At 52.4% G+C, this 57671-nt stretch carries 42 protein-coding genes (2 of these 42 cut by a window edge); 27 read left to right on the top strand and 15 right to left on the bottom strand.

Annotation, left to right across the window (positions count from 1 at the left end):
* From HFP08_RS20880 to HFP08_RS20915, 8 genes are all read right to left on the bottom strand, one after another.
* Positions 1 to 695 carry the 5' portion of an exo-beta-N-acetylmuramidase NamZ family protein gene (locus tag HFP08_RS20880; RefSeq protein ID WP_168122549.1) on the bottom strand. 451 nt of this gene lie to the left of the window's left edge, so only the first 695 of its 1146 coding nucleotides appear in the window; the start codon lies at positions 693 to 695; its stop codon lies beyond the left edge, outside the window.
* A 441-nt stretch (positions 696 to 1136) separates the two neighbouring features.
* Positions 1137 to 1853 carry a PIG-L deacetylase family protein gene (locus HFP08_RS20885; RefSeq protein ID WP_168122550.1) on the bottom strand — a complete coding sequence of 239 codons (717 nt, stop codon included), beginning with the start codon at positions 1851 to 1853 and terminating at the stop codon, positions 1137 to 1139.
* Entirely contained in the window at positions 1853 to 2833 is a 981-nt protein-coding gene (locus HFP08_RS20890) for a GNAT family N-acetyltransferase (protein WP_168122551.1), read from the bottom strand. The genes HFP08_RS20885 and HFP08_RS20890 overlap by 1 nt, the downstream gene beginning before the upstream one ends.
* A 71-nt stretch (positions 2834 to 2904) precedes the next feature.
* On the bottom strand, positions 2905 to 3765 hold the full coding sequence (locus HFP08_RS20895) for a carbohydrate ABC transporter permease (RefSeq protein ID WP_168122552.1): 861 nt from the start codon (positions 3763 to 3765) through the stop codon (positions 2905 to 2907).
* Between the two features lie 20 nt (positions 3766 to 3785).
* Positions 3786 to 4685, bottom strand: coding sequence for a carbohydrate ABC transporter permease (locus HFP08_RS20900; protein ID WP_168122553.1), 900 nt, complete (start codon positions 4683 to 4685; stop codon positions 3786 to 3788).
* Between the two features lie 161 nt (positions 4686 to 4846).
* Positions 4847 to 6304 carry an ABC transporter substrate-binding protein gene (locus HFP08_RS20905; RefSeq protein ID WP_168122554.1) on the bottom strand — a complete coding sequence of 486 codons (1458 nt, stop codon included), beginning with the start codon at positions 6302 to 6304 and terminating at the stop codon, positions 4847 to 4849.
* Between the two features lie 60 nt (positions 6305 to 6364).
* The gene (murQ, locus tag HFP08_RS20910; RefSeq protein ID WP_168122555.1) at positions 6365 to 7279 is read right to left on the bottom strand and encodes an N-acetylmuramic acid 6-phosphate etherase; all 915 of its coding nucleotides are present in this window, start codon (positions 7277 to 7279) and stop codon (positions 6365 to 6367) included.
* 694 nt (positions 7280 to 7973) lie between these two features.
* Positions 7974 to 8837 (bottom strand): MurR/RpiR family transcriptional regulator, encoded by an 864-nt coding sequence (locus HFP08_RS20915; protein WP_168122600.1) that lies wholly within the window; start codon positions 8835 to 8837, stop codon positions 7974 to 7976.
* A gap of 346 nt (positions 8838 to 9183) precedes the next feature.
* Here HFP08_RS20915 and HFP08_RS20920 point away from each other — a divergent pair, with 346 nt between their 5' ends.
* Entirely contained in the window at positions 9184 to 9927 is a 744-nt protein-coding gene (locus HFP08_RS20920; RefSeq protein ID WP_168122556.1) for a Bax inhibitor-1/YccA family protein, read from the top strand.
* Between the two features lie 375 nt (positions 9928 to 10302).
* A complete protein-coding gene (locus HFP08_RS20925) occupies positions 10303 to 13179 on the top strand; it encodes a CARDB domain-containing protein (RefSeq protein WP_168122557.1) in 2877 nt (958 codons plus the stop codon).
* A gap of 162 nt (positions 13180 to 13341) precedes the next feature.
* Here the strand turns inward: HFP08_RS20925 and HFP08_RS20930 are convergent, their stop codons facing one another.
* On the bottom strand, positions 13342 to 13503 hold the full coding sequence (locus HFP08_RS20930; RefSeq protein ID WP_168122558.1) for a hypothetical protein: 162 nt from the start codon (positions 13501 to 13503) through the stop codon (positions 13342 to 13344).
* Positions 13504 to 13708: 205 nt separating this feature from the next.
* Between HFP08_RS20930 and HFP08_RS20935 the strand changes: the two genes are divergently transcribed.
* The 5 genes from HFP08_RS20935 (at position 13709) to HFP08_RS20955 (ending at position 17847) form a co-directional block, all read left to right on the top strand.
* A complete protein-coding gene (locus tag HFP08_RS20935; RefSeq protein WP_168122559.1) occupies positions 13709 to 14116 on the top strand; it encodes a hypothetical protein in 408 nt (135 codons plus the stop codon).
* Positions 14117 to 14219: 103 nt separating this feature from the next.
* Complete coding sequence (locus tag HFP08_RS20940) at positions 14220 to 14882, top strand: hypothetical protein (protein WP_168122560.1); 663 nt, start codon at positions 14220 to 14222, stop codon at positions 14880 to 14882.
* 51 nt (positions 14883 to 14933) lie between these two features.
* Entirely contained in the window at positions 14934 to 15275 is a 342-nt protein-coding gene (locus HFP08_RS20945; RefSeq protein ID WP_168122561.1) for a hypothetical protein, read from the top strand.
* A 476-nt stretch (positions 15276 to 15751) separates the two neighbouring features.
* On the top strand, positions 15752 to 16210 hold the full coding sequence (locus tag HFP08_RS20950) for a MarR family winged helix-turn-helix transcriptional regulator (RefSeq protein ID WP_168122562.1): 459 nt from the start codon (positions 15752 to 15754) through the stop codon (positions 16208 to 16210).
* 29 nt (positions 16211 to 16239) lie between these two features.
* Positions 16240 to 17847, top strand: coding sequence for an MDR family MFS transporter (locus HFP08_RS20955; protein ID WP_168122563.1), 1608 nt, complete (start codon positions 16240 to 16242; stop codon positions 17845 to 17847).
* Positions 17848 to 18804: 957 nt separating this feature from the next.
* Here the strand turns inward: HFP08_RS20955 and HFP08_RS20960 are convergent.
* Entirely contained in the window at positions 18805 to 19314 is a 510-nt protein-coding gene (locus HFP08_RS20960; protein ID WP_168122564.1) for a hypothetical protein, read from the bottom strand.
* Between the two features lie 171 nt (positions 19315 to 19485).
* On the opposite strand from HFP08_RS20960, the gene HFP08_RS20965 reads away from it, so the two are divergent.
* The 11 genes from HFP08_RS20965 (at position 19486) to HFP08_RS21015 (ending at position 37504) form a co-directional block, all read left to right on the top strand.
* A complete protein-coding gene (locus tag HFP08_RS20965) occupies positions 19486 to 20544 on the top strand; it encodes an ABC transporter substrate-binding protein (RefSeq protein WP_168122565.1) in 1059 nt (352 codons plus the stop codon).
* A gap of 17 nt (positions 20545 to 20561) precedes the next feature.
* On the top strand, positions 20562 to 21347 hold the full coding sequence (locus HFP08_RS20970) for an ABC transporter permease (protein ID WP_168122566.1): 786 nt from the start codon (positions 20562 to 20564) through the stop codon (positions 21345 to 21347).
* Positions 21347 to 22078 (top strand): ABC transporter ATP-binding protein, encoded by a 732-nt coding sequence (locus tag HFP08_RS20975; RefSeq protein ID WP_168122567.1) that lies wholly within the window; start codon positions 21347 to 21349, stop codon positions 22076 to 22078. The genes HFP08_RS20970 and HFP08_RS20975 overlap by 1 nt, the downstream gene beginning before the upstream one ends.
* A 43-nt stretch (positions 22079 to 22121) precedes the next feature.
* Positions 22122 to 23048: a cysteine synthase A gene (gene cysK, locus HFP08_RS20980; RefSeq protein ID WP_240941663.1), complete on the top strand. Its 927-nt coding sequence runs from the start codon at positions 22122 to 22124 to the stop codon at positions 23046 to 23048.
* Between the two features lie 161 nt (positions 23049 to 23209).
* Positions 23210 to 25459: a helix-turn-helix domain-containing protein gene (locus HFP08_RS20985; protein ID WP_168122569.1), complete on the top strand. Its 2250-nt coding sequence runs from the start codon at positions 23210 to 23212 to the stop codon at positions 25457 to 25459.
* A 230-nt stretch (positions 25460 to 25689) separates the two neighbouring features.
* Positions 25690 to 30969 carry a fibronectin type III domain-containing protein gene (locus HFP08_RS20990; RefSeq protein ID WP_168122570.1) on the top strand — a complete coding sequence of 1760 codons (5280 nt, stop codon included), beginning with the start codon at positions 25690 to 25692 and terminating at the stop codon, positions 30967 to 30969.
* Positions 30970 to 31040: 71 nt separating this feature from the next.
* Positions 31041 to 32279, top strand: a complete 1239-nt coding sequence (locus tag HFP08_RS20995; protein ID WP_168122571.1) for an MGH1-like glycoside hydrolase domain-containing protein — start codon at positions 31041 to 31043, stop codon at positions 32277 to 32279.
* Between the two features lie 115 nt (positions 32280 to 32394).
* A complete protein-coding gene (locus tag HFP08_RS21000) occupies positions 32395 to 33348 on the top strand; it encodes an ABC transporter permease (protein WP_168122572.1) in 954 nt (317 codons plus the stop codon).
* A 9-nt stretch (positions 33349 to 33357) separates the two neighbouring features.
* A complete protein-coding gene (locus HFP08_RS21005; protein ID WP_168122573.1) occupies positions 33358 to 34248 on the top strand; it encodes a carbohydrate ABC transporter permease in 891 nt (296 codons plus the stop codon).
* Positions 34249 to 34379: 131 nt separating this feature from the next.
* Entirely contained in the window at positions 34380 to 35963 is a 1584-nt protein-coding gene (locus HFP08_RS21010; RefSeq protein WP_168122574.1) for an extracellular solute-binding protein, read from the top strand.
* Positions 35960 to 37504 carry a sulfatase family protein gene (locus tag HFP08_RS21015; protein ID WP_168122575.1) on the top strand — a complete coding sequence of 515 codons (1545 nt, stop codon included), beginning with the start codon at positions 35960 to 35962 and terminating at the stop codon, positions 37502 to 37504. The genes HFP08_RS21010 and HFP08_RS21015 overlap by 4 nt, the downstream gene beginning before the upstream one ends.
* Positions 37505 to 37645: 141 nt before the next feature.
* Here the strand turns inward: HFP08_RS21015 and HFP08_RS29535 are convergent, their stop codons facing one another.
* Positions 37646 to 37777 (bottom strand): hypothetical protein, encoded by a 132-nt coding sequence (locus HFP08_RS29535; RefSeq protein ID WP_277345872.1) that lies wholly within the window; start codon positions 37775 to 37777, stop codon positions 37646 to 37648.
* Complete coding sequence (locus HFP08_RS21020) at positions 37770 to 38060, bottom strand: hypothetical protein (protein ID WP_168122576.1); 291 nt, start codon at positions 38058 to 38060, stop codon at positions 37770 to 37772. The genes HFP08_RS29535 and HFP08_RS21020 overlap by 8 nt, the downstream gene beginning before the upstream one ends.
* A 182-nt stretch (positions 38061 to 38242) precedes the next feature.
* Here HFP08_RS21020 and splB point away from each other — a divergent pair, with 182 nt between their 5' ends.
* Entirely contained in the window at positions 38243 to 39268 is a 1026-nt protein-coding gene (splB, locus tag HFP08_RS21025) for a spore photoproduct lyase (RefSeq protein WP_168122577.1), read from the top strand.
* 130 nt (positions 39269 to 39398) lie between these two features.
* Entirely contained in the window at positions 39399 to 39797 is a 399-nt protein-coding gene (locus tag HFP08_RS21030; protein ID WP_168122578.1) for an MmcQ/YjbR family DNA-binding protein, read from the top strand.
* Here HFP08_RS21030 and HFP08_RS21035 read toward each other — a convergent pair.
* The gene (locus HFP08_RS21035) at positions 39751 to 40674 is read right to left on the bottom strand and encodes a LysR family transcriptional regulator (protein WP_168122579.1); all 924 of its coding nucleotides are present in this window, start codon (positions 40672 to 40674) and stop codon (positions 39751 to 39753) included. The genes HFP08_RS21030 and HFP08_RS21035 overlap by 47 nt on opposite strands.
* Positions 40675 to 40805: 131 nt before the next feature.
* Here HFP08_RS21035 and HFP08_RS21040 point away from each other — a divergent pair, with 131 nt between their 5' ends.
* Positions 40806 to 41825, top strand: a complete 1020-nt coding sequence (locus HFP08_RS21040) for an alpha/beta fold hydrolase (protein ID WP_168122580.1) — start codon at positions 40806 to 40808, stop codon at positions 41823 to 41825.
* Positions 41826 to 41861: 36 nt separating this feature from the next.
* On the opposite strand, the gene HFP08_RS21045 is transcribed toward HFP08_RS21040, so the two are convergent.
* Positions 41862 to 43367 (bottom strand): glycine betaine uptake BCCT transporter, encoded by a 1506-nt coding sequence (locus HFP08_RS21045; protein WP_168122581.1) that lies wholly within the window; start codon positions 43365 to 43367, stop codon positions 41862 to 41864.
* A 228-nt stretch (positions 43368 to 43595) separates the two neighbouring features.
* Between HFP08_RS21045 and HFP08_RS21050 the strand changes: the two genes are divergently transcribed.
* From HFP08_RS21050 to HFP08_RS21065, 4 genes are all read left to right on the top strand, one after another.
* The gene (locus tag HFP08_RS21050; RefSeq protein WP_168122582.1) at positions 43596 to 44228 is read left to right on the top strand and encodes a YhbD family protein; all 633 of its coding nucleotides are present in this window, start codon (positions 43596 to 43598) and stop codon (positions 44226 to 44228) included.
* Positions 44229 to 44254: 26 nt separating this feature from the next.
* Positions 44255 to 44932 carry a hypothetical protein gene (locus HFP08_RS21055; RefSeq protein WP_168122583.1) on the top strand — a complete coding sequence of 226 codons (678 nt, stop codon included), beginning with the start codon at positions 44255 to 44257 and terminating at the stop codon, positions 44930 to 44932.
* A gap of 81 nt (positions 44933 to 45013) precedes the next feature.
* Positions 45014 to 45751, top strand: coding sequence for a polymer-forming cytoskeletal protein (locus tag HFP08_RS21060; protein ID WP_168122584.1), 738 nt, complete (start codon positions 45014 to 45016; stop codon positions 45749 to 45751).
* 19 nt (positions 45752 to 45770) lie between these two features.
* Positions 45771 to 47327, top strand: coding sequence for an MDR family MFS transporter (locus HFP08_RS21065; protein ID WP_168122585.1), 1557 nt, complete (start codon positions 45771 to 45773; stop codon positions 47325 to 47327).
* A gap of 95 nt (positions 47328 to 47422) precedes the next feature.
* On the opposite strand, the gene HFP08_RS21070 is transcribed toward HFP08_RS21065, so the two are convergent.
* The gene (locus tag HFP08_RS21070) at positions 47423 to 49753 is read right to left on the bottom strand and encodes a right-handed parallel beta-helix repeat-containing protein (protein ID WP_168122586.1); all 2331 of its coding nucleotides are present in this window, start codon (positions 49751 to 49753) and stop codon (positions 47423 to 47425) included.
* 436 nt (positions 49754 to 50189) lie between these two features.
* Between HFP08_RS21070 and HFP08_RS21075 the strand changes: the two genes are divergently transcribed.
* Complete coding sequence (locus tag HFP08_RS21075) at positions 50190 to 55400, top strand: Ig-like domain-containing protein (protein WP_168122587.1); 5211 nt, start codon at positions 50190 to 50192, stop codon at positions 55398 to 55400.
* A gap of 913 nt (positions 55401 to 56313) precedes the next feature.
* Positions 56314 to 57671, top strand: the 5' portion of a protein-coding gene (locus HFP08_RS21080) for a hypothetical protein (RefSeq protein WP_168122588.1). Its footprint extends 562 nt past the window's final position; 1358 of the gene's 1920 nt are visible here — the first part of the coding sequence; the start codon lies at positions 56314 to 56316; the stop codon falls past the right edge of the window.

A 57671-nucleotide genomic window follows, 5' to 3' on the forward strand; every position in this document is an offset into this window, starting at 1 on the left:
CAAGTGCCTGGATAGAGTAACGCCGTATGGTACCGAGGAATGCCCATGGATGGAGGAATCCATGCCTTCCCAGACTCAGAGAAGCGCATCTCGCGCTGCCAGCCGTCGCATTTCACGACATGTAGCTCGGCTCCCAGCCCTTGCTCCTCGTTCGCCATCGTCGCGACTTCTCCCGCAGTCAATCCGTAGCGAACGGCCAACGAGTAGTTGCCGACGAACGAGCGGAAGCCATCCTTCAGCACATTTCCCTCAACCGTCAAGCCGTCAAGCGGATTCGGCCGATCGAGCACGACGAAGGCTTTGCCCGCGGCGGCGCAGTCCTCAAGCGCGTAGAGCATCGTATAGATAAACGTATAATAGCGCGCGCCGACATCCGCGATATCGTAGACGACCATATCGACCAGATCGAGCATGTCCGGCGTCAGCCTCTTGGAATCCTTGCGATAGAGACTGTGTACAGGAACCCCCGTAGCGGGATCTTCATACGTTTCAACGAACGCTCCGGCGGCTTGATCGCCGCGAACGCCGTGCTCGGGCGAGAACAGGGCGGCAAGATGGAACTTCTCATGCAAAATATCAATCGTGGAGCGGAAGTCAGCAGACATCCCTGTCGGCGACGTAATAAGTCCAAGCCGTTTGCCGCTGAATAAAGCAGCATAATCGTCAATGCGGTCTATGCCGTAACGCAGATTCATGAACAGTGGCCTCCTATAGAAGAGGACGAGGCATGCGCGCTCGTCCTGTGTTTGTTATTAGATCAAAGCTTGCCGATTCCACTAGTACATCAGACAGAAGCTAACGAAGGTTCACAGCGTTATTCTACTCAAACCAGCCATTTTATGAATGTAACGAAGATTGATATCGCTATTGGCAGTATAGAAAGGCTTATGTTGCCTCATATCGCTAAATAAGGTTATGAATATTCGTTAGATTTCGATGGAAGCTCAAAAAGAGCAAATAACGCTATCAGCATTCGTTAGAGTTTTTTCATCATGCGGTGAAAGCTGACCGAGTGGATGCTGAGCGAATAGATGGGACGCAACTGGCAGCAACTGTGCGAGCTGAATGCCGCCGAATGTCCCGTGTGCAGTTGATACTCCCGCCCCGCTGGGTCGTGCCTGCTTCAGTTGTGCTCCTTACAGCTCCGATTGTCTCAGCTTCATGTTCTCTGGAGCGATCATGAACGTCTCGGCATATTCCTTGCGCGCCTCCAGGCCGCGAACGCGAGCGAGCGATTTGTAATAGTCCATATAGTTGAACGATTTGCTGCCTGTTACGAACCAATGGGTCGACAATGCTTCAATCCATAGATCGAACGCCTTCTGATCAAAGTCCACGTACACGTAAGGCACATAGTCGACCGCATCCTCCCAGTTCTCGCCGTAATACAGCTTGGAGGCGAAATGATGGGGAAGCTCGCGCTCAACGGAGGCGAGACCCGCGAAGAAACGGGCATCGTTCACGATGCGATGCGTCGTGGCGTGATCCTTGTGCATGCTGTTGCGATGATGCGTAATAATGATATTTGGCTTCACCTCGCGAATGACGTCGCACACGCGCAGACGAATGTCTTGATCATCCGGCACCTCGCCGTCGGGAATTTCGAAGACGCGCGCTTCGCCGCCAAGCATCCCCGCGAACGTATGCGCCTCGCGCACCTTCTGCTCGCGATACTCCGCCATGTCGCGTCCGGCGGGAACGCCGCGCTCGCCGGCCGTCAGGGCCAGCGTTGCGATCTTATCGCCTTTCAAATAGTGGCTCGCCAGCACGCCGCCGGCTACCAGCTCCACGTCTCCCACATGGGCGCCTATGCCCAGAATTGTAATCGGTTCTCTGTTGTTAGTCTCGCTCATTATTGTTCAAGCTCCCTTCTCATGATGGCGAATTGCTTCACAGTCTTGAATCCGGCTCTCTCATAAATGCGAATGGCAGGGTTGTTGCTGCCGGTATATAGACTCATATAATCCGTGCCGATCGTCTGGAATGCCTCGCACAAGCGGAAGAACAGGCTCGAACCGAGTCCATGTCCTTCATGCTCGGGATGCACCCCAATGCCGGCAAAATAACCCCGTCCGTTCGCTTGACGAATGACCGGTCCTGCAAATCCGACCGCTTGTCCGCGCAAGGCCGCAATAACGACGGGAGTGCCATTCTCGCAGCTCTCGCCGATTTCCTTCCGCCAGAGCGGATTGCCAAGAGCATCCAGCATTTCGCGTATACCGCTGTGCTTATCGCGGTCGAACAGCTCGACGGTATAACCGTCTTCCACTGCTTGCGCTTCCTTCGCCAAGATGCTCTCAGGCACTTCGAAGCTGCCGAGCTTCAAATACATTGCGTTCTCCACGGCACGCTCAGCATAGCCGGATTGCAGCAGCAACGAATGAAGGGCGCTGCCGATTGGCACGCCCGGGGCATTGTTATGCTCATGCCGGTCTGTGCCCGGAATGTACCATGGAAGCTGCATCGGATTGAAGAACAGCACATCTGCTTGCTTCTTGCCAAGCTCGCGGAAGCGCATTTCGAGCGCTGCAAGCATCGTTTTATAGCGATGCTGACTTTCAATGCTTGCATCGCCTCCATCGATCACGATGCATGTGATATAGCCGGCGATATCGCCAAGCGGCAGATCGTCGCCGGTGCATCCGCATGCAAACCCGGCAACAGCGCCGTCCTCCAGCCATACAAAGGTGTTTTTACCGTCGAAGTATGGGTTGTTAAGAAAGATGCCGGAGAAGCTCTCCGGCGTCATCTCCTTGTAGCTGTCCCGGACAGCCATTTTGTTCCATAATGCAATGACATCGTCTGCGTATCGGTTATCCCAAGCTGCAAGCATGCTGTCACTCCTTGTTTCGTTTTGCAGAGCCTTCTTTGGTGGACGCAAGCGCCTCCTTACTCACACTCTTGTCAGCCCTTCACCGCGCCGACCGTTACGCCCTCCAGGAAGTAGCGCTGCAAGCTGAAGAACAGGATGAACATCGGCAGCGCCGAGATTGTGGCTCCCGCCATCATAGGCGCGAAGTAGGTGGTGTTGGCGAAACGGAAGTTTTTCAGACCGACTTGAATCGTCTGCATATCCATTGTGTTCGTCACGAGGAACGGCCAGAAAAAGACGTTCCAGGACTCCATGAAGGTCAGAATGGCCATAACAGCCATAACCGTCTTCGAGAGCGGCATAATCAATCGGACGAAGATGCCGAACTGACTCGAGCCCTCCACCTTGGCGCTTTCGATAATTTCCTTCGGAATGGTGCTCATGAATTGTTTGGCCAGGAAGATGTTATACACATTCACAAGCGTCGGCATAATGAGCGCGCCATACGTATTCTGAACCTGGAAGATGTTCACGATCAGAATATAGAGCGGAACCTGTGTCACCTGATACGGTATCATCATGGCCGCAAGCAGCACGGCGAACAGCACATTGCGCCCACGGAACTCAATCTTGGAGAATGCATAGCCCGCCACAGTGGCGAAGATGACATTCGATACCATCAGGATGGTTGAGACAATCAGTGAATTCAGAATCCAACGGTACGAATATTCGCTGAAGTCGAAGAAGAATTTGTATGAATCGAATGAAAAGTGGGTTGGCAGGATCGAATAGCTGATCGCCCCTGCTTCTACCGGATCGCCGAAGGAAGACATGATCATGAAATAGATCGGGAATAACGTTGCGAGCGCAAACAGCAGAAGGAGGATGACGATTATGGTGTTGCGTGTGTATCTGAGCGAGCGATTTCCTAAGTGTAAGTTAAACAGTCCCAAGAGGGATCCCTCCTTCTACTTTAATATTCGATGTCTTTCCCAAGCACCTTGAACTGGAAGAAAGCGACGATGCCGATAATAAGCGCAAGCACAAGCGACTGAGCCGCAGCCTTGCCGAATTCGAAATATTTGAACGCGGTATCGAAAATCAGAAGTCCAACCATCGTTGTTGAGTGATCCGGTCCGCCGCCTGTCATCAGGTAAGCGTTCTGGAACACCTGGAAGGATCCGATCACGCCGGTTACCAACAGGAATAGCGTTGTCGGCTTCAGGCATGGGATGACGATATGCCACATTTTCTGCCAAAAGTTAGCACCGTCGATGTCTGCCGCCTCATAATAGCTGGAATCGATGCCGAGCAAAGCCGCGACATAGATAATAATGCTTGTGCCGTGGCTGGACAGCCAGGACATGAGAACGAGCGAGAACATGGAGGTGGCGCTGGTACCGAGCCAGTTCTGATTGTCGATGCCGAACAGTCCAATAATTTGATTCAAAATACCGCCGGGCATCGGATCGTAGATCCATAGCCATACAACGGATAATGCTACGCCTGACGCAACCGCAGGAAGATAGTAAACCGCCTTGAACGTGGTCTGGGCCCATTTCTGCAGGGGCATAATCAGAATCGAGATAGCAAAAGCGATAATTAATGCTACAGGTACAGTTAATACGGTGTAGACAATCGTGTTCTTGACCGATCTCCAGAATAAGTCGCTGGAGAAGATGTCCGCATAATTGTCCAGTCCAATATAGGTGGAGCCTAGTGGTTTGTATTCTTGAAAGCTGATCAGAAATGCGCTTATGACGGGGTATGCTGTGAATAAGGCGTACACAACGAGTGCGACTGCGATAAAGGCATATGCCCAAGCGCTGTCTCCTCGATTTAAGCGATTTTTGATTTTCGTTGCTCGAGCCATTACGCAAGACTCCTTTCCGCTGTCGCTTCATGAAATGTACACGGGTAGAAATGAATTCGGTATTGCCGATGTAATGTCGGATAGCCGCCCGGTTGAAGGGACGGCTATCCGATTGTAGCAGATACTCTTAGTTGCTTCTAGTGAGATTTCATCTTTGTAATTTAGTCTTGAACGACGCCGTCTTCGCCGAACATGTCGACAGCGGCTTTCTTCACGGCATCGTACATGTCTTCAGGAGAAATCTCATCGGCAAGCAAAGCTTGAAGCTTAGGAACGATAACTTCGGTCTCAAGCTTGATCGCGTCAGCGCCTTTGTCTACAGGAATGTCAGGGCGAGCTGGAGCCGCATGCTCAAGCATCTTCGCAACAGCAGCGATGTTGTAATCCGCTTGCGTAATTTCCATATCCTTGGCCGCTTCGCGAGCTGTATTCGTAATGTTCGCTACATACAAGTCGGCTGCCGTCTGAGCAGCTACTTGACCGCTGGCCAGGAAGTAAGCCGCTTTTGCAACATTCGCTTTGTGCTCGTCTGTCGGATCCTTCTTGCCGCGGAATGCGACATAACCGTCAACGACAGTGGAAGCTACCGGATCGGCTCCGGCGAAGGATGGAACAGGCAATACGATATAGTCGGCTTTGATGCTGTCCTTCACGGCGCTGCTGTCGTTCGCGTCGATCTTCGCGTTGTTCTTCTTGGCGGAATTCTCGAATACGGCAAGGCCTTTGCCCGTAATCATCGTTTGACCGGTCAAGAACATGTTCCAGCGTTTGCCGGCATCGACGGAGCTAAGCTCTTTCGGCATGGAGCCGTCGTCGATCATTTGGCGAATATCTTGAAGCACAGTCAGGTAGTTCTTGCTTGTGTAAGCATATTTCAAATCGGTCGTGAATGGAGAAGGCATGCCTGCGCTCTTCACCAGAATGTTCAGATAGTCCTTGGACGCGACGCCGGCTGTCGCGAATACGAAACCGTAACGCTTCGTTGTGTCGCCTTCCTTCACGACGCCCTTCTTGATGGCTTCGCGGAACTCGTCGTACGTCCAGCCGTTCTGTTGAATGGTCTTCCAGTCGATGCCGGCTTCCTCCAGGAACTGCTTGTTACCGCCGAGAGCGTGAACCTCCATGTAAGCAGGCAAGCCGTACAGGCCGTCGCCGTTCTTCATGTATTCAAGCGGCGCCGCGTCATAATCGGCGATCATGTCGTCGGTAAGAATGCCGTTCAGATTAAGCAGCGTGCCGGTATCGGCATATTTGGAAATGCCGTCGGAGCCGATGAAGGCGATATCCGGAGGACTTCCCGCATTCACTTGAGTATCCAGCTTCTGGGTAATATCCTCCCAGCTTGCAGGCTCGATTTTCAAAGTCAGGTTCGGATACTGCTTGTTGAAGTCCGCTTCCATCTGATCGAAGTTGTCCTGATACGTTGGAGATACCGGAGGCAATAATGCCGTGATGGTGTCTTTCGCATCGGAAGTTGCTCCGGAGCCGGCTGTGCTGGTCGGCGCGTTGGTGTTGCCGCCGTTGTTCTCATTGTTGTTGTTCGAACCGCAAGCCGTCAAGGTACCCAGGGAAAGCGACAAAGCCAATACTGTTGCAGCAACTTTTCTTCTTCTCATCATTTCGTAAGATCCTCCCTTGATTTGTAAAATTTCTATATGCTTCCGTCTGCACTTGCGACCTTATGTCACTTGGTTGCAGACGCGTATAGCCTTCTTCAAGCTTCCGCCGCAATCGGTCAACACTTTGCTGGCTGCGTCGGCTTGCAAACCGGATTTGATCATCATGATCGCTAGCTTGCAATCCATCGATGCGTCTTGGAGAGCCTTCTCCGCGGCATTCTGATCGGCGCCTGTTGTTAATTTAACCATTCGCACAGCGCGATCATACAGCTTCTTGTTGCTTGCCTTCATATCAACCATAAGATTGTTGTACGTCTTGCCCAGCTTCACCATAACGCCTGTCGTCAGCATGTTCAGCACAAGCTTCTGCGCCGTGCCCGACTTCAGCCGTGTGGAGCCTGCGATAACCTCTGGTCCGACAACGGGAGCGATCTCGATTTGGCTGACCTTCGCCAGCTTCGTCTCCTTGTTGTTCGCCACGCAGATCGTAACGGCGCCAAGCTCTCCGGCTCTGCGCAAGCCTTCAATAACGTAGGCGGCGCTGCCGCTTGCCGAAATGCCGATTACCGCGTCCTTGTTCGTAACGCCGATTCGATCGATCAAAGCCCGGCCTTCGTCTCCGTCATCCTCGCAGCCTTCGACAGCTACACGAAGCGCGATGTCTCCGCCGGCGATGTAACCCTGCACAAGCTCGGGATCCGTGCCGAAGGTCGGAGGACATTCCGATGCGTCCAGCACGCCTAGTCTACCGGATGTTCCCGCGCCGATGTAGAACATTCTGCCGCCGCTTGAAAGCACGCCATGAAGCGCTTCCACCGCCTTGGCAATGTGAGGCAATTCGGCTGCTACAGCCGCCGGAACCGTGGCATCCTCCTGATTGATCAAAGCCAGCATTTGCTCGGTAGGCAATTCATCAATCATGCTGGTTACGGGATTAATCCCTTCTGTCGTCAAGCCTGCAAGATATTCGTTCATTGTGATTCCCCTTACGTGATCATGACTTGAGCTTATTATTCGCTCGTATGATCGTTTCATTCTTGTTGCTCTGTTTCATGCGAGTTTGTTTGGACTTGCAGCTTCTTGCATGCCGCTGCTTCCAAGAGTTAAGCTCCGGAAGCGGCGCATGCTGATGAAAGTCGTGATGTCGTTGTTGCTGTATTTCTTGACTCTATCTTAAAACTTTTATTTCATGATCGTCAATACATTTTGAAATAAATATTTATAATGGCACAAAAGGTTGGCATTTTATATCACAAATTGTGTAGGTTGCACAAAGCTTGTCGGATGTAAGCGGATCCAGGCGGGGCGCGGTTTTTTAGTTGAAAGCGGAATCAGAAGCGAGCCGAATACAATGAAGAAATTGGCAAAAAATCAAGGCGAAGAAACAAGAAGTGGTGTTAGAAAGGTGCTCGAAGCGAGAGAGATGAGCTGCAGCGCAGATTTTCAGCATTGAAGGGAAGAAGGAGACTGAGAGACGTATTGTAGCGCAGATTTTCAGCATTAAGGGAAGAAGAAGACTGAGAGACGTGTTGTAGCACAGATTTTTAGCGTAGGAGAGACGAAGGAGATCAAGAGTTGGGCTGCAGCGCAGTTTTTCAGCGTTAGAGGGACTGAGGAGCGCAGGGAATAAGCGGCAGCGCTGGTATCCAACGCTGCACACCGCTTGTTGTTACTTCTTCCGCTTGTTCGCGATAATGTCGTGACTTTTCGTCAAATACTTTTTCACCTTATGATAATTGTGGCTGGCCACGCCGGCGAACAGCATGTCGATAATCGTCAGCATCGCGATCCGCGAGCCCATCGCTCCGCTGCGGAAGGAGATCTCGGGCGTCGAGACGGACAAGAGGGAGTCGGCCTGCATTGACAGCTCGCTCTTGCTGTATTTGGTAATTGCGATAATATGCGCGCCGTTCTTCTTGGCAATATCCAGCGCATCCAGGATTTCAAGCGTATTGCCCGAATTGGAGATGAAGACGGCCACATCCTCCTTGGTCAGCAAGGTGGCTGCAGTGAGTTGGCTATGTCCGTCTACGAAAGCGTGGCACATCATATTAATGCGGGTGAACTTCTGTTCGGCATCTTGAGCGACCAGCCCTGAAGCGCCAATACCGAAGAACATCATTCGTCTGCAGGCTAGCAGAGCCTGAACAGCGCCTTCAACGGCATCGCGATCGATAACGCTCAGCGTATCTTCTATTGAACGGATATTGTTGCGGCTAATATTGGCGATAATGGTTTGCAGACCGTCGCCCGGTTGAATATCCGTATACTGCTCGTCCGTCTCTTCATCCATGGAACCAAGAGACGCCGAGATGCTCACAATAAAGCTCCGGTACCCGCTGTAGCCCATCGTTTTGCAGAAACGCAGCACGGAAGCGTCGCTGGTCTTGCTCGCTTGCGCAAGATTCTTGATCGACAGATGGGGGATGTCTTCCTTATGGTTCAGAATATATTCGGCAACCAGACGTTCGACAGGCGTCAGACTGTCCTTCCTCTCGCGAATTTTAATGAGTACATTATCATTGATCGCCAATGCTTGCTCACCGTCCGTTCTATTATAATCATGATGACCGTTCACGAGTGTGATGTGGTATGATAAGTAGAAGCCTTGCTCGAATTTTATCATAGTATGACACGTTGTCCGTTACTTTTATCGATCATCTTTGTTGAAATATTATTTCAGAATATTTATAACATCTTGGAGCAAAAATTGCAACGAGAAACCCTCTAAGCTGAAAATTCTATTGGGATCATAAAGACAAGCCGCGACTGGCATACCGTATGTACGAGCGTCATATGTTGAAGAAAAAGTATGAAACGCGCTTTGCAAGTGCAAGATGGGAATAGAAGATTCGCAACCTATTAGGAGAGTGATTGAATTGATCGGAAGAAGCGGCAATCCAACCTTGAAGGACAGCACGTTCAAGCGCGCGGGGCAGCAAGCCTTGGGCGATACGATGACGATAGAAGGCACGGTGAACAAATCCTTCATTACATTAGCCATCCTGCTGGGAGGAGCGTTCGCGGCTTGGTCCATGTATGAGGACGGACGAGCGGGCATTATGGGCTATGCGGTAGGCGCGGCGATTGCGGGCTTCGTGCTTGCGCTTATTATCAGCTTCAAATCGACAACGGCACCGTTTCTCGTGCCGATCTACGCCGCAGTGGAAGGCTTCTTCCTCGGAGCATTATCGGCGAATTATGAATCGCTGTACGATGGTATTACTCTGCAAGCGGCGCTGCTCACAATGTCGGTGTTTCTGGCTCTACTGTTTGCTTACAAGACGAGGATCATTCAGGCGACCAAAAATTTTCGGATGGGCGTTTTTGCGGCGACAGCCGGAATTATGCTTATGTACTTGCTCAGCATGGTGCTCGGATTTTTCGGTATAACCGTTCCCTATCTGCATGACAATAGTTTGCTTGGGATCGGAATTTCCGTTGTCATCGTCATTGTGGCTGCGCTTAATCTGGTGCTTGACTTCGACTTTATCGAACGAGGCGCAGAGCAAGGAGCGCCGAAGCACATGGAGTGGTACGGGGCATTCGGTCTCCTGGTCACTCTCGTATGGCTGTACATCGAGATGCTTCGGCTTTTGTCCAAGATCATGAGTAGGGACTAACGGAAGAGACGAACAGAAGAGTTTGAAATTCCGGTCAGAAACGGTTCATATGAAGTCGTCTCCCAAGCTCACGTTAAAGTGAGCGGGGAGGCGGCTTTTTTTGTTGTTTTGGAAGGAAGGTAGGGCTCTCTCCTCTTATTTGCCTAGGTAATTTTTAATGAAGGGGTAGAACTTTTTACAGTTCAGCAATGAAAATAATCCTCATTTCCAGATCGGATTGTCTAACCTTGCTTCGGTTAATCGTATGCTATATTGAAGGGGCTTAAGCAATTTGGATAATTATGAAAGCGGTTACCTAACTGTGTCGCGCGCATGGAAGGGGAATGAAGGCTGTTGATTTGAAAGTTGAACCTATTCAATAGAGGAGGCACTTTCGTGTTACAAAACAAGTTGAAAGCAAGGATTTCGATTTCAAAGCTTTTGATATTCGCGCTCGCATTCGCCATGCTGCTGTCGCAATGGACAATCCATCCGGCGACGGTGGAAGCGGCGGGCGGCGCTGATCTCGTCGTAACTGATATAACATGGTCACCGGCAAGCCCGGCTGCAGGCGGTGAAGTGACGTTCAGCGCCACGATCAAGAATCAGGGAGGAGACGCAAGTCCGGCAGGCACCATTCATGGCGTGCTGTTCACCGTGGACGGCAATTCGGTGAGCTGGAGCGACAATTACACATCCTCCATACCGGCAGGCGGGTCTGTAACCGTTACGGCAACGGGCGGCCCGGCATCGAAGGACACTTGGACGGCAACTTCAGGCACGCATACGGTTCGTGCGTTTGTTGATGATGTGAATCGGATCACGGAGTCGAATGAGAATAACAACACTTTCGAGAAGAGCATCGTAATCGGTTCCGGCCCGGGTGGAGGCACGCCTGATCTTGTCGTAACGGACATTTCGTGGACACCTGCCTCTCCGCAGACAGGCAATGAGGTAACGTTCAGCGCTGTGGTGAAGAACCAGGGAACATCGGCCACGCCTGCCGGAACGATTCACGGCGTCTTGTTCACCGTGAACGGAACATCGGTCGGTTGGAGCGACAATTACACCTCCTCGATTGCGCCGGGGGCGTCGGTTACGGTGACGATGAACGGCGGACCGAACGGGAAGTCGACCTGGACTTCCGCAATGGGTACGCATACCGTGCGGGCATTCGTCGACGATATTAACCGCATGGCGGAATTAAGCGAGAATAACAATACGCGCGACGAGAGCATCACCGTTAGTTTGCCAAGCAAGCCCGATCTAGTCATAACGGATATCGCTTGGACTCCGGCTTCTCCCGCAGCAGGCAATGCCGTAACATTCAGCGCCGTGGTGAAAAACCAGGGAACCGCCGCTACGCCAGCCGGAGCGGCAACTAAGGCAGCCTTCTATGTGAATGGGGTGAAGGTAAGCTCTGCGCTGGGATATACGAATTCAATCGCTGCGGGCGCATCCGTGACGCTGACCCAGAACTCGGGTTCGTGGAGCGCGGTCAACGGCATTCATGCGGTTAATGCCGTTGTGGACGAGCCCTCATCCATTAACGAGCTGGATGAAAGCAATAACTCTTACGGTGAAAGCTTGACAATCGGCGCTGTCCAATCATACGGAGCGACCATGCCTTATGACAGCTACGAGGCGGAGGATCTGACGATCTCCGGCGGTTACGTCATCGGCCCAAGCGCGACATGGACGACGGCGGAATCGGAAGCATCAGGAAGGAAGGCCGTTCGACTGTCGCAAGGTCAGGCCGTGGAACTCACTCTGCTCAATCCCGCGCAAGGGTTCGTCATTCGTTATTCCATGCCGGACAGCGCGACGGGGGCGGATATATCTCAGAATCTAAGCGTATACGCGAATGGCGCGCATGCCGCGGACGCGGTCCTGACGAACCGCTATTCGCATCAGTACGGCCAGTACGGCTCTGACGGCGGGGAGATGCAATGGTCGAATACGCCGGGGTCGAATCATCACCGCTATTTCGACGAGTCCCGCGTGCTCCTTGGCAGTCAAGCAGCCGCAGGCTCTACGATTAAACTGCAATGGGACGCGAACGACTATAATCCGAGCGGATCTTCCTATATTTTAATCGACTTAATCGAGACCGAGGCGGTGCCGGCGGCGTTAGTCAAGCCTTCGGACTATGTGTCCATTGCGAGTTATGGAGCCGTGGCGAACGACGGGGCGGACGACACAGCAGCCATGACGGCGGCTATCGCCGCCGTGAATGGCACAACGATTAAGGGCGTGTGGATTCCGGAAGGAACGTTTCATTTTAACACGGGTACGCGAGGCACGACCAAGATTAGACTTCCAAGCGGCGTTTCGGTAAAAGGCGCGGGCATGTGGCATTCCACGCTGCAAGGCGCGTATGCCGGCTTCTACTTGCAGGGCGGGAATGTGACCTTATCGGACTTCTCAATCAAGGCTGAGGAGACATACCGCTCCAACGCGACAGGCATCGCCGGTGTGGAAGGGAACGCGCTTAACTCTACATTTATGAATTTATGGATTTCGCATACGAAGGTAGGCTTCTGGCTGAACGAGGGCACGAGCAACGCGCTCGTGACGAAGGTGAGAGTCAGAGACGTGTGGGCAGACGGCATTAACATAAACGGCGGCGCCAGAAATACGATCGTCGAGCAAAGCAGCTTCCGCAACACCGGCGACGACGGCATGGCGATGTGGTCCAAGTCGTTGAACGGCGGCACGGGCACGGTCGAGAATGTGACCTTCCGATACAATACAATTCAGATTCCGAACCTGGCGAACGGCATCGGCGTCTACGGAGGCAAGAACAATACCGTGAGCAACAATCTCGTTATGGATACGGTAGATAACGGCTCGGGCATTCAGTTCGGCACGAATCATGCGCCAACCGCTTTTACGGGGCTGCTGACCGTCTCGGACAATAAGCTGGTTCGAAGCGGCTCCTACCATCATGATTACGGCTATCAGATCGGGGCAATCTGGGGGTATTGGGTGAACAATAACGGACTTGCCTCGGGATTGACAGTGAATGTAAGCAGCAATCTTGTGGAAGGCAGCACTTACTCCGGCGTTTTTATCGAAGAGCCTAGCAATGGCGTTACCGTCAATTATACGGACAATACAATCAATAACTCCGGCACCTACGGCGTCCATATTAGAGGCTCGGCGAACGGAACGGCGGCGTTTACCAACAATAACGTCAATGTCGCTCCTTCCGGCAAGTTCCAGAATGATTCGCCAAGCTTCACCGTTACGGGTTCGGGCAACAACTGGTAGTGAGGGATAGATGACAGGCACGGCAGAAAGAAAACCTCCATCTCCGCTTTAGCGGTAATGGAGGTTTTCCTTCTTTTGATTAATTGAAATTTTTAGCAACTATAATCCATCTATGCTGATGCGATATATGTCGTGTATAATGGTTTTGAGCTGTTGCAAGATTTAAGATTCTGCGTAATACCAATCGGTATCGATACCAGTGACAGGGCAATACGGGAATTTATCTCCTTCTTTAAGTGTGACGCGGCGACCGGCATCGCAAATATAATCGCCAGTCTTTTCTACAGCTTCACCTGTCCGGTAAGACGTATTCGTTGCGCTCATGTCAGAAGCACCTCTTTTCTTGGATTTGCAGACAAGCAGTCCGGGGTGGGCTGCTCGTCTGCTTGAAGTATATATAACCTCGGCATCTTAAAATGAAACACTAAATTGCAAGCGCTTTCCGCAACATTTTTCGAGAATTCGCGTTGTAATGCTAGAGGAATGCCCCGACATTCATTGAAATGAACGAAATTGAGGTGATACAGAGATGAGAATGAGGGTCATGCTGCTGCTGTTCGTCGCATCATTAATTGCGCTGCTAGCGGGTTGCGCTGATTCGCAGCCGAACCTGTCGATTGATGAGGTAGAGGCGGGCTTCCATTCGGGAGGATTACTATATACGGTTCAGAAATCAACGCTGGATTCCAAGAAAAACATGGTCTACAACCATATCGCGCCGTCCTCGATTTTCGAAATGGATACGGGGCGATTAATAAAGGTCTATCTCTACATGTCGGAGAAAGAGATGAATATCGGCCTTGAGGAGTGGAAGGAGGAGCTTGCGAAGGATAAGACATACGGTCTTAAGGATTCGGCGCTTGCCGTGAAGAACGCGATGTTTATTTCCAATTTCTTCACGGAAGAGGAGCAGAAGGCGATCGAAGGCTTGAAGTAGGGGAGCGAAATATGCCGATTATATTTCCGAATTTGTTAATATAAGCGAGAAGCATATCTCCTTAAAAGCTTCAGAGATGTTCGATTAGTGGAGGAGTGAAGCTGTGCAGGCCAGACTAAGAAGATTTGTAACGCTTGCGATGCTGGCAGCGTGCATACTTGCCGTAGTGTTTGTTGTCATTATTGATCGTGAAACTGAGGATGAAGGCTCGCCGACGGTTGTCGCTGCGATTGAGAAGCAATATGGCGATGGATACGTCGATTATTTGATTCGTGAGAAGCTTGTGTCGGGCGGGGAAGTGGTATTTTCTATAGGCGATCTTGAGAGTGAGCAACCGCTAATCGAAGCTAATTATGTGAAGAAGAACGCAAATGGGTGGGTATGGGGATACGGAGGCGGTTTTGGCGCAAGCAATATTCGTCCTGGACTGACGGATGAAGAGGCGCGTGAAACGGCACCCTATTTCGAATACTTTCCAGATACAGAGGGCTCGCAATTCGGAAACTCCCCTTTCCCCATGATCTACGGCATCGTAACGAACCCCGAAATAACGAGAATAACGGCTAAAGACGCTTCTGGACTCGAGAAGCAGGCCGAAAAGATAGAGGTAGAACGAAATTTCTCTTTATTCTACGTCTTCGTGGATAAGGAGCAAGGTCCATTGTTCGACGTGATTGGCTATGATGCGGACGGTAAGGTCTTGCATCAGGAGAAGCTCGATCGGACGCAAATGTTCGATGCCGAAACAGGACAATCCGCCCGCTAACGGAATTTATGAGGCTGTTCCTCATTATGGGCAAGCAACAAGGAGGATAATATGGAAGGGAAATTATCTCCCAAGCAGCAAAAACGAAAGCAAGAGCGTGAAATGATAGACGAGTACCACAAAAAGGTAACCGAAGAAGCGTTGGAGCCGCTCTATCAATCCTTCGTGGAATGGAAATTCGGGTCGTTGCCCTATTATGAACTTACTGAGCTCATCCATCAATTTCATAAGCAGAATCAGGAGATCTACAAGGATTTCAACTATCAAGATCGGCATGTACTGCTGCTTCTTGCCAAGTACAAATTAGGGCGTCTTACAGAAGAGGAATTGGAGGAGAATAGGCCGCTGTTAGATTTGTGGGGATATAATGATAATGATGCAACCTCTGATTAAATAATAAGTTTATTTTAGCAGAGTCTTTTGCGGCATGCTCGCGGGATGTCTATACTTCAGGGATTACTTCAGGTTAGATTTTTATAGATTCAGGAAGCATTGGAAGCTCTGAACCAAAAATCCTTTTTGGGATGATTGGTTCGGAGCTTCTTTTTTAAAAATATAGGAAAGGCTGTCGATTCATTCTCAATAGTCGGAAACCACGCTAACGGAACCGACAGCGCTTATTTCGTCAAAAATGGACCTGATCTCCCTATGACAAGCTGAATAAGCGCGCTGTGTTCCGTTTAGAATCTCGAATGCTACTATTAGGCGGTTGCACACCATGAAGTGACTGTTCTGAGATGAAACATTTTCTTGACATTAATTATAGAACCATGTAATATCTCTGTATCCATATATCTTAGTCACTAAGATATATACAAGTATAATAAATTGGGAAGGCAGGGAGGTGCAGCAGGATTTCTGAACAAGAAGTGACTCAAGAAGCGGTCCTTGGCAAGAAGGAGAAGCAACTAACCGAGCTGTATGAAGTCATGATGCATTCGATTCAGACGATGAAGAACGTAAGCAAATCCATTGAAAATCCCTACAACTTGACTGGAGGGCATCTGTTTGTGTTGATGCAGCTTGGCAAGGAGCAAAGCTGCAAGGTTTCCGATGTGGTCGGCATGCTCGGCATTACATCCGGCGCGGCGACGGGCTTGACTGACAAACTGGTGACGCTTGGTTTAATCGAGAGGAATAGGCCCGAGGATGACCGGAGGGTCGTGCAGCTCAGCTTGACCGACAAGGGCAGGGAAACGGTCATGCTCATTCGCAAGCAAAGAATGGAATGGTTCAAGAATCTGTTCGGACAATTGGACGAAGAGAGGATTGATCAAATCAAAGACGCCTTTCAACAGATGAGGGAGTTGGCGGAGAAGTACGATTAGAGAGAAAACAAATAACGGGAGTGGAAAGAATGACAACTTTAGGATCGAAGCAGATTAGATGGATTACAACCGGCCTTATGCTGGGCATGCTGCTGTCGGCGCTAGACCAGACAATCGTCGCTACGGCGATGCCGCATGTGATTGCCGAGCTTGACGGCTTCAGCTTGTACAGCTGGGTGTTCACCATCTATATGCTGACGACGACGACGGCGATGCCGATCTTCGGCAAGCTGGCGGATTTGTTCGGCAGACGGAAGATTTATTTGACGGGAATGGGCTTGTTTCTTCTAGGCTCAGCGTTATGCGGACTGTCCCAGGACATGACGCAGCTTATCATCTATCGCGCGATTCAAGGGATTGGCGCAGGCGCGTTAATGCCAATCGCGATGACGATTATTGGCGATATCTACCCGCCGGATCGCCGCGGCAAGATGCAGGGCTTGTTCGGAGCCGTATTCGGTTTGTCCAGCGTGCTTGGGCCTGCGCTCGGCGGATTCATCGTAGACAATACGGCGTGGCAGTGGATTTTCTATATTAATTTGCCTCTTGGAATTCTGGCGTCCATCGTAATAGCGATCGCTATGAAGGAATCGAAGAGCGACGAGAAGAAGTCGATCGACTGGGGCGGCGCAATTGTGCTGACGGGAGCGGTTGTGATGTTCCTGCTCGGTATCGAGATGGGCGGCGAAGGCGGCTCGGAGGGCGGTATTACGCATTATCCTTGGGATTCTCCGCAAATTCTAGGCTTGTTCGGAGGCGCGCTCGTGCTGCTGCTGCTCTTCCTTATGATTGAATCCAGAGCGAAGGAACCGATTATTCCGCTGAAATTGTTCAAGAGCCGCGAAATCTCCGTATCAAGCGTTGTCGGTTTCTTGATGGGGATGGGCATGTTCGGCGCGATTACGTATATTCCGTTGTTCTCGCAGGCGGTTATCGGCACATCGGCTTCGAAATCCGGTTATATTCTTACGCCGCTCATGCTGTCGCTCATTGCTTCAAGCATAATCGGAGGCCAGTTGATTACGAGGTTGAGCTATCGAACCATCGTAGTGACCTCAATGGCGATTATGACGGTCGGTTATTTCTTGCTATCCCAGATGACCGTGAACACAAGCAGCTTCGAGCTTATTCTCTATATGATCGTCGTTGGTCTTGGTCTTGGCGCGTTGATGCCGGTGCTGACGATTGCCGCGCAGAGCGCTGTGGGGCATGAGCTTCGCGGCGTAGCGACATCGACAACGCAGTTCACTCGTTCCATAGGGGGAACCGTCGGCGTGGCGATCATGGGCGTGATCATGTCGAGCAGAATGACCGGCGGCATTAATGATATCAAAGGAGATTTCTCGGATATTCCGGCGGAGAAGCTCGAGGCATTCGCGAATCCGCAGGCGCTGCTTCAGCCTGAAGTGAAAGAACAAATTCCGGTGGACCTGCTGCATGTGCTTCAGAAAATATTAAATGATTCCGTTACTTCGGTATTCTTCATCGGGATCGCGGTTGTTGTGCTTGGTTTGGTCGCCGCGCTCTTCTACGGCAAGCTTCGCATGCCGAAGCGCAGCGAGACGACTGATGGAGAAGCAGCCGGGGATGGCGCCAATAGCAAGCCCCCTTTGAAAGCCGAGCCTGAGATGATGTAGTAATGTGATAAAAAAAGGGGCCCCGTCCACACGACTGGGCCCCTTTTGTGTATCTGAAATTGCGCACGAAAAAAAGGCCATCTTCGGGTGACCTTCAATTTTATATACACTTTCTTGACAGTATAGAATTTAATAAATGTCTGGGTGGAGTTGTCTGCCTTCCGGGTCGACTAGGCCAGGAACGGAAGACGGGGATGAACAGGAATAAATCCCTTATATTCGTCTGTTTTTGTGCTAAGCAACAAATAAAATGGAAAAACTCCATGAAATAGCCACGCGCTCACGGATACGCAAAGAATTGGCAGCTTCCAGAAAGTCCGTTAGAACGAGTAGCTGCTTTCAAAGAATTCCGTCAGCCGTTTTTCATATTCTGTGGACCGTAGATACACTATTTTGACAAATCAAGCTGTTTTTAAGATTTCGCGGACAGAGATGGCCTTATATGCGAGAAAACAGAGATTTTTTGGATGATTTTGAGGAAATAGCGTCCCCTGTGTCCGCCAAAGTGAACAATCTTTGAATTTTTCACAAATAGAGTCTTCTGTGTCCGCTTGTTTATGACTCGACGTATGGGATAGGCATATTCTTGGCTCCTGCTATCCCGATCGTTTCAAGAAACGTTCCCTTTCTTTGCCAAGGACGCCGTCAGGCGTCTGTTTTGAAATATAGGAAAGTATATGATTTCGCCATACTTTCTCTATATGAACGCTTGCTACTGTAACGGACATTTTCGGCCTTTAGAAGCTCGTATGAGCCAGCTCAGATTTTTAACGGACATTTGTTCCGCTTAGCGGACTAATCACGTCGATTATTCGTTCGATTTAATCGCTAAGGCGACCCAATGTCCGTTAGAGAAAATAGGCAGCGAAAAAAGCAGTTTAAGGTGACCAAATGTCCGTTAGAGCAGGTTACTGTTTTCCAAGGACGCCGTCAGGCGTCTGTCTTGTTACATATTAATCAATGGCAATAAACATTTAAACCGCTGTACGTACTAAGGTAGGTAATGAGATTCGCATTTTCGATGAACAAGTCGTAGTTATGCTTGGATTGCTGGAGCGTCGCGCTCGCCTCCGCACTGTCCGATTCCAAATTATGAAGATGGGCATGATAAGCATCATACATCTCTTCCGTAATATATTGGGCGACGGATAATTCCTCGGGCGGGGCGTTCAGCGGCTCCAATAAAGAAGTGACATAAGCCTCGTCTTCCTGCAAATCCTCAGCGGCTAGTTGATTCTGCTGCCGGAGAGTTGTATATTTGTCCACTTGATGATTCATTTCATTAACCGCATAAATAAGCTTCGCATAATACAGCTTATCGGAAGAAGCAGTTGCTTCCTCGGCCTTTGAGTCGGGAGCCGTCCAGTAAATGTAGCCGAAGGCTCCGATCAGCAAGAGCAGAACAGTTATTCGAAACAGTCGCCGTTTTAATGGATGATTCTGCATATTCGACCATGCCGTTCTCATAGCTGCTCCTCCTTGAAGTCCGATTTTTCATTATTATATTATGCGCTTATAATAAAGTCTACCCGCATACTTGGTTTAATGATATAATTAAGCTTGGCTTCTACAGAGATCGACATATTTCTCGGGAAATAAAGATGAACAGCCATAAATTCAAAGCAGAGGGGTTTCAAAATGAAAGGTTCAATGAAGAAAGTACTGGCAAGCGCATTACTGGTTATGATGGTTGCGGCACTCGCCGCATGCGGCGGCAACAAGAATGAAACGAACAACGCGAATAGCGGGGCTAATGGTGAGCAAGCAACTGCCGCGCCTGCGCCAACGAAGCTGACTCTCGGATATTTAAGCGTAATGGACGACGCCCAAACGATCCTTGCCTACAAGGCAGGTCTCTATGAGGAGTATGGTCTTGATGTAGATATGAAGGTGTTCCAAAGCGGTACCGATCTGATCAAGGCAATGGTTGGCGGTCAAGTGGACGGCGGCGTGCTTGGTTTCACGAATGCGTTGTCGTGGCTTAGCAAGGGCTCCGACCTGAAAATTGTAGGCGGCGCGCAAATCGGCTACCACAGCTTGCTCGTCGGCAGCGACAGCGGCATTGATACGGTCAGCCAGCTCAAGGGCAAGAGCATTGCCTCGCAGAAGCAAGGGAGCACGGCGGACATCGTATGGAACGGCGAGGTTCTGGCGAGCGGCAACCTGACGAAGCAAGATGTGACGATGCAATATGTATCTCCGGCTGTGGCGATTCAATCGCTGGCGGCAGGCAAAGTTGACGGCGCGTTCGTCTTCGAGCCGTACGCATCGATCGCCAGACTGTCCTACCCGGTCAAAGAGATTTATGAAATCGGCGAGCAATGGCCATTTCCTTGCATGGTTGTGATCACGACAGGCGATCTTGTGAAGAATCATCGCGATGCGGTGGACAAGATGCTGGATGCTCAGAAGGAAGCGATTGAGATGCTTCAGAACGATCCTGCGAAAGCGGCGAGCTTTATTACGGAAGAATTTATTAAAGAACCGACGCTCAAGAAGCTTGACGGCTCAGAGGTTCCATCCGAGCAAGTCATTCAATCCGCGATTGAATCCCAGACCTTCGAATGGGCGCTGAGCGATTCCGATATCTCTCGCATGGACGAAATTACGCAGTTCATGGTGGATCAGGAAATTTTGAAAGAGAAGATCGACGTGCATGATGCTCTTGACCTGACATGGCAGGAGCAACAAAAATAAGTTAGGATGTTACCGCAATGAAAAAGAATGTACGCAAATCATGGAATCAGCTTTGGCCTTTCCTTGTATCGATAGGTATTCTGCTAGTGCTCTTGCAGCTTGGCAATGCGAGCAATCCGATCATCATTCCATCCATTGGCGAGGTTTTCGAACGCCTGGCTGACGAGGTGCAGCAAGGGGATTTTTGGCATTCGCTCGGCGCCAGCTTATATAGACTCGGAATCGGGTTTCCAATTGCTTGCTTCCTGGGAGGGCTGCTAGGCTTGCTGGCAGGACTATTCCGCCATTTTGCGCATATTTTGCGCAGTTTAATCGGGATTCTGCAGTCGATCCCTCCCATCACCTGGCTGCCGTTCCTTGTTATTATTTACGGCTTCGGAGATTTGCCGATTATCGTCATTATCATTATCGCAAGCTTCTTCCCAATGGCGTTGTCCGTCATGAACGCAACCGAAGGCGTCAACCCTACGCATATCGAGGTGGCGAAGGTGCTTGGCGCGAATAAGGGGCAGCTGCTTCGCAAGGTGTATTTGCCGGAAACGCTGCCGGCCTTTATCACGGGCGCGCAAGTGGCCTTTGGCAACGCATGGCGTTCGTTGATCGCGGGCGAGATGGTCGGAAGCGCGGCTGTCGGCCTCGGCTTCGCCATCAGCTTCTCCGGCGAGGTTGCCGACATGGAAGGCGTTATCATGTATATTATCGTAATCGGCGTTATTGCGACCATTCTCGATCACTTCGTGCTTGAACAACTGAAGCGCAGATTGCTTCATTGGCGATACATCAAGGGAGGAGGAGATCACTAATGCAGACGCTGGAGCTTCGGCATGTAGGGAAATCCTTCGGTCAATTGCAAGTGCTGAAGGATATTAACATTACGATCGAGAAGGGCGAATTCGCTGCCATTGTCGGCCCCTCCGGCTGCGGGAAGAGCACGGCGCTGCGCATGTTCGCCGGACTTGAGTCGCCGTCCGAAGGGGATGTGCTGGCCGACGGCATGGCGATCAAAGGGCCGTCTCCCGAGCGAATGTTCATCTTTCAGGAGCATGCGCTCTACCCTTGGTCGACCGTGGAACAGAATGTGGGACTTGGCCTGGAGCTTGCCGGCGTGTCCAAATCCGAGCGCAAGGAACGCATTAATGCGGTGCTGGCGAAGGTGAATCTGGCCGGCTTTAACAACTATTATCCGGCCCAGCTGTCCGGGGGAATGAAGCAGCGCGCCGCAATCGCGCGAGCGCTCATTATGGACCCGGATGTGCTGCTGCTTGACGAGCCGTATGGCGCGCTCGATGCCATGACCAGATTGACGATGCAGAATGAATTGCAGACGATCTGGTCCGGCTCGGGCAAGACGATGCTGCTCATCACCCATGATATCGACGAGGCGTTGTATCTGGCCGACAAAATATTCGTCATGAGCGCAAGACCCGGTCAAGTCGTAGAGACGATTAGGCTCGATCAGGCAAGACCTCGGAATCGTAATGACGAGAGCTTCTCGGCAAACCGTCAGAAGATTATGAGCCTCTTGGGGCTTTAATTCATTCAACGGAAAATCGACAACAAGAGAGGATGTGCCAGCAGTGGCGAGAATAGTTTCTTCAGTCACGGAGCTTATAGGCGATACGCCGATCGTGAGGCTGAGACGAGTGGCAGCCGAGACGGGCGCATCCGTCTACATGAAGCTGGAATATTTCAATCCGGGCAAGAGCGTGAAGGATCGCGCGGCCTTCAACATGATTGATCGCGCCGAGCGCGAAGGCAAGATTAGGCGGGGCGTATCGACGATTATTGAACCGACCTCGGGCAATACCGGGATTGGTCTGGCGATGGTCAGCGCGGCCTTCGGTTATCCCTGCATCATTACGATGCCGGAGAGCGCGACGCGCGAGCGCGTCCAGGTGATGAGGGCCTATGGAGCAGAGGTGATTCTTACGGCTGCTTCCGAGGGCATGAGCGGGGCTATTGCGAAGGCGGAGGAATTGGCGAAGACTACGCCCGGAAGCTTCATTCCGATGCAGTTCGAGAATCCCGCCAATTCGGACGCGCATCGTCTGACGACAGCCGTCGAAATCTATGACGCATTCGAGGGCAAGCTCGATGCGCTGGTGCTGACCGCGGGAACAGGAGGCACGATTACGGGCGTTGGCGAAGAGCTGAAGAAGAAGCTTCCCACGCTGAAAATCTATGCCGTGGAGCCTGCCGGCTCGCCCGTTCTGGCGGGCGGCAAGCCAGGCAAGCATAAGATTCCGGGAACCGGACCCGGCTTCGTGCCTGCGATATTGAATACAGAGATCTATGATGAAATTTTGCATATAGAGGATGATGACGCGCAGCATATGGCGCGCCGTCTGGCCTCCGAGGAAGGCATTCTCGTGGGAGCTTCTTCCGCAGCATCGGCTTACTTCGCGGTCGAGCTGGCGAAGAAGCTGCCTGCTTCGGCGCAGGTGCTCTGCATCGCTCCGGATTCGGGCGAACGTTATTTGTCTACGGATTTGTTTGGGGAGTAGCGGCATAAGAATACAGTTCATGCCCAGTCAAATTTTGCTCGCGCCTTCAGGTGCGGGCTATTTGTCATTTACGAGCGGATTGATGAAGAAATAGAGATCTTGTATTTCGGATCTGTTTAAAATGAGGTATGATAGAGCAGCAAATGACCGGGGGGTTGCAGATGGAAAATAGAAAACGAAAATCCCATCTTTTTTACCAGTTTTTAATTTCCCATATCCTTATATTCGCCATTCCGTTCACGATCCTGAGCTGCGTCGTCTATTATAACGCCGTCGTCAGCTTTAAGGGCGAGGTCGAATCCTCGAACATGTTCAAGCTGGATCAGTTGAAGAAGACGTTCGACTTGATGGCGAAGGGTTTGGACAAGACGGCTTCGAGGATTTCGATTGATTCCGATTTGACTCCGTTTAACGTGAGGAACGGGAGCTACAATGGGGTAATAGCGAAGGATAAACTGGCCACCTATAAGGACAGCAATGTCATCGCGGAAGAAATAGCGCTGTACTTCCACGGGGACGACCGCTTGTATACTTCGGTGGGCATGAGCACGCTCGAAACATTCTTCAGCAGTATCTATCCTGTTGCGGCATCTGATGCCGACAGCTTAATGATGGATTTGGACCATCTTCATTCACCGGAATTATTGCGTTTGCCAGCGCCTTCGAACAAGCAGCAAGCCAACATTCTGGTATATGCGGTTCCGATTCCCCGTAATTCGCAATCACCGTACGGGACTGTGGTGTTCTTCCTATCCGAATCGATGCTGACTGAATTCGCCGACCCCATTCTTGGCGATTTCATTGGAGGCGTATACATCTCGGACTCCAAGGGCGACTTATTTGCATCCAAATCCACAGGCATAGCGCTAGCGGAAGCCGATATTAATCATTTATTGTCTCGATATGATCTTGACGGCGTCTACAACGCTTCGATCGACAAGGAACGGTATTCGATGATGCGCGAAAATTCCGAAGCGACGGGCTGGTCGTACGCCGTCGTTATGCCGACAAGCCAGTTCATAGGACGCGTGCTCGAGATGAGGACGTTCATTCTGATTGTATGTGCGGTTGTTGTAACGATTGGCCTTTCGATTGCTTTCCTGCTGTCGAGACGACAATATCGTCCGATTCGCGGAGTTGCCGATCGTATCCGTTCGTTGCATGCCTTGCGGGACGGCGCGAATGAAAGCAAGCATGAACTGGATGTTCTGTGGTCTTCCGTGGAATCTACGCGTGAGATGATCGAGCAACTCGATTACCAGAGGCCAATCGTTCGAGAGCAATTTTTCTTCAAGCTGCTGAAGGGCATGATGAAGGATGCCGGGGAGATCGAGACGAATGCTTCCCGGGAAGATCTGGTCTGGCGCGGAGAGCTATTCTTCGTGGCCGTCATATCCATCGATTCGGACGAGTATATTCCAACGCAGAACAGGGAGGGGCTGCTGCGAACCTTATCTGCCGTTCCGCTTCCGGACGCGGTTGGGTACGGCGTGGAAATGACGATGGAGCAGGCCATTGTCATGCTGGTGAATACCGATTGCGAGCCGTCCGGGATGCGTCAGATTCAGGAAACGGCCGCGAGCGAGCTCTCGCAGTTATTCGAAGGCTGCTGCGGCTTCAAGCCGATGATTGGACTCGGCAACGCGGTGTCCGCACTGACGAACGTGAACCGATCATTTATTGAAGCTTGCGCCGCTCTGGAAACGAATGTGAAGAGCAGGTCAGGCTCTATCTTGTTCTTCAATGACATTTCCGATTTGAAGGAACGCCATGATTGGTACCCCGCGGAGGAGCAGATCAGGCTGGTCCAGAGCATGAAGCAAGGCAACGAAGAAGCTGCGAACGCAGCTCTTGAAGCCATCCTCCTGGATCTGCAGGGCAAGGATTCGTCCTTATTCATGTTCCGTTGCATGAGCTTCGACTTGGTGAACACCTGCTTGAAAGCGATTAGCGAGTTGAAGCTGACGCTATTGAAGGGCCATGTGAGCCTGCTCACGGAATTCACATCGCTGGAGCAATTGCGTCAGGCGATGACGGGGATGATTGCGGATATTTGCAAGCAGGTTGAAGCGAGCAAACAGAACAAGAATCATGAATTGGGCGAACAGATTTTACGGTATGTGGGCGATCATTTCAAAGAATACGATCTGAATCTGGAGAGGATCGCCGACCACTTCCAAATGTCGTTGTCCTATTTCAGCCGCTTCATGAAGGAACAAACCGGCTACACCTTCTCCGAGTATGTCGCGGATCTTCGAATGGAGGAAGTGAAGCGCCAATTGAAACAAACCGGGCAACCGATCAAGGATATCGTGGCGGGCGTCGGCTACGCCGATGTGCCGAACTTTATTCGCAAATTCAAAAATGCCGAGGGCATTACGCCCGGACAATATCGCAAGCTCCATTCCTAGCGGAGGACTTGCGGATATCGGCTTTTCGCAAGGGGGGATATTTACCCCCTTGTTTTTTTTGTTCCAAATCATCAAAAAGCAGAAAAATGACAATCGTGAGCAACAAATACATAGCCGGGAATCATGGCGGGATGAAATACATGCCCGGTGTAGAAACACATGTTTACGCTGAATCCTCGTTCTGTTTAGAATGAATTCGCGGTACATTCCACCAGGAAAGGGTGAAGCTTGTGCAAAGGCATTTTGCAAAAATCTTGTTGATGATCGGGTGTATGACGCTTGTCTTGTTAGTGGGCCAATCCGTCATACATGCGTCAACAACAAGCCATCTTGATTATGATTTCGAAACGGTGGTGAACAGTGGATTCGAGGGGCTCGGAGCTGAATTGGATCCGTTCCAATTCATGCCGGAAAGCATGGAGAAGGGGTATAGCGAGCAATATTGGGAAATCGAAAAGCTTAGAATCAAAAAATACAAACCAAAATTAATTCGAATGTGGTTTCAGCTCGATTGGATCGAACCGGTCAATGACAATAACGATCCTTTCGTCATGAACGCTCAAGGTTTTTCCGTAGACAATGTCCGCATGGAATCCGTCAATCGCATTCTTCAATTTCTTAAAGAAGAGGACATCGACGTCATTCTGGTCATGGGGTGGAAGCGCGACGTTCCCCAGTGGGACTGGCTTACCTATCCTTCTTCCAAAGATGAAAGCGCTCCCTCGAATGTGGACGAATGGACGGAAGGCATCTCTTACACGTTGAATTACTTCCTCAATACGCAAGGCTATAGCAATATTAAAGCGATCCATACCTTTAACGAAGTGAACGGGAACGAAATGCTTGTTCCGGAAGGAACGGACAAGCAGGCCTTCTACATGAATTTGCTGCAGTCGCTGCATGACCGGCTCGTCGAAGACGGTCTCCGGGATCGCGTCCAGTTGCTTGCACCGGACGAAAGCGGCCGGGCTTTGCAGTGGGTCATGAGCAGCGAGAAGAACAAAGACGAGATTATTGACGCGTACAGCTCGCATGCTTACCGAATGGATGACGAACGCGTAGGCGGTTGGCTGGAGGAGCGAGCCAATATTCTGAGACCGTCCGGGAAAAAGCTGTATGTGTCCGAGTTCGGAGCGCCTAATAGCGATACGTATGAATCAAGAGAGTCATTCGATTATGGCATCAAGCTGTCCGAGGTCATTCTCGCGGGGCTTAACAACGATGTTACGAAAGCGATGTCATTCTGGAGAAGCCATGAACAGTATCTGGTCTCTCCGCGGGCGTACAACGCCAACGCGATCTCGAAGCCGGGATTGCAGGCGCTCGGCTTATGGCGCTGGCTTCCGGACGATCTGCAGCCCAGATATGTGTATTATGCCTTCAGCTTGTTGAGCACGATGATCGATAAGGGCAGCGATATCGTATTCTCCAGCTCGGACGATTCGACGATACGAACGGCAGGCATCGTCAGCGGAGCGGATTATACCTTTATTGTGCTCAATAAGGATGCCGAAAACGCGAAAGACGTTGCTTTGCAGTTCAGCGATACGATTAACGTTCCGCTGTACCGGTATGTATACTCCGATACGGTCGTCAGAGACGGGAACTTGTCAATCATTCAATGGGATAAGCAGTTTAGCGGCGGCAATCTCGACACAGTGACGGATGTGATTCCGGCGGGCAGCCTGATCGTCTATACAACGAAGACGACTCCCGCGCAGGCCTCGATTGCGCCTGCCGACGGCGTCACGCTGCAAGCCGGCCAGACGCAGCAATTCACCGCTTCATTGCAAGGCGCGACCGGTACGGTAGCGTGGTCGGTGTACGGCGCTGGCAGCATCAGTCCTTCCGGCCTGTACACGGCTCCCGGTCTCGTTGACGAACCGTCAACGGCGCTCATTCGGGCAGCCTTGACGACGGATCCGTCCATTTACAATCTGACCATGGTGAAGCTGGCTCCGGAGAACACGGATACGGTTGCTCCGGCCAATATAGCGGATTTAGAAGTTTCCGGCTATACAAGCGATTCGGTTACCTTGCAATGGACCGCGCCCGGTGACGATGCGGAGACGGGAACCGTTTCGGGCTACAAAGCGGCCTATTCTCTCTACGATATCGGCATGTCCAATTTTTATGGATCGTCGCAAGCCGATGTCACGCCTGTACCCGTTGCGGCCGGGAATACCCAGACGATGACGATTGAAGGGCTGTTGCCGGGAGCAACCTATCATTTTGCGGTCAGGGCGTATGATGAAAGCGGCAATTGGTCCGTCATTGGCGATTCGTCCCAGGTTGCGCATCAAACATTGCCCCCGATGCTGGAAGATTTTGAAGACGGCCAGGCGCAAGGGTGGGCATCTTCCGGTGGAACCTGGTCTGTAGCGGATACAGGGACATCATGGGTTTACCGGCAGAGCGATTCCGCTTCGTACAGCAGGGCCGTCTATGATAGCCGCGATTGGCGCGATGTGACCGCGAAGGCTTCATTCGCCTATCAGTCCGCCGCGAGCGATGCGAGCTTCGGTCTTATCGGCAGATATCAGGATGGCGGGAATTACTATATGTTCAAGTACGATGTTTCGAATGCGCGGCTGCAGCTGCAGAAGAGAGTATCGAATACGGTAACGACATTATCCGAAATTCCGCTGGTTCTTAATCCGGATACCTTCTATGATTTGACGTTCGATATGAGGGGAACGAGGTTGCTTGGCTATGTCAATGGAGAGCTGCAATTGTCCGCCCGCGACGAATCGCTGTATGAGGGGAAGTCGGGGTTGCTGCTGAACAAGCTTGCAGGCGAAGTCGACGATTTCCTTCTGTCCAACAGCCTGGGGGATATGGAACTGCTGCAAGCCGTCCCCGGAGACGATCATGTGGAGCTTAGCTTTACGGAGGTCAACGGGGCTTCCGGCTACACCGTCTTGTATGGCGAGAAATCAGGCGTTTACACGGATTCCCTTTCGATCGACGCGGCATTCGTCAACGCGCAATACGATAGCGTTACGGTTGACATTCCGGGTCTGAAAAACAACAACACGTATTTCTTCAGGATCAGACCGGAGAATAGTCTGGGACCGGGAATGCAGTCCAATGAAAGAGGCGCGATGACAAGAAGCCCGCTGTTAAGCGATTCCTTTGAAGACGGCGACGCTTCCGATTGGAAGGTGGACAGCGGAGACTGGACGGTTGCAAGCGACAACGGCAATCAAGTATTGCAGCTGCCAACGGCGGGAGCGTATCGAAAAATTTTGGCGGGGGAATACGATTGGAATAATTATGCGGTATCGGTTGATTTTCAATTGAACGCCGTCCCGTCTGAGGGCTCGTATGTCGACATCATCACGTCCTATGTGGATAAAGGGAATTATAATCTCCTGCGCTTTGATCCGATCGCGAACAAGCTATCCTTCCTGAATCGAAGCAACGGCATTACGCTGACGTTCAAGAGCGCCTCGTTAAGCGGCCCGCTCGATTCCGGAATAGCCCACAATATGAAGATTGTACAGAGCGAGAACCGGGTAGCGCTGTATTTCGACGGCCAGTTCGTTTCCTCGATTATGCATGTGTTGCCGGCGGGCAGCGGCCGCGTCGGTCTGCAGGCGCATATGCTGCCGGTATCGTTCGATCAATTCGTGGTCGCTCCGATGGAACAACCTTACAGATTGACTGAGGACGATTTCGAATCGAATCAGGCTTCCGCTTGGCAAAGCCTTAGCGGAAGCTGGCAAATCGAAGAACAAGCCGGAAATCACGTGTATAAGCAAACACAAGCAGGGGCTGTCACGGCCCGAAGCGTTATCGGCTCCGACGAATGGCGCAATTATCGCGTCTCGGCGCAGCTTGCCATCAATCAGGCCGCGACAACCGGAACGATTGGGCTGCTGGCAGGGTTTCAGGACGATCAAAACTATTACTTGCTGCGATACAATTTCAATCTCGAGCTGCTGGAATTGATTAAGAAGGTGAACGGAACAACGACGGTTCTGGACCAGTCCGACGCCCTTGTCGAGTGGGATGAAGCGCATCGCTTCGCGCTTGAAATCGTTGCGGGCAAGGTGACCGGTTATGTGGATGGCATGATCCGGGTACAGGAGACGGACGCCTCTTTGGACAGCGGGCGAGCAGGCCTGACCACCTATGGAGTTCAAGCTCAATTCGACGACGTTGAAGTAGAAGGAAGCGTCTCTTCCAAGCAGCGGCCGCTTGCCTACGACGACTTCGATCAGGGAATGAGCGAGCTATGGAGCGAGTCGGGAGGAGACTGGACCTTGACCAGTCAAGTCGACGGAGCAAGCTACGAGCAGCAGGACTTGTCCGCGAATACGGCGAGATCGGTTATGGCCGACCAGACATGGGAGGATGTCGAGGCGGAAGCCGTCGTTCGCGTAAATTCCTTTCAGGCGCCTGCTTTAGTCGGCATCATGACGAGATACGCGGATGAGAATAACTACTATTTGCTTCGGTATAATTTCAATCTGAGCAAGCTGGAGCTGGTCAGACGATTGAATGGGACGACAACGGTGCTATCATCCAAAAACATGTCGTTTGACATCTCCGAGGATCATCTATTCAAATTCCGGCTTAAGGGAGACGAGTTGGTCGCTTATGTGGACGGCGAAGAGAAGTTAAGAACAGAGGACGCTTCCTTGACAGGGGGCACGATTGGACTGCTTACGTATCATGCAGCGGCCGGGTTCGACGAAGTGTACGTGAAGTCGCTGCTTCAACCGCCAAGAATCACGAGTCTTACGGCGCAGGACAGTGCAATCGTCGTGCATTTCACGGAAGTGCCGGAGGCTGACCGTTATTCCGTTCTCGTAGGCACTTCGTTATCAGGTCCCTATGCGGAGCGTTATGTCAGCGTAACCGATTCCACTTACAGAATCGAAGGACTGTTGAACGATACGACCTATTATGTAAGAGTAACGGCGGTCAACGATCAAGGCGAGAGCACGGCATCCAATGAGTGGAATATTACGCCGCGACTGCCCTTGCTAAGCGATTCTTTCGAAGAAGCGACATTATCCCCATGGGATATTGAATCCGGAGCATGGCAGCTTGCCGGGCAATCGGCGCAAACCGTCGGAACCGCGGAGGCGGTCATGACAAGCGGCAAGCGTGTCTGGTGGAATTACAGCTTGGAAGCAAGCGTGATGAAGGGGCAAGCGGGAACGGGGGACAACAAGGTGGCGCTGCTCGGACGTTATCAAAGCAATGATACCTACTACAGGCTCGAATACGACGATTCTGCGGAGCAGTTGGCGTTGTATGCTGTCGTAGACGGAACGGCAACGCTGTTGGACAGCGTACCGTACGCGATGAGTTCTACCGAATCGGTCAAGCTGGGGCTTAAATTCGAAGGCGATATTATAGAGGCCTACGTGAATGATGAAGAAATGCTGCTGGTCAACGATTACAGTATTCGGGCAGGACGATTCGGTTTGATGAGCACGATGGATGGAACGCAATTCGATGACGTGAACGTATTTGAAGTGATCACGAACAAATAAACAAAAAGTCGATTCCGCTCTTCAATCGACGATTGGAGGGCGAAGCCGACCGGGAGGAGAGAGAGGATATCATGTCTGACAACCATGAGCAAATCGTGCGAAATTATTTGAAAGAGAAGCAAGAGAACATCTTGAGAAAACCGGAAGGAAAGCTGAGATTTCCTTTCCTGGAGCCTGGAGGCTCCTACCGCGGCGTGTTATGGGATTGGGATAGTTACTTCGCTGGAATCGGCATGCAGCCGGAGCAAGAAGGAGGCGCGTATTTGAAGGGCTGCTTGCTCAATTTCCTGGATCATATTCGAGAGGATGGATTCATTCCCTACCACATTCAGGCGAATTTGCCCGAGATTATTAATCCCGACTCGCCGCTGAATGTCGGCTATCGCAGCAGGAGTCCGGAGCTGCCCTTCAATACATGCAAACCGATTCTTGCGCAAATGGCGCTCGCCGCATCCCGGAAGCTGGATGATTTCGAGTGGCTCAGGAGCTATTATGGCAGGCTTGAGGCTTATATCAAGCACTGGGAGGAAACGCAGCTCAGTCAGTCGGGCTTATTCGTCTGGCGGTCGCATCGAGGAAGCGGCGCGGATAATCATCCGGCCGTCTATGGCAGGCCGCTAAATTCATCGGCAGGCGTTGATTTGAACGCCTTGTTCGTCAGAGAATATTCGGCGCTCGCCATCCTTGCGAGAACGCTGCACGGAGAGACGAAGGCCGAAACGTATTTGTTCAGACAACGCAAGCTCGCGGAGGCTGTCAATAAGCATTTGTGGGATCCGGTCGATCACATCTATTATCATGCGGATGCGGCCGGATGCACGCCGCCCCTGACAAATCAGCAGGTGGGCTGGGTCGTTCCTCTAAAGTACAAGGCCTGGACAGCCTTCCTGCCGATGTGGGCGAAGATTGCGCCGCATGACTATGCGGAAAGCATGGTAAACCGGTATTTGCTGCAAAGCGACAGGTTCTTCAGCGAGCACGGAATTCGAACGCTGGCCAGCGATGAACCCTTGTATCATCTCAAGGCGATGAGCAACCCTTCGAATTGGCAGGGGCCAGTATGGATCGTATCCAATTATCTGGTCTTCCGTTCGGTCCTGAACTACGGCTACGTTGAGCTTGCGCAGGCGATAGCGGAGAAGACGCTGCGCATGCTGAGCCTTGATATTGGGCGAACGGGAACTCTTCACGAATACTATCACCCGGATACGGGAGAGGGCATCATGAATCCGGATTTTCTGAATTGGAACTTATTAGCTGATTCCATGATGCTCGAACTGGAGCAAAACCGCGATTTGACCGCTCTGTAGGCGGCCTTGCATCATACACATATTCAAAGCATGGACAACACATTTACATGGCAAACGCATTCGCCCTAGAATGAGTCATGAATTGAACAGCAGGACAGCAGAAGGGAAGGGTTTCATGAATCAACAAGCAACAGAAGCGTCGCTGGTCGTCTCTAAGGAAAGCAGTAAAAGGCGGCGAAGAGGGCGATTGCGAAAAAACTGGCATCTTTATGCCTTTGCTTTGCCGACGGTGCTTTATTTTCTGATCTTTCATTATTTTCCCGCCTACGGCTTGGTGATTGCCTTTAAGAACTACAAGGTATCCGAAGGCATCTGGGGAAGCGCGTGGACAGGCTTCGAGCATTTCGAGCGGTTTTTCCATTCGTATTACTTCTGGGATCTCATTCGGAATACCATGGGCATCAATCTATACCAGCTCGCGCTGTTTCCGATCCCGGTTATTGTCGCATTGGCATTTAATGAATTGTCTAACGGGTGGTACAAGAGGTTTCTACAGACGGTAACGTATGCCCCGCATTTTATTTCGACGGTCGTCATCTGCGGGATGATAATCTCTTTTCTGAACCCGTCATCGGGCATCGTCAATCAAATCATTGCAGGCTTCGGGGGACAACCGATCTCGTTCCTGACGGAGCCGGGCTGGTTCAAGACGATTTTCGTCGTTTCCGGCGAATGGCAGCGTTTCGGGTGGGGAGCTATTCTCTATTTGGCCGCGCTTGCCGGCGTTGACCCTCAGCAGCACGAAGCGGCCAAGATTGATGGAGCAACGCGGTTGCAACGCATTCGGCATATCAATCTGCCCAGCATTATGCCGACGATTATCATTATGTTTATTTTAAATATGGGGGACTTTATGACCGTTGGCTTCGAGAAGATTTATTTGCTGCAAAATGAACTGAACTTGAAGACATCGGACGTCATTCAGACGTATGTTTATCGAAGCGGCCTGCTGCAGGCCCAGTACAGCTTTTCGGCAGCAATCGGATTTTTTAATTCCCTGATCAATTTATTCATGCTGGTGCTGGCGAATCGCTTGGCCAAGCGCTTGAGCCAAACAAGCTTATGGTAGGAGGACACCATGAAAGAATCTACATTGGACCGATTGTTCGTTTATTTGAATCACCTGTTTTTATTTCTGTTGCTTGTGAGCGTGCTTTATCCGCTTGTCTACGTGACCAGCGCCTCCATTAGCGATCCCGTAGCCGTTAATACGGGGAAGATGTGGCTTTTTCCGAAGGATGTGACTTGGGAAGGGTACCAGCGAGTATTCCGGGATGCCGAGATATGGATCGGCTACAGGAACACGATATTGTATACGTTGCTTGGTACAGCCGTGAATCTCTTATTGACGATACCGTGCGCTTATGCTTTGGCTCGCAGAGATTTCTCGGGCAGAAACGCGATTACCCTCTTTATCGTATTCACGATGTTTTTTAACGGCGGACTCATTCCGACCTTTCTGCTCGTGAAATCGCTGCATATGGTGAATACCGTATGGGCCCTTGTTCTACCGCAGGCAGCCGCCGTCATGAATATTATCGTATCGCGCACCTTCTTTCAAATGACGGTTCCTCGAGAGCTGGAAGAGGCGGCAGAGATAGACGGTTGCTCGAATCTAAGGATGTTCGTGAAAGTCATTCTCCCCATTTCGGGCCCGATTATAGCCGTTATGGCGTTATTTTACGGGGTGATGCATTGGAATCAATATTTTAATGCCATGATTTACTTGAAGGACCGTGACATTTTTCCACTGCAGCTATTTTTGAGGGAAATTCTGGTGTCTAGCGAGATGAGCGCCGCGATGCAAACCGGCGTCAGCGATTTGGAAGCGATGGAGGCGCAGGCCCGAATTGCCGAAATCGTCAAATATTCGGTGATGATCGTGTCCGCCCTGCCTCTCTTGGTTGTATATCCTTTCTTGCAACGCTTCTTCGTCAAAGGGGTGCTCATCGGCTCTTTGAAAGGATAATCCTTTTCTTTTGCCTCCAGGGGGGTGATGGAGATGTGAGCTTTAATCGAATGGCAGCACTTGCGAAGAGGCAAGCTTGCTAAGCATGAAGTCCGCACGATGACGAAAAACTAAAAAAGGGGATTAGAAATATGAGGAAATTAATCGTTGTATTCATTTGCTTCAGCCTGGTGTTATTGTCTGCTTGCTCGAAGGGCGATAATCGAAATAACGAGTCTTCTTCATCGGAGAAGCAGACGCCAAGCAATCTTAATCTGACGGGCTTCCCAATCACGACGGAGAAAATTACGCTTGATTTAATGGGGGAGAAGGCGCCTATCCATGGCCCATGGGATCAAATGTACTTTTTCCAGGAGATGGAGAAAAAAACAAATATTCATTTCGAGTTTGATACGCCTGCAAGAGAGTCCTATACGGAACGCAAAAATCTTGCTTTTGCGAGCGGCGAATATCCCGATTTGTTCTTCGGCGGTCAACTGGACACAGCGGATGAGATCAACTATGGACAGCAAGGGATTCTTATTCCATTAGAGGACCTGATCGAGGAGTATGCGCCAAATTTGAAGAAGTTCCTGGAAGAGAATCCGGACGTGAAACGATCCATCACCACGATGGATGGACATATTTATGCGTTGCCGAACGTGAATACAGTTCCTCGCGATCTTGTTATGAAGCCATGGATTAATGGAGAATGGCTTGCCAATTTGAATATTTCCACGCTTCCGGCTACGACGGACGATTTGCTTGAGCTGCTTCGCGCGTTTCGAGACGGAGACCCGAATCAGAATGGAAAGAAGGATGAAATTCCGTTATCGGCTCCAAACATGACAAATCTCAGAAAACCTTTGCTTGCGGCGTTCGGTCTGCTATCGAATGCCATTGAAGTGAAGGATGACAAGGTTGTGTTCTCACCGATCGAAACCAACTACGAGGAATATCTGAAGTATATGAATGTGCTCTTCAACGAGAAGCTGCTGGATTCCGAATTGTTCTCGCAAACGCCTCAACAGTTCACGGCCAAAGGAAAGTCGGACCTCGTCGGCGTGTTTGTTCACGCGGCTCCGCATCTTGTCCTGGACATTAAGGATCCAGCCGACAATGCCAAGCACCCGGCGTTGCCTGTATTGACCAGCGAGGTGAACTCGGCAAAGGTCTATCCGTTAAATTCCAGCATCACAAGAGGCACCTTCGCGATTACGAAAAAGAATAAATACCCGGAAGCGACCATGAGATGGGTAGACTACTTCTACAGTTCGGAAGGAAGCAATTTCGCTATGGTCGGCGATAGTTGGAAATGGAAGGACGAAGCCAAGACGCAATGGGAATTTGTCTATGAAGGGGACAGCAAGGAAGAATACAGAGGGAAGCTCGTACCCGATCCCGGTCTGCCGCTGCCTCTCGTAAGAGACAATGACTTCTTATCGAAGGAATACAATCTTTCTGGCGCTTATTTGAACAAAGTAACCGAGGAACAATTTCTGCCCTATGCGAAAATGGCCTTCCCTCTCGTCTATTTCACGGAAGAGGAACAGAATCGCCTGAATGTGCTGAATGCGGATATTACGACTTATGTCGAACAGATGGAAGCCAAGTTCATCGTCGGTCAAACGCCGATCAGTGAATGGGACAACTATGTGGCGACCATTAAAAAAATGGGTGTCGAAGAAATGATCGGCATTTATCAGGATGCCTATGACCGTTGGAAGAGCGAATGAAGCCAAACATCATTTTCATAACGGCCGATCAGTTGGCCGCTGCAACGCTGCATAGTTACGGGGGAAGCGTGCCTTCTTCTCCCGTGCTGGATTCCCTTGCCGCCGGCGGAGCCCGATTCGACCGTTGCTACGCGCATGTTCCCGTTTGCGCGCCTAACCGAGCCACTTTCTTGACGGGACGCTCGATGAGCATTCACGGCGTTACGACCAATAATCTCGTGCTTCCCCAAGATGTCCCGACGTATGCCCAAGTCTTGAGAAGCAATGGATATCGAACGGGCGGGTTCGGTAAATTTCATCAGACGCCGATGCAGCAGCCTCTGCCCGCAACGCTGAAGCATCTGGGCTTCGACGAAGCCGTATTAACGGAAGATACGAAGCTCGGACCGTGGCTGGATTGGATCGGGGAATATCACCCGGAGTATTATGACAAGGCGCTGGCGACCTGCTGGCCCATGCCGTACCTGGACCATTACGGAGAGGACGGGATCGATCTTCGTGAAAGGTGGAAGCATGCGTTCGAGACGTTCGTCGCTCCGCTCAGGAAGAGCTCGGACTGGGCGCCGATGTATGCGTCGCCGCTTCCGAAGGAGCTTCATCAGACGACATTCATCGCGGAGCAAGGTCTGGATTTCATGAGCAGACATGTGACGCAATACCCGGATCAACCCTTCTTCTGTCATATCTCATTCGTCGATCCCCATAATCCGTATGATCCGCCTGCGCCGTATGACGCTATGTTCAGAAGCGAGGATATGCCGCTTCCGGTGAAGCGGGCCGAAGGGGAGCGCGAAATTCCCGCGTTGACGAGAGCGAGAGAGATGATGGATTTTCGAAGGGTGAGTCAATCCGATCCGGTATTGAAGCAGCTTCAGGCCTACTTCCATGGTTCCGTCCGCTTCATTGACGATCAGATCGGCAGAGTCGTCGCATGGCTTCGTGAGAAGGAGCTCGACAGCAATACGATCATCGTGTTTACGACCGATCATGGCGAGATGCTTGGCGATCATGGCTTTATTACGAAAGGCGCCATGCATTATGACAAGAGCATTCGTTGCCCGCTTATCGTTCATGGTCCGGGCATTGAAGGAGGAGGAGTCTCCGATCGATTGGTAAGCTCGCTGGATTTCTTCCCGACATTCTGCGATTGGGCGGGCATCACGGAGGTTCCGCCGAATGAGGGCGTCTCGTTCGCTGAAGCCTGCGCTGGACGACATCATGCGATGACAGAGGCTCGCGATTTATCCATTCAATATGGAGCGGTAAGAACGTTGGTGACGGATACGGGGTGGAGACTGACCTTATACAATGAGGAAGATCGCATATATGGCCAGATGTTTCATTTAACCGAGGATCCGGATGAGCAAATCAATCTCTACGATAAGGATGAATGGCAGACTCAGAAGCTCGAGCTGCTGGAGCGATTGGCGATGATTCATGCGAGAGAAGGAGGTGTGCAGCAGTTCAGAAATTTGCCGATTCATGAAGGGTATCGCTGCCTCGTCGATGAATTCGAACTGAAGCCGATTATTCGAAATTAATATTCACAGCAAGCAAAAACCCACCGCTAAATAGGTTGACCGCCTACGGTGGGTTTTTGCTGATTAAAGATCCAATTCAGTTCGCCATGGTGATCGACAGCCTTTCAGATCTTCAGAGTCTTTGCCGTTACCCGTGTAGTCTTAATCTCCGCCGCCCATTGCGAACGTATAGTGAGTGAGGACGTCATCCTGAAAGTAGAGTGTAAGAGAAGGGAAGATATCTTCCGTGAATATTCTAATCTGCTGCTCTCCCAACCTCAGTGAATTAAACATGATAAACCTCCTTACCATTGTCACGGTATGAGCTGTTCTGATTGTTGGAGGCATGGCGGTCACGCTGAGTGCGATACTTTAGAAAGGTGTTGAAATGATCGTCTGCCCGGATATAAGGAGATTCGACGTCCATTTGGATAATGGGCGCTCCTGTTGAGTTCAAAGCATGCATTAACCCCAAGCTTCGAATGTCATAATGACGAATATAGAGGGCTGCCAGAAGCAGCATGAGTATGGGAATGCTAACCATCACCGAATGAACGAGTTTCCAATCTTCCTTCATGTCATCACCGCATCTTTCTTAATCCGGATGTGCATAGCATATAAATCATTAGACGCTGCGTAATTGGGAAAAGTTTCATGAAAACTGATACTTTTGGATATGGCTTGCTGTTTGTATATTAAATAGGCCTGGCAGCACACTAAGGTTACCCGCAAACGTTGGAGAGAAAGGGGCTAAAGCCATTGGACCGCTTTGATCCGGATTTGGTTTTTTTCGAGCCGCAGGCTTTGGAATACCCGCTTGGCAAGCAATTATATGCGCATTTCGAGAAAGTCGGCACGCCCATCAAGATGACCACCTCGCATAATCGGGTCACAGGCATCCCCGGGGACACGGATGCGAAGAAATACCGCAATGCCAAGCGAACACTGGTCGTGGGACTAAGGAAGACGATGGAGTTCGATACCTCGAAGCCTTCGGCGGAATACGCCATTCCGCTTGCGACAGGCTGCGCGGGCCATTGTCATTATTGCTATCTGCAAACGACGCTCAGCAGCAAGCCCTATGTTCGCGTATATGTGAACCTGGATGAAATATTGGAGAGAGCCGCGTCCTATATCGAGGAGAGGAATCCGGAGGTTACGCGCTTTGAAGCGGCATGCACCGGCGATCCGGTTTCGTTCGAGCATTTGACGGGCGCATTGAAGCGCTACATTGAATATATGGGCGAGCAGCCGAACGGGAGACTGCGATTTGTGACCAAATTCAACAACATAGACTCGCTGCTCGATGCCAAGCATAATGGTCATACGCGAATTCGTTTCTCCATCAACACCGCTTATGTCATACGGAATTTTGAGCCCGCCACTTCGGGCTTTGAAGAACGGATTGAAGCGGCTGGCAAGGTGGCGGAGGCGGGTTACCCGCTTGGATTTATTATAGCGCCGATTATTATTTATGAAGGCTGGCAAGACGATTACAAGGAGCTGATTATCCGTCTGCATGAGCGAATCGGACATCTGGTTATACCTGAGCTCGAGTTCGAGCTAATCCAGCATCGCTTCACGAAGGTGGCCAAGAATACGATCGAGAAGCGTTATCCGAAGTCCAAGCTGGACATGAACGAGGAGAATCGGCAGATGAAATGGGGGCGCTACGGCAGATTCAAGTATGTCTATAAGAAGGATGATGCGGCTGAGATGCAGAAGATGTTGCGGGAGCTGATCGGTCATTATTTTCCGAGCGCGGAGGTCGCATATTTCGTGTAAAATAGAGTACATGCTGTTCGAACGAGCGGCAGGTGCTCTTTTTTGCGGCGTTTAAGCAGGAAAAGGGACCCCTTAATTAGAAAATAAAGCGGAAAAAGAAGCTTATCATGGAGAAGAGGAGGAGTCGTTCATGAAAACATTAGAGGAGCTTAAAGCATATTGCTTGCAGCATGCCGGAGCGAAAGAGGATTATCCGTTCGGCCATGAGCCGCTTGTGATGAAGGTTGGAGGCAAGATGTTCGCCATTATTAGCGAGTCGAGCGGATCAAACGAGTCCGGTGGGGCGAATCGCACGACAACAGAGTCCGCACACGCCTCCATCTCGCTCAAGTGCGAGCCGCATATGGCGGAGTTACTGCGTATGCAATACGAAGCGGTCGCTCCGGGGTATCATCTGAACAAGAAGCATTGGAACACCGTCCAAGCTAATGGCAGCGTTCCGGATTCCGAGCTTCAGGAGATGATAGACCATTCCTATGATCTCATAGTGAAGAGCTTGACGAAGAAGCAGCGGGCGGAGATGTTCTGAGCCCTTCCCTTGCCGTTTCGATGAAAGATAATAGAATGGGCGAAAGCCACTTGTCTTTGTGCCACAGCATCTGTGTATACACATGCAAGTCTGGAATTTGCCATGGAAGAGCAACAAGCTCTCCGCGTTCCACTTCGGCTTCCGTAACAATGTCGGGAAGAAAGGCGATGCCGATTCCTGATATGGCGCATTGTTTAAGGGCTTCCGCACTTTGAAACTCCAAATAGGTAATACTGTCAATGCCCTCTTTCTCAAATGAACGGTCAAACATGGTTCGATAGGGACAACCCTTTTCATTGGTCAGAAAAACTTCTCCGTGAAAATCTTCCAACTGCAGCTTTGTTCGTTTTGCGAGCGGGTGGTCCGGAGCAGTGAACAAACGAAAAGTTTCTTCCAGCAACGGTTCCACGGTAAGAGCGCTCGACCGAACGGGCTCGTCCAACATATAGACGATATCCGAGGTTCCCTCGAAGAGGGATTGCTTGAGCTCTTGATTTGGAACAGAGCGGAAGATGAGACGAACGTTTGGATGCCGCGAACGAAACTGTTGAAAAACCGCTGGAAGCCGATAGGCGCAAATAACCTCATTGGCGCTTATCGTTAGTGTGCCGCTTAAATTTTCGGTGTCGTGAACAACACTGTACGCTTCGTCCAATTTATCAAGAACGTCGCGGATATGAGTTAAGAAGCGTTTGCCCGCCGTTGTGAGGGCTAGCTGCTTGCCCAGGCGATCAAAGAGTCGAACGCCAAGCTCATCCTCCAATGCTTTTATTTGCATCGTGACGTTGGAGGGGACGTAGTTCAGCGCTTCCGCAGCCCGAGTGAAATTTAAGGTCGACGCAACTGTGCGGAATGTATTCAGTTGGCGCAATTCCATGATACGATTCTCCTTGCACTATCAATATTTTTGAATGCTATTGTTAATTATATTCACTTTTATTGAGAGTATCACAGATTTATACTAACAACAAGACATACATTTCACCTCAGGAGAGGAGCAAAAACAGGATGGATTATAATATTTTTGATTTGGGTGACGTTACTTTGCAATCAGGTGTGACGTTGCCAAGCGCTTATCTTGCCTACAAGACCTATGGAAGGTTAAATGAACAGAAGGATAATGTTATCGTCTATCCCACTGCTTTCGGCGACCAGCATGTTCAGAATGAATGGTTAATTGGAAGCGGCATGGCACTGGATCCGGAGCGCTATTTCATCATCGTTCCCAATCTGCTCGGCAACGGATTGTCTTCTTCTCCGAGCAACACGCCGCCGCCATTCGAGGGGGCTAAATTCCCTGAGGTAACCGTCTATGACAACATAGCATTCCAGCATCGGCTGGTGACCGAAAAATTCGGCATTCAAGAGATCGCTCTCGTTCTCGGATGGTCGCTGGGAGGCCTGCAAGCGTTCCAATGGGGGGCAAGCTATCCGGACATGGTGAAACGACTGGCATCATTCGCTGGAGCTGCCAAGACCTGGCCTCAAACCTATGTCGTTCTGGAGGGGTTGAAAGCTCCGCTTATGGCTGCAATCCATTTCGATTCGAGCCGGCTAGGCCAGCTGACTTCATCAGACATGCGCGCCGTTGGACGTGTCTATGCGGGGTGGGGCGTATCTCAGGCCTTTTATAGTGAGGAGCTTTATAGAAGCCTGGGTATAGTCTCCCTGACGGATTTTATGACCGGCGTTTGGGAAGACAGCTTTACGAAGATGGATACTCATAATTTCCTTGCCATGTCCTGGACGGGCCAACATGCAGATATTAGCGCAAACCCCGTCTATAATGGAGATTTCGATAAGGCGCTCGAAAGCATTAAAGCGACAGCCTGCATCATGCCAGGGAGCACGGATCTCTTCTGCCCGGCGGCCAATAATGAATACGAGGCTAAGCTTATGCCGAATGCCGATTGCCACCCTATAGAATCGAACTGGGGGCATTTTGCCGGTCGCGGAATCAACGGTCCCGATAATCAATATATTGATGGCCAATTGAAGTGCTTATTGGCTCGAAAACCAAGCGAATAAATCGCTTGGTTTTTCTTTTTTTACGCAGGCAATCGGCTACTTCGCCCGCTTCGGCTCCTGCTTGATCGACTTGAACAAGGCGATGCCGATAAGCACCATAATGACGGTGAACGGCAGCGCGGCGATCAGGGAAGCGGTCTGAAGGCCTTGCAAGCCGCTGCTGATCAGCAGCACGGCGGCGATGGCGGCCATGAGCGTGCCCCAGACGATCTTGATGTAGAACGGAGGCTCCAGGCTTCCGTTCGTCGTCATCATGCCGAGCACGAACGTCGCCGAGTCGGCGGATGTGACCAGGAAAGTAATAATGAGCAGAATGGACAGGGCCGACATGATCTCCGTCATGGGGAAATGCTGCAAAGTCACGAACAAAGCGCTCGACACATCGTTCTGAACCGAGTCCGCGATATGCTCGCCCGATTTCAGGTCGAGCTTCAGCGCGGAGCCCCCGAACACGGCCATCCAGATGACGGCGATCAGCGGCGGAATGAACAGCACCCCAGCCACGAATTCCCGAATCGTCCTCCCCCTCGATACCCGCGCCACGAATGAACTCACAAACGGCGACCAGGCAATCGCCCATGCCCAGTAGAAGATGGTCCAGTCCCTCACCCATGTGCCGCCTTTGTATGGCGTCAGTCGCAGGCTTGTTTCAATGAAATGCTGAATATAGTCGCCGACTCCGAGCACAAGAGAATTCAGAATGAAAACGGTAGGCCCGAACGCGAAGATGAACACCATGAGCAGCAGCGCCAAGGAAAGATTGAGATTGCTGAGCCACTTGATGCCGCGATCCAGACCCGTTGTCGACGAGATGAGATAGAGCACGAGCAGCACAGCGATAATGATGAGCTGAACCCCGGTGCTGTTCGGGATGCCGTATTGATGGTTCAGGCCGCCGTTGATCTGCAGGATGCCCATGCCAAGCGAGGTGGCGACTCCCGTGATTGTGGCGATTACCGCCAGGATGTCAATGGGCGCTCGCAAATAAGACTTTCCCGATTGGCCGATCAGCGGATCCAACGTGGTCGAGATCAGACCGTTCTTATCCTTGCGGAATTGAAAATAAGCCAGAGCGAGTCCGACGATGGTGAACACCGACCACTGACTGATCCCCCAATGAAAGAAAGCGTAACGCATCGCAAGCCTCGCCGCATCCGGCGTTAACGGCTCTACGCCTTTGATTGGCGGTGTGAAGAAATGGCTCATCGGCTCCGCCACGCCCCAGAATACCAGCCCTACGCCGAATCCCGCGCTGAACAGCATCCCCACCCAAGTGAAGAAGGAATAACGCGGCCGATCCTCGTCCTTGCCGAGACGAATCTTGCCGTACTTGCTGAACGCGAGGAAGAGGCAGAACAGAATGATGAGAAACACGGCGAGCAGATAGAACCATCCGAACGCATAGGTTGTGAAATCGAACAGCCTTGTTGCCGATCTTGCCATCTGATTCGGAGCAGCGGCTCCCCATATGACAAACAACAAGAGCAGAATGGATGAGATCCAGAATACCGGGTTGTTCGCGTTTAGCTTAGACGATTTCAATTAAGCCAGCCTCCAAAAGGATGATCGGCGCCTACGTCCCGCGACCGATGCGGAAGACGCCGATGATCATCATAATGGGTTTATTATGGGGGATTATCCAGCGGGTTATTCCGGATTTCGAAACGGAGGCTCCTTGTGCCCGTTGCGGCTGCGCGAATCTTGTATTCCTTTTTCGCATTTACAACGTAACAATGTTATGTTACACTGTCGCTAACAGGAGGTGCGGCAGTGGAAGAAGAACTCATTTCGAAGAAGGATCTGCTGGAGCTGACCGGCATTTCGTACGGGCAGCTTTATCGCTGGAAACGAAAGAACCTTATTCCGGAGGAATGGTTTGTACGGAAATCAGCGTTTACGGGGCAGGAGACCTATTTTCCGAAGGGCAAGATCCTGGCCAGGATGGATAAAATTTTAAATATGAAGGATGAGTTATCCTTGGACGCGCTTGCGGATATGTTCTCGCCCATGTCGTCCCAGCTGATGATGAGTCGAACGGATTTACTGAAACAAAACATTGTTTCGATGAATGTGCTGGACTATGCTTCACCTTGCATGGGCAATCCATCCGTCTTCAGCTTTGACAGGGTGCTTTATCTGTATCTTTTCGAACGTTGCCTGCGGACTGGAGAGCTTAGTCTGGATGAAGGCAAAGGGATGCTGCAGCTTCTTGAAGAGCATTATAGCAAGTTTGCCGGGAAGAACGCCGATGTGGCTTTTGCCCGCAAGATGGGGGTGCCCTTCTTCCTGCTCGTTCCGTCGGGGACGGAGCTGTTCATGGAACAAGGCGCGAAGCTGGTCTTCCGCATGGCGATCCCAAGCGTAGTTGAAGAGTTGAAGAGCAAGCTGGTTTTACCAGGATGAAGGTTGGAGAAAGGCGGGAGGCTGCTATGGAATCATCGGCATTGCGGAATATGAGCATTACAGGAATCGGCTCGTCGAACGGCGGCTCATTTAGTCAAGCAAGCATAGATGGCATTTGCAAAATAACGGGAGATCTTGAATGCGAGAAGTTCAGCATGAAAGGCAAGGTTGATGTACGAGGCAGCTTGCAATCGAAGCGTATGGATATGAATGGGATCCTGCATGTGGAGGGAGCGCTGTCAGGCGACCGCATTCAGATGAACGGGAAGCTTGAGGTAGATCGCATTATGACAGGCGAAACCATTCTAATGAACGGAGAGCTCAAGATTCATGGGAATTGCGAAGCGGAGAGCCTCGAAGCGCGAGGCAATCTGAAATTGCAAGAGTTGAATGCAGAGCGGATCAAATTATCGCTGCAAGGAAGCTGCAATATGGATGCAATCGGAGGCGAATCGATTCGAATCAGGAGATCCGAAGTGACGGACAAAGGAAAATGGCTGCGCATATTCGGCATTCCCGCGGGGGGCGAGCTGTCCGTGAAGGAAGTAGAGGGCGATGTGATCGATCTCGAATATACGAAAGCGGACATCGTTCGCGGCGGAGAGGTTCGTATCGGACCGGGCTGCAAAATAGGTTTGGTGGAATACAAGAGCAAGCTGGATGTGGACAAACGGGCAAAGGTCGAACAAAGCGTGCAGCTATAGGGAAGAAGAGCGCTGCGGGGGTAATGGGCTGCAGCAACGAAATGCAAAAACGAAATCAATGGAGCAAGGAGGCGCATGCTGATGATGACGGCTAGCGAGCCTATTTCGCAGGGGAACTTGAGAATTCTGGGAAGCTCTACGGCCAGCGGGGGGCGATATGAGAAGGCGACCATTACCGGCGAAGGCAGGATTCATGGCGACATGAGCTGCGAGCAGCTCAAGGTGATAGGAACCTTGCAGATGGAAGGAAATCTGCAAGCTGCTCACATGAAGATCGTCGGTACGGCTGAATTTGACGGAAGCGTGCAGGCTGGAGAGATATCCGTTGCCGGCACGGCATTCGTAAAGGGGAATTCCGTTATTCGCACTGCAGAAGGCGGCGGCACGCTGGAAGTGGCAGGGAGCCTTCGCGGCGAGACGATGAAGCTGAAGGGTGAGCTGACCGTGAGAGGCGATTGCGAATATGAAAGGTTTGAGACAAAGGGTATCTTCCATATTGGAGGGCTTCTGAGCGCGGATATTGTGGATGTGAGGATGTATCAGGATTGCGATGCAGAGGAGCTCGGCGGCGGGAGCATCACGGTGAAACGGGCTAGCGCGATGAATGTGTTCAACCTCTTCTTCAAGCCATCCCCCCATGCGATGTTTCATGCGGGAGCCGTTGAGGGCGACGAGATCTACCTGGAGTATACGAGAGCTCGGCTCGTAAGAGGCAAGCATGTAAGGATTGGTCCCGGCTGTGACATCGAACGCATTGAATACGCGACGAAGCTGGATGTGCATCGATCCTCTACAGTGAAAGAGAAGCTCAATAAATGACGAGAGAGGACTAATGGAGATGGCGAACGGGAAGAAGGGAATGGGTCTTGTTCTGGCAGGGCTGCTGCTGTCGATTCTGATGGCATCGATGGACAATACCATTGTCGCGACGGCGATGGGCACGATTGTGGGGGAGCTTGGCGGATTGGATAAATTCGTGTGGGTAACCTCGGCATATATGGTAGCGGAGATGGCGGGCATGCCGATATTCGGCAAGCTGTCGGATATGTTCGGGCGGAAGCGGTTCTTCGTATTCGGCATTATCGTCTTTCTCGGCGGATCGATTCTTTGCGGCACGGCGGACAGCATCGTGGAGTTGAGCATCTATCGGGCGATTCAAGGCATCGGCGGCGGCGCGCTCATTCCGATCGCGTTCACCATCATGTTCGACACGGTACCTGTCGAGCAGCGCGGCAAGCTTGGCGGTTTGTTCGGCGCGGTGTTCGGACTCTCGAGTATTTTCGGACCGCTGCTTGGCGCCTATATTACCGATTATTTGAGCTGGCATTGGATCTTCTATGTGAACATACCGCTTGGACTTGTAGCGCTCGCGTTGATCTTGTTCAGCTACAAGGAATCCAAGGTTCATGTGAAGCAAAGGATCGACTGGTTCGGCGCGGCCTCGCTCGTCGGCGCTATTGTCAGCTTGATGTTCGCGCTGGAGCTTGGCGGGAATGAGTATGCGTGGGATTCTGCGGAGATTATCGGGTTGCTGGCTGCCTTCGCAGTGCTTGCCGTCGCTTTTGTATTCATCGAAAGGAGGGCGGCGGAGCCGATTATCTCTTTCCCGATGTTCAAGGTGCGGCTGTTCAGCGCGAGCAATGCGCTCGGCTTGTTCGGCGGCATGGCGTTCATCACCGCCTCCGTCTATATTCCGATCTACATTCAAGGCGTGCTGGGAGGCACGGCGACGAATTCGGGGCTGGTGCTGCTGCCGATGATGCTTGGCTCCGTTGTGTCCGCGACGACGGGCGGCGCGCTTATGAACAAATTTTCGTATCGCTCGATTATGATTCCGTTCACGCTGCTGCTGGTGCTGGGCATGGCTCTGCTGAGCAGCCTGTCGCCGGATACAAGCCGATTCCTGGTGACGATCTACATGATCATCGTTGGTCTTGGCATCGGCGCTTCGTTCTCGGTGCTGTCGAATGCGGCGATTCACCATTTCGAGCCTTCGCAGCGGGGTTCGGTCAATTCAACGGTCGCCTTCGTGCGCTCGCTCGGCATGACGCTCGGCATTACCGTCTTCGGCATTGTGCAGCGCAATCTGTTCTCCGAAGATCTGAAGGAGATGTTCCTCGGCATGGGCAGCGGCGGCGCGGATATGGCGAGCAATCCCGTGTTCAGCGATCCAAGACGGCTGCTCGAGCCGGATGCGAGAGCACAGATTCCAAGCGATATTCTTGGCAAAATAACAAATTTCCTCTCTTCCTCCATCGCCTCCACGTTCATGTGGGCGCTTATTCCGACAGCCATCGCGCTAGTCGCGGCGCTGATCATGAGCAGAGAGCGGCTGAGCGATTCCGTCGAATATCGTCAGGCGGGCGGTGGACAGTCGGTCAGCGGAGGGCATTAACAGGCAGTGAGGTCCATGAGCGGGCGCGCTCCGGATAGAAGAACAGGATACTCCTTTTTCGCATGAGCTGCGGAAGGCGTATCCTGTTTTTGCTTTTATGGGGCGACAATCTTCATGTTGTCGAAGTAGAAGCTTCCCGTATGGCCGCTTCCGATTCCGAGCAGCAGGCCGGAAATGTCGGAGACCGAATTGCGGAAGTCGGCGTCCGTGATTCTCCTGACTCCATCCACGTACAGATCGAATTGATCGGTATTCGTATCCAGCACGGCTTGCAGGTCATACCAGACGCCGGCCGTGAACGCTTGGGCATTCGTAAGCGTGGAGCCGTCGTACGTTTTGATATAGCCGTTCTCGAAGATGAGGCTGACGGCCGCCGTGCCGCCCGAACTGGTAATATACGGCGCCATCTTCCAGCCGCTCGTCTGTTCGGCCCGAACCCGGGCTTCTACCGTGACAATGCCGCTGGCGGCGCTTATTGTACGGTTTGCCGTAGTGCTTCCCGTACTCGAGGCTTTGCTGACGGCCACGCTTTTGTCGCCCGCGCCCGGCACATCGGCAACGAGGGCGGATCCGGTGCCGCTCGCGACTGTCCACCCCGGAGGCGAAGCTCCCGTAGTCGCGGCGTCGAAGCCGTCGGACAATCGCACGATGACCGGCTCCGAGTAGGCGGCTTGAACGCCGGCGTTATCCTTGACGCTTTGGGTCTGCGCGGCATTGTTCACCCACTGATTGTTCTGCGCCCCGATTCCGGTCTGCTCGTACGTAAGCGATGCTCCCGAGGCGGTGTCGATATCGCTCAGCACATTATCCTGCGCGGTGACGAATTCGCTGTAATTGTCCATGTAGAGTCCGGCAAGCGGATAGCTCATGGCGTAATCGCTTTTGGCCAAGCTGTGGATATAGTTCTGATAGAGATAGGTTCCCGGCTGGCGTCCAAGCGTATAGATCGCCCCTCCGTCGTCATGAAGCTGCATGACGTCATGCAAGTCATTATAGCGAATTTGATTGCCGGATATGCCGGTATTGCAATTGCAGCCCGCCTGGTTGCCAAGTTGAATGCCCATATACGGCATATTGTAGATGTCGTTATGCTCGATCAGAACGTCGCGAACGAAATGGGCGAGGATGCCGATACCGTTCGTATAGAGCTGCCCGACGCGGGAGATGTCGTTGTTGCCGATCAGCACATTCTCGGAGAGATTGGCAGTCGAGGCATTTTTCGGCGATCGAAGCTCAATGCCGTTGGCTGCAATGTTTTGCAGCGTATTGCCGACAATTTGGCTTGATTTGAGTCCGTAGCCGAGCTTGATGCCGGTGCCGCCAAGCTGCTCGAACGTATTGCCGATCAGGCGGATGCGATTGCCGTTGGATGCCTGAACGGCGCCGGGAACGGTTAAGCCGTTGATCGGCGTAGCGCCCTGGGTGGCGACGAGTCCGCTTCCGCTCGGTCCGCTCCAGCCCGATTGCTTGAAGGTGACGCCGCTCCAGGAAATGTCGTGAACGGGAGTCTCCGACGTTCCCGCCATGTTGACCAGCACGTCGAGGGTCGGAGCAATAACCGCTGCAGTCGAGAGATCTTCGCCGCTGCGAGGCTTATAGTAGAGCGTGTCCGCAGATGTGTCCAAATACCATTCTCCGGCGGCATCCAGAAGCTCGTAAGCGTTTTCAAAATGATAGGCATTGGAGCTGTAGAAGGAAGCCGATTTGGTAAATGCGCTGCCGCTTTCGGCTGCCTGAAAGGAGACATAGGCGTAGCTGGCATCTGTCGTGAAGGAGGAGAGGCGCAAATTATTGTGATACCAATGGGGCTGCAAGACCATCTCCACCTTGCTCAGATTGGACCAGGAGGCAATCTCCGATTTGTTGATTTTGTACGTTTTGGCAGTCGTGTCGGCACTGACGGTCGTGTAGTAGCCGCCCATGGTGTCGGCATCGGTCAGATTGGGCGTCCGGGCCCGAATGGCCGGAGTATCGTTCACGATAAGCTGTCGGAACTCGCTGCTTACGCCGCTTCGCTTATAGATCTGCTTCGAGGAATCATGCAGCGTCCAGGAGCCGGACAAGGATTGCCCGCCCGACAGAACGGGCGTTTCTCCAGGATAATTGGACCATTGCACCGAGTAGCCGTTCGTGCCGGAATCCGAGCTGTCGAGCGTTAATGTGGAAGACATGCTGTACGTTCCGCCGCGCAGATAAATCTTGATGTCGCCGGTCATGGCGGAGTTGACGGTTCGCACTTTGTTGCGAACGCCTGCGAGCGAGCATGGCGATGCGGCGGAGCAGGCGGAGCCGCTCCCGGTCGGGGAAGCGTAATAGGTGGCCTGCGTGCCGGCCTCCGCCCGCTGCATGCCGAAGGGGATGCAGGCGGCGATGACCGCGGTTGCGGCGATCAACAGGCATCGGCGAAGCTTTTCGTTTTTTCTCATTCGTCATTTCTCCTCCTTCTCATTGTGGAATTCCTTCTCTCATGTGGCCCAAGCGCCAAGCGATGTTCGCGCCCGGCCCTGCGTCCGCGCCTTCACCTCCTTTCCGTATAGCCATAGCCTATCGAATGAACGTCAACAGGACAATGAACAATAATTCCCGATGCACAAATGGCAAAATGCTCGTTGTTCCTTGCTTGAAGCGTACGTACAGATGGATTTGGTCCAAATTGTGGACGCGAAATTTATGTGGATTGATTCGGACTCCGCCCATTGTGTACAGTACAACTGCGGAGTCACAAGCAGGGGAAGCGGGGCGCGCCTCAGGCATCTCGCCATCGGAATCAAGCGAAGCGATTGATACATTCAGAAGAAGGCTTGCGCCGCTCCTCAGACTGTCTGCCGCAAGGATCTCATTATTCGAAGGAGGGAATGATTCGTGTACAAAAGGGTAAGAGGACTATCGGCCATTCTGGCCGCGGCGCTGCTGCTGAACGTGTATGTCAGCGGGTTCGGACTGCTGGGAGGAACGACGACGACGGTCGCCGCTGCAGGGAATTCCGAAGCCGCGCAGATCGGCTTGCTGAGCAATAGCGGCTTCGAGACGGATTTGACGGGATGGTCCGCCTCGGGGGCGACAATCGTTCGCGACACATCCGAGAAGCACACCGGGGAGGCTTCGGCTCTGGTGGATCGCTCGACGGCGTATTCCGGCAATATCCGGCAGACGCATATCGCTTTCGAGCCTGGGAAGACGTATTACTTCTCCGCTTGGGTGAAGCGGATGGTCGGCACGGGGAAGGTCGGTCTCTTCGTGACGCAGAGCGGCGTGAAATGGAATAATGCCAATTATCCGATTATGGCGATCGGCAATGTGGACACCGAATGGACGCATATCGAAGGCTTGCAGACGTTCCCTACTGCAGGAAGCGACCCTGCTTCCGGTTATGTGTATGACGATGCGACGGTGTTCGTTCAGCATCAACAAAATGACAGCGCTATCAAGGACGAGGACGGGCATTATACCGACTTCTACGTCGATGACTTTGCGGCCGAGCCTGCGTGGCCGTCTTCGCTCTCGGTAAACGGTCCGGCGACGGCGACGATTCCGGTCGCGGGACGCGCGTCGTACGCTTACTCGGCTGATGTGCGCAATCAGCTCGGCACAACGGCGGGGCTGGAGGATCCGGCTGTCGTATGGTCGCTTGAGGGCTCGGTTGCCGGCGTGAGCGTGGATTCGGCGACGGGCGTGCTTAAGGTGACCGACGCGGCTTCCGCAGGAACGGTGAATATCCATGCCGTCGCGGCGGACAATCCTGCCGCCGAGATCGATTACGCGGTGACGCTGGAAGCAGGCGTGCCCGCGAGCGAGCCGCTGGCGCCGACGGCTTCGAACGTCGAGCTGAGCGGCTTGGCGAAGCCGGGCCGAATGTTGACGGCCAGCTACGATTATATGGACGCCAACGGCGACGCTGAAGTCGGAAGCGAGTATGGCTGGTATGTCGGCGATGCGGCGAACGGCGCTATCGCGGCGATTCCCGGTTCGACCGGCACGAGCTATACGGTGGGCTCCGATCAGGAGGGCAAATATATTACCTTCGCGGTCGTTCCTCATGCGGGGGTCGAGCCTACGGTCGGCGAAGCGGTCTACAGCTCGTCCGTGCTCGTCACGGCGAATGCCGCCCCGGTTGCGGGCGATGTGGGAATCAGCGGCGTTCAAATCATCGGTCAGCAGCTGACCGGCTCGTATTCTTTTGCGGATGAGGAGGGCGATTCGGAGGTTGGAACAACATACCGCTGGCTGCAAAGCGATGCGGCGGAAGGACCATACACCGGAATCGAAGGCGCGACAGGAATGACGCTTCTGCTCGCTCCTGAGCTGGAAGGAAAGTTCGTGAAGTTCGAGGTAACGCCGGCTGACGCTTATTCGCAAGGAACGGCCTACGCAAGCGAGCCTACCGAGCCGATCGACGAGGCGGCCAGATCGGCTTATTACGTCGATCCGGTTAGCGGCGACGACATGGGGCCGGGGACGGAGGCCGAGCCTTTCCGGACGATTACGAAGGCCAGAGACAAGGTGCGCGCGATAAACGGGGTCATGACCTCGGATATTACGGTTTATTTGGGGGGAGGCGTCTATAAGCCCGAATATGAGGTGACGGAAGAGAAGCTCTACAATCAGAGCGGTCAGAATTACGCGACAAGGCAGCTTAAGACGAGCCTGCTTACCTTCGACGAACGAGATTCGGGCCAAAATGGCTTCAACGTCATCTATACGGCGGTTCCGGGCGAGACGCCGGTCATCAGCGGCGGCCGCGAGATTGCGGGCTGGACGCTGTTCGATGCCGACAAAAATATTTACAAGGCTTCGACCGGCGGAGATCTGGATACAAGGCAGCTGTACGTGAACGGCGTTCGCGCCGTGCGTGCGAGAAGCGAGGAGGGGTTGACGAACGCCGTCAAGACGGCGAGCGGCTATACGACAAGCGACGCCTTCCTTGCGGACTGGGGCAATATCGGCGATATCGAGATGGTATACAGCGAGAAGTGGACGAATCCGCGCTGTCCCGTGAACAGCATCAGCGCATCCGGCGGAACGGCAACCATTACGATGCAGCAGCCTTGCTGGTATTTTGCTTCGAATAAAGGCGGCACTTCCATTACGGTTCCGTGGTTCTACGAGAATGCCTACGAGCTTCTGGATTCGCCGGGAGAGTGGTATCTCGATCGTTCGACGGACAGCATCTACTATATGCCAAGAGCAGGGGAGGACATGGCCGCCGCCGAGGTGGTCGCGCCAGAGCTTGAACAGCTGATGGAGATCAAAGGAGCGGAGCCCGGAACGCCTGTCAGCCATCTCGCGTTCTCCGGCATCACCTTCGCCTACAATACCTGGCTCAGGCCGGGGACGGACAGCGGCTTGTCCGATGCGCAGAACAGCCATATCCGCGAGAGCGGCAGCGGCACAGGCGACTGGCTCGGCCTGGCAGCGGTGACGTTGCAGAACGCGCATGATATCGAATTCAGCGGCGACACCTTTACCCATCTGGGGTCGATCGCGCTGAAGACGCTGGAGGGCAGTCAGGATAATCTCGTGAAGGGCAACCGCTTCACCGATCTGTCCGGCACCGCCATCGCTATCGGCGAACCGAGCGGCGATCAGAAGCTGACGACGGATCCTCAGAAGCTGAACCGCAATAATGATGTCATCGACAACTATGTGTACGATATCGGAATCGATTATCGCTCGTCGGCGGCCATATCCGCCGGTTATCCCGTCGATATGGATATCAGCCACAACGAGATCGGACACGCGCCTTACAGCGGCCTGCATGTCGGCTATGGCTGGGCGAGCGATCCCACTTCGAACACTCGCAATCTCAAGATTCAGAATAACCTGATCTACGATACGATGGAGCAGCTTGTCGACGGCGGGCCGATCTATACGCTCGGCAGGACGGGGGCGACGGTCGAGGAGCCGAACATCGTGTCCGGCAACTATCTGCTGCGCAATCATAGCGGGAGCCAGGGCTCGCTCTATTTTGACGAAGGAAGCGATTACTGGCATGCCTATGACAATGTGATGGAGGATGCGCCGAATTATGTGTTCATGTGGGCGCAGACCATTCACGATATTGTGATGGACAATACGTATACGACAACCGAGAAAATGGTGAACAACGGCACGGATACGCCGATAACCAATACGCAAGTGTATGAGGACGCTAACTGGCCGGCAGAAGCGCTCGGCATTATTGCGAACGCGGGCCTCGAGCCTCCATACGAGCATCTGCGCCGGGATGAACCGGCTGAGAAGCTCTATCTGGACGATCTCTCGCTCTCTACCGGCGATTCTGCGCAGCTCGAAGCGAAAGCGATTCTGACGCACAGCGGCTTCGCCATTGATCTTGATGAGGCGGAGATTGCCTGGACGAGCGAGAATCTGGAGGTTGCTACGATTGATAGCGAGGGAGTGGTACATGCAGTCGGACCGGGACGGGCGACAATCACGGCAACGGTGAACGGGCAAAGCGTTATCGTAAGCGCGGCCGTATTCGTCGATGACAGCATCAGCGAATTGACCGTGACGGCGGAGAAGCAGGAATTGATGGTCGGCGAATCGGCGGATCTGGAGGCTGAGGCTATCACGCAATACGGGCGCAAATTCCCGATCAGCGGATTATCCTTCGCAAGCTCGGATTCACAGATCGTCTCCGTTAACGAGAGCGGCTCGGCAACGGCTGCCGCGCTTGGAACCGCGACGATTACGGCAACCGCCGAGGTCGAGGGCGAGCTGCTGTCAGGCAGCACAGTGATTACGGTCGTGGAGGCGCTGGCGCAGGATTTGATCAAAGACGAAGACTACTGGTATCTCCGAGGCTCGACGTTAACGTCAGGGGAGGGCAGCGTGACGATTGCCACGCCGAGCGGAGACGCGATCTTCCAAGGCAAGAGCTATGGCGACGAGTTGATTCGCTTCGAGATGCAGATTAACGGCACTTCGGGCTGGAGAGCGCTGACATTCCGCAATCGGGCGAATGATCAAAGCTATTCGAGCTCCTCGAATGAGCTGTATATGCTTCTGTTCACGCCGGGAGGCATCGAGCTTCACCGATTCAACAAGGGCCAGCGCACGATTCTGTACGGCGCGCTCGACGGCTATACGGCCGAGTTCGGACCGGCCATTCCGAACGATGCGCTGACATTCGGAGAGGAGCATGAAGTTGAATTCGGCGCGTTGAACGTTGAGGGAGGCGTTCGGCTGGTGCTTCGCGTGGACGGCGAGACTTTGATAGACGCCGTCGACAGCGGTGAAGGCTATCTCGCAACTCCGGGCTTCTTCGGTCTCTATTCCCGCAGCGGTTCGATCACGATCAGCGCGGCCAGATCCTCTTTGCAAGCTGCGCTCGAAGAGGCCGAAACGCTCCATGACGGCGCTGTAGAGGGAGGAGCGGAAGGACAATATCCTTCGGGCTCTAAGGCTGCATTCGCGGAGGCAATCGCGGCGGCGCAGGCCGTGTATGACGATTCGGCCGCATCCCAAGTCGATGTCGACGAGGCCGAAGCGGAGCTGGAGGCGGCTCAGGCCGACTTCGAAAGCAGCAAGGTTGTCGTTAACGCGGAGGGTCTGCAGCAGGCGATTGCCGATGCTTCCTCTTTGCTGGACGCAGCCGAAGAAGGGACTTCACCGGGACAATTCATGATCGGCTCCAAGGCGGTGATGAGCGAAGCCATCGCGGCGGCGGAAGCCGTCCTGAGCGGGCAGTCATTATCCCAGTCGGGGGTCGATGAGGCAGCGGCCGAATTGAACGCCTCCGCCGCCGTCTTCCTCTGCGCGGTCATCTCGGCAGGCGGTTCGGAGCTGGAGGCGAAGGCCGAGGCCGCGCTGAGCGTCTACTTGACGGCTGTGGATGACAGCGACTCGGTCGCTTACATCCGTACCGTGCATAACGACTTCAAGCCTTACATCGATGCCGTGAAGGATGTCGACGGTCTAACGTTTGCGCAGCGGCTTGCCGCAGTGCGGAATGTGATGCAGCTTTACGCCGCCGAGGCCATCTTCGTGAAGGACAGCTTCATCCGGGAAGCGAAGCTGCTGAAGACAACAGTTGCAGATCTGTTGGAGCGCTTTTTGGGCGGCGGGCATTAGGGGATGGCATGGGCGTCCGGCATGATTAGACGGGCGTTGATACAGAAGGGGCCGCGCTCGCGCGGTCTCTTCGTTCTAAATTATTATTTATAAGATTTCGCGTCATAGGAAATGACAAATAAAATCTTAATGTGCGTACGAGGCTGCTTTGAACTGCAAAGCTTTAGGTCGCCGACTCTGAAAGGCCGAAAGTATGGGGTTTGGGAGTAATTCCTGCAACTGTAACGGACTTTTTCGACCCTTAGAAGCTCTATTTAGCCAGCGCAGATTTTTAACGGACCTTTTCGCCTCTTAGCGGGTTCATCCCGCTGTTTTTTCGCTCGTTTGGTTGGCTAAGAGGATAAAAAGTCCGTTAGAGCAAGCGAGTGTTGAAAAGCGGCGTCTAAGAGGACAAAAAGTTCGTTAGAGCAGGTCGCTGCTTTCAAAGGACGCCATCAGGCGTTTTTCTTAAAATATAGGAAACTATATGATTTCGCCAAGACGGGAATGAAACGAGCCTCGCCGCCAAAGGAAGGCACAGCCGTTTCACCTTGGATGAATGAGAATATACAAGTCGGCGAGTTCGGAGATGTTCAGGGATGTGCAGGGATGCGAATTCCTGCATTTATCCATCTTTTTTTCGGGTAGGGCTCGAGTGCTGCGGAATTCCTGCAAATATCAAGGAATGATGCGCCGAGAGACTCTGATAAGGAAAACGATGAGTAAATGGATGGATAATTGCATCAATTACACTAATTTGCGCTTTAATCAGAGAAAAAGCTGGATTTTTGCAGTATTTCACAGTATTTCTTTCTCACCGCGCTTGAAGAAGAAGCGAATGAGTTAGAAGCGGGGCATCACGGTCCTGCGCACAGGCAGACCAATAAGCGGACAGCTCCAAAAGGAGCGCGCGATAAAACGGAGGTTGCGAGAGATGAAAGAAGCCGTACAGGTACAAGTACAGGTACAACGCATCATTGAACAAGTCGGAGCGGAGCGTAAGTTCGACGCCTATATGGAACGGATTCGCCCGCGCATGCATGAATATATGATTCGCAAAGACAAAGGTCACACGAAGGCGGTAGCGAATCTCGAATTCGTTCATGAGGGCCGCGAGACCGCGAGCTGCTATGCGGCAGCCGCCTTCCTCGGCAAGCTGGACGAGGATGAGGGACTGAAGATGCTTCAGGAGCTTGCGAAGCTGCAGGTGCGGAAAGAAGGGCATGAGAAGCGGGGCGGCTTCCGGTGGTACCGCGAGGAGACCGAGATTGACGATTCGAACGCGGCTTTCTTCATTCTGGTGCCGCTCGTCTCGCTTGCGCTCGCAGCGCCCGAGAGCATTCCTGCCGGCCATGAAGCCGTTCTGCGAGGCATGTTCGAGGAAGCGATTCGCTGGTTCGCCCACGAATGCGCGCATCCCAAGCTGTTCTACCCGAACAAGATTATCAGCGACGGCGCGCTGCTCCTCGGACTCTCGACGCTCGTGAACGATGGGGAAGGCCTCCAAGGCGCGAAGAGCTTCTTCGAGAGATGGCTGTCGTATACGGAGCGGCGCGGCTGGGGCTGGGGGGAGAACACCAGCTCCGGGTACGGGAAGGTCATCCTCGACGCTTTCCAGCTCGCCTTGCTGGCATGGAACGGACGGGAGCCGGAGCTGGAGCGGCAGATTCGCGCGAGACGCGACGAGCTGCTGAATTATGCCCGGTTCTTCGGGGGACGGGAATATGTGCCCTCCATTCGCGGCTATAACTTCGAAGGGCATGTAATGAAGCCCTCCCTAACGAATTTCTATGCGGGCGTTCGCTGCTGGGAGCAAGAGGTGACAGGGAATATCGTCGCGTTTCTGCTCAGCTTGCTTCTCTACAACAACCTGCTCCCGCAAGGAGATGTTCAACTGACGGAGGATCCGGCGAAGCTGTCGCCCTCCGCGCCCGATCTCCCTGTACCGCGCTCGCGGCAAGAACACATCTTCGATGATGCTTACGCTTATAGCTGGATTGGCGCGAACTGCCGCATCGGAACCGTAAGCTGCTTTCCTGCTATGGCCGGCAGCTATCACTGGCCGACATGGGGGCTCGGCTGGCAGTCGATGCCAGTCAGCTTCCTGGTCGAGGGCGAGCAGCTGTCGTTCCTTCGCTTTCGAGTCATGGAAGGCGGGAACGAGAGAACGCATCCCGCGGCGAGCTATCACGGGGCGTATCTGAGTCCTGCGTTGTTCAGCGAAGACTGCCTGCCCGAGCCGGAAACGCGCTGCACCCAAAGCGGCAATATCGCGATCATTCACCGAAGCAT

The organism is Paenibacillus sp. HB172176, from assembly GCF_011947265.1.
In the GTDB taxonomy this organism is placed as follows: domain Bacteria; phylum Bacillota; class Bacilli; order Paenibacillales; family Paenibacillaceae; genus Pristimantibacillus.

Excerpts from the sequence above, each read along its gene's own strand:
- HFP08_RS20885 (WP_168122550.1), bottom strand. The coding sequence starts at position 1,853 with ATGAGCGAGACTAACAACAGAGAACCGATTACAATTCTGGGCATAGGC.
- HFP08_RS20890 (WP_168122551.1), bottom strand. The coding sequence starts at position 2,833 with ATGCTTGCAGCTTGGGATAACCGATACGCAGACGATGTCATTGCATTA.
- HFP08_RS20900 (WP_168122553.1), bottom strand. The coding sequence starts at position 4,685 with ATGGCTCGAGCAACGAAAATCAAAAATCGCTTAAATCGAGGAGACAGC.
- HFP08_RS20905 (WP_168122554.1), bottom strand. The coding sequence starts at position 6,304 with ATGATGAGAAGAAGAAAAGTTGCTGCAACAGTATTGGCTTTGTCGCTT.
- murQ (WP_168122555.1), bottom strand. The coding sequence starts at position 7,279 with ATGAACGAATATCTTGCAGGCTTGACGACAGAAGGGATTAATCCCGTA.
- HFP08_RS20930 (WP_168122558.1), bottom strand. The coding sequence starts at position 13,503 with ATGAGCGCAACGAATACGTCTTACCGGACAGGTGAAGCTGTAGAAAAG.
- HFP08_RS20935 (WP_168122559.1), top strand. The coding sequence starts at position 13,709 with ATGAGAATGAGGGTCATGCTGCTGCTGTTCGTCGCATCATTAATTGCG.
- HFP08_RS20945 (WP_168122561.1), top strand. The coding sequence starts at position 14,934 with ATGGAAGGGAAATTATCTCCCAAGCAGCAAAAACGAAAGCAAGAGCGT.
- HFP08_RS20955 (WP_168122563.1), top strand. The coding sequence starts at position 16,240 with ATGACAACTTTAGGATCGAAGCAGATTAGATGGATTACAACCGGCCTT.
- HFP08_RS20960 (WP_168122564.1), bottom strand. The coding sequence starts at position 19,314 with ATGAGAACGGCATGGTCGAATATGCAGAATCATCCATTAAAACGGCGA.
- HFP08_RS20965 (WP_168122565.1), top strand. The coding sequence starts at position 19,486 with ATGAAAGGTTCAATGAAGAAAGTACTGGCAAGCGCATTACTGGTTATG.
- HFP08_RS20970 (WP_168122566.1), top strand. The coding sequence starts at position 20,562 with ATGAAAAAGAATGTACGCAAATCATGGAATCAGCTTTGGCCTTTCCTT.
- HFP08_RS20975 (WP_168122567.1), top strand. The coding sequence starts at position 21,347 with ATGCAGACGCTGGAGCTTCGGCATGTAGGGAAATCCTTCGGTCAATTG.
- HFP08_RS20985 (WP_168122569.1), top strand. The coding sequence starts at position 23,210 with ATGGAAAATAGAAAACGAAAATCCCATCTTTTTTACCAGTTTTTAATT.
- HFP08_RS20995 (WP_168122571.1), top strand. The coding sequence starts at position 31,041 with ATGTCTGACAACCATGAGCAAATCGTGCGAAATTATTTGAAAGAGAAG.
- HFP08_RS21000 (WP_168122572.1), top strand. The coding sequence starts at position 32,395 with ATGAATCAACAAGCAACAGAAGCGTCGCTGGTCGTCTCTAAGGAAAGC.
- HFP08_RS21005 (WP_168122573.1), top strand. The coding sequence starts at position 33,358 with ATGAAAGAATCTACATTGGACCGATTGTTCGTTTATTTGAATCACCTG.
- HFP08_RS21010 (WP_168122574.1), top strand. The coding sequence starts at position 34,380 with ATGAGGAAATTAATCGTTGTATTCATTTGCTTCAGCCTGGTGTTATTG.
- HFP08_RS21015 (WP_168122575.1), top strand. The coding sequence starts at position 35,960 with ATGAAGCCAAACATCATTTTCATAACGGCCGATCAGTTGGCCGCTGCA.
- HFP08_RS29535 (WP_277345872.1), bottom strand. The coding sequence starts at position 37,777 with ATGTTTAATTCACTGAGGTTGGGAGAGCAGCAGATTAGAATATTCACG.
- HFP08_RS21020 (WP_168122576.1), bottom strand. The coding sequence starts at position 38,060 with ATGAAGGAAGATTGGAAACTCGTTCATTCGGTGATGGTTAGCATTCCC.
- HFP08_RS21030 (WP_168122578.1), top strand. The coding sequence starts at position 39,399 with ATGAAAACATTAGAGGAGCTTAAAGCATATTGCTTGCAGCATGCCGGA.
- HFP08_RS21035 (WP_168122579.1), bottom strand. The coding sequence starts at position 40,674 with ATGGAATTGCGCCAACTGAATACATTCCGCACAGTTGCGTCGACCTTA.
- HFP08_RS21040 (WP_168122580.1), top strand. The coding sequence starts at position 40,806 with ATGGATTATAATATTTTTGATTTGGGTGACGTTACTTTGCAATCAGGT.
- HFP08_RS21055 (WP_168122583.1), top strand. The coding sequence starts at position 44,255 with ATGGAATCATCGGCATTGCGGAATATGAGCATTACAGGAATCGGCTCG.
- HFP08_RS21060 (WP_168122584.1), top strand. The coding sequence starts at position 45,014 with ATGATGACGGCTAGCGAGCCTATTTCGCAGGGGAACTTGAGAATTCTG.
- HFP08_RS21065 (WP_168122585.1), top strand. The coding sequence starts at position 45,771 with ATGGCGAACGGGAAGAAGGGAATGGGTCTTGTTCTGGCAGGGCTGCTG.
- HFP08_RS21070 (WP_168122586.1), bottom strand. The coding sequence starts at position 49,753 with ATGAGAAAAAACGAAAAGCTTCGCCGATGCCTGTTGATCGCCGCAACC.